The sequence below is a fragment of the Okeania sp. SIO1H4 genome (genome assembly GCF_010672695.1).
Taxonomy (GTDB): Bacteria; Cyanobacteriota; Cyanobacteriia; order Cyanobacteriales; family Microcoleaceae; genus Okeania; species Okeania hirsuta.
Window position 1 is genome coordinate 725,187 of the sequence record NZ_JAAHGB010000006.1, and the last position, 57,671, is coordinate 782,857.

Below are 57,671 nucleotides of genomic sequence, written 5' to 3' on the forward strand. Positions count from 1 at the left end.
AATAAAGACCTGCTGTGATACCAATTAGTAAAAATAAAGGGTCTCCATCGTTATGAGCAAATACGTTAATTAAAACAATGGTCAAAACTGCAACAGCAGAAATTAAAGCTCGTTTCAACACATCAGAGAATTTTCCCCAATAATATTTATATTGGTCGCTCGTAGCTACAGTTGGAATTAGTTGCTCAAATGTTTTACGAGTTAGAGGAACTAGCATTTATAGATTTTAAAGTTTAGATGAATTGATTTAATTTTAGACTACGGTACATCAATGAATTAAATATAATTTAGATGAGTAATATTATTACACTTAATCTGGCAAATTTTTTATACTATTTAGTTACCATTAGTTTCCTTTATCTTTTCTCTTATGGATTTAATACCCACGTAAGTCAACTGCGGTATCTACAAGTTTTTTGGGGTTCGATCAAGCAGCGACATTTTAGACCAAATCTCAAACAGTTTGCTATGTATCTTTTTAATGGGGAGATGGTAATTAAACATAGCATTACTATTCAGAAATTGTATTAGTATCTCCATCCACCTTTCCAGTCCTTTAGTTTTTTCGGTGGTAGTGCATTGTAATAGTGGTCTATTGTAATTTTTTTGGTTAAGGACAACAGTAGTGGGAGCAAGATACTCCCATAAAGGACCGTTGTTAATCCCCATCTAACATTACGCGAGCAGGACTACAGTCTTTCCTTCTTCCTTCTTCATTCTTCCTTCTTCAATGTTGTAATTCATGGTAAGGTGATAATTAGTTATATTCCGTTTCCTAAGCTGATTTTTTAATGCAAAAATTCATTTCGCCAATTCTCAGTAGTATAATTCTGGCATTGTGGGTGAGTGGTATTGCAATCTTCTCAGTCCAGAATTCTGCCCCAATATCTTTGAAATTTATTGTTTTCCGGTCTATCGAGATACCTATCGGAGTAATTTTGGCATTTAGCGTGAGTATAGGAGTTATCGTTAGTTCTATTCTCCTACCACCTCTGATTGGTATTGGACAGATGAAAGAGCATCAAGAAGATTTTTGATTTGATTCTGGAAAATAAATTGTGCCTATTCTTATTCTTAGATTTTAATTTAAAGAATTTAGTCAAGAATTTCCTGACCTCAGTAGTTACTATAACTTGTATACTTGACCATCAATCAGTAGTCGAGTAATTCCTTTTGCTTGTAAATATACTGAAGTTTTTTGCAACATTCTACCATCAGGCACTTTTAGCACTCTTTGGTTGCGGGTAGAAAATCTATGAGCTACTCGGTGATTGTCAAAAACTGGTAAAGTCCTCTCTTGAGAATCTTCTATAGGTATTTGTCCTAGCTCGCAAAAGGCCATCAAAGGTTTAGTAACTAACTCTGTAAATTTATCTACTACTAGATAACAAATTTTTGGCAGAACAGATTCTGTGAGAGGATATACTCTAATTTCAGAATAACTAGAATTCTGAATAGATAAGTTATAAGGGGTTTCTACATCCTCTTCTTCGTCAAGCTTATCTTCATCGTCAAATTCTTGAGCAAAATCTTCTAAATCATCATCCTCAAAATCATCTAAATTTTGGGTTTGCTCTAGTAAATCTGCTGCTAAAATCTCTTCTATTTCTTCTTTTGGCAGATCGTAATTATTATCAAGGCGATCGCTTGATTTTTGCTTTTCTTGAGAAGTTAAAGATAATTTAGGAGCTTCTGTTTGCCGATCTATCTCTGAATTATTAGATGAAGAAGACCGTCGTCGTCTTTTTTTGACTACTTCACCTAATTCATCTTCCCCATCATCTAATACTTCTCCATCTAAGTCTTCCTTGACTTTTAACTCATCCAGATCATCTGCTGTATCCTGGTCAATATTATTTTTTTGGGAACGAGATGGACGTTTTTGCTTCTGGTGAACTAGCTCTTTATATTCATCTTCTGGTATGTTACTTTGCAGTATACGTCTAATAGTAGAACTACTTACTCCGTAACGGTCTGCTAGAGTAATAGTATTATCTTCTGTAGTTTGATACAGCTCAACAATTTCTAATTTTTCTGAATCTGAAAGTTTTGTAGGTGTCATACCACCTTCCCCAAAAAATACTTAGTTTATTGATTGTGCCATACCATTGAAGCTATTTGAGAATGATAGCTAAATATGTATAACTCTACTTAAAATACTAAAGCTTTAATTACATAACCATCTGATGCTTTAGGCTTTTTTCATCTGGCTCTAACCATGACTATATATAATTGAAAAAAGCAAAACTTATTTATTATGATATTATATTATACGTTTAGGAATACTATTAATTATTTTATAAGCCCGTGACGAGGATTGAACTCGTGACCTCACCCTTACCAAGGGTGTGCTCTACCACTGAGCCACACGGGCGTCTTTCTTTCAATCCTTCCTATTTGTGAGTGGGCCGAGCTGGATTTGAACCAGCGTAGGCATAGCCAGCGGATTTACAGTCCGCCCCCATTAACCACTCGGGCATCGACCCTTACGACTCACATTTATATATACTAACACAAAAAAAATTAATTGCAATAGTTTTTGGAAAAAATTTTATTAGACATCTCTAGAAAAGAGGGAACAGGCAACAGGCAACAGGGAGAAATAGTAGTTGTACCAATTCAAAAAAATAATGTTACAAATAATAAGTGTGATAGTGCATACTTTGTAGCAGATGTGCCTTTGACAAAAAAGAGGATTTTAGACTTAAAAATGGTATTAAAGCCATTTATTATGACTCCCGATTCTGAGTCCTAACTCCGGGTAAAAAGCTCAGTCATTTGTAGCAAACATTTATAAAATTGATATTAGTGGGACTTAGACAAAACAGAGCGATGGAATAGACTCAAATATATACAGGCAGACGGTTTGATCTAAAAAAGGCATAAATACTTAAATATCAAGGGTATTAGTCATTTTTAGGAGATTGAAGTTATTCTCTTTTTTGGACTAACTTTTCCTAGTGGACCGACATGCCTAAAAATGTAGGTTGGGTTGTAGCTTGCTTCCGCTAACGTCCCGCAACCCAACCTATATTTATTGCACCATTTTAGATGTGTCAGTGTACTAGATCATGCTACGAAAGTAGACACTTTTTTTCTTGTTTCCTCCTGCCAAACTTAAGCTATTAATTCTCCAGTCTCTTGCAATGAATGTAGTCGTCTATAAATACCTTTTTGAGCTAATAATTCTTCGTGACTACCAACTTCGACAATTTTACCTTGGTCAAGAACTACGATTTTATCCGCCTCCCTAACTGTACTTAATCTATGGGCAATAATAATTGTAGTGCGAGTACCAAAAATATTACGCATTGCTAACTGAATCGATCGCTCACTTTCATAGTCCAAACTGGAAGTTGCCTCATCAAAAATTAGCACATCTGGGTCTACTAATAATGCCCTAGCAATTCCTATACGTTGTCGTTGACCACCAGATAATCGCATTCCTCTTTCACCAACAACTGTATAGTAACCTTGAGGCATTTGTTCAATAAATTCATCAGCTTTAGCAATTTTACAAGCATCTTTAACTTGGGCAAAAGTTGCTTGAGGATTACCGTAAGTCAAGTTACTTAATAGAGTGCCATTGAATATATCTACTTCTTGATGAACAATTGCTAATCTACGTCGATAACCTGTAATATCCAGAGTATTAATATCTTCTCCATCAATTAAAATTTTGCCTTTATTTGCTTGAAAATATCTGAATATTAATTTGACTAAAGTAGATTTTCCTGAGCCAGATTTTCCAATTAAAGCTACTGTTTGGCAAGGTGTAATTAAGAGATTTATATCCTGTAAAACAAGTTGGTTTGGGTTGTAACTAAAACTTAAATTAGATAACTCAACTTTTCCTGTAAATTTATAGGCATTAATCTGTGAGTAGCTGGTTATTTTTCCTGATAAATTAGCAGCATCAGAACCTATAGGTAACTTCATAAATTCATGGAAACGAATCATTGAAGCATAGCGACGGACAAATTCTTCAGTTAGCTGACTAATAGGAGTTATCTCTGCATAAGCCATACTTGCTAGTGTATATACAGTCACGAAATATCCTAGAGAAATTTCGCCAGACAATGTTGCTGATAATGTTAAACCTAGAATGAAGAAAAGGCAAAATTGAACAACTGTTGTCTGATACATAGATAGCCAAACATAGCCTCGATGAATTCGATAGATAATAAATTTGAGAGCGCGGTTAATTCGGGTAGTTTGTTTGCGCAGTTCTTGAGTTTCTGTGGCAAATGCTTTGACTGTTTTAATATTGGTAATAATTTCTGAGTTGCGACTTTCTGTGTTTTCTTCATACTTATCAAAAGTTACTTCTGTTTTGGCAAGATTTTGAAGAGTTTTGATAGTAAAGCTGAGGATAAAGATAAAAGAAATTAAGAATAGAATAGCAATCTGCCATTCTATTAAACAGATGACGATAAAAATTCCAACTACACGCACTAATTTGGGTATTAATACACCAGCAATTTCAGGATAAGTCCAAGTGTGGTTTAAGACTCCTTTAGAAATACGGTTAGCTATCCGTCCTGGGTTATTTTCATCATAAAATTCTATAGGTAGGGTGAGGATTTTTTTGACGGCGTTTTGGAAATGGTCTCGACGTGCTTTTAGAGGAACTACCCAGTGATACCAGTGTCCTAACCAAGCCATAGTTGGACCTTTGGTGATGCTGACTAAAAATATTAGTCCTAATGTCACTGATAGGGATAATAGTTGATTAGTTGGTAGTCCAGTTACATTGGAGACTGCTCCAATCAAGTTTTCCATTGGCCAGTCTGTAGAGCGGTCTGAAAGTATGTTCAAAGTCTGACCGATGGCATAAGGAACTATTAAATCAATTAGTTCGAGAGTGCTAGATGCTCCGATACCTAAGATGGAAAGTGGTAGATATGCCTGGTAGTATTTAATGATGTCCCGAAAAGTTGCCATAATTCTACTATCAAATATTTTAGAGGCACAGCTATGGCGCTACGCAAGTCAGAAGTCAGCAGGGGCGAATGGCCATTTGCCCCTACAAAAGTTAGAAGTAATCCCTGACTAACTTTGAGTATTTATAAATTTCCTAACCTATTTGCGTAGTGCTATATCAATTATATTACATACATATTACTCAGTGTAATATAAAATCAAGAATTTACTATTTTTAGATTTTGGATAATAAAAGTAGATGGTAATAGTAAAGCAGTTGCGATCGCGACAGTAAGTTTATATAGCAATATGATTTGAGTTGTGAGATATTGGAAACTTTTAGGGAACAGGCAACAGGGAACAGGCAACATATAAGAAGAAAAAAACGTATCATATGAATATCATAATTGCTATATTCTATATTTTTAAGGAATAACTCAATTCTCACAACTGATTCCTGATTGCTATAGTAGAAGGTAGTCAAGAAAAGGTTAATTATCTAAGTTGAAATTTTTGTAATATTTAGTTTTTTGATAAGGAGTAAGGAAGAAGTAGAATGAAGTAAGAAAAGAGCAATAATATAGAGAAACTATCATCACAATTTTCTATTATTTGTAGCCAAAATTTATCGCGTATTCTGGTATGACCGAATAATTAATAATTAAATAATTAAATAATTAAATAATTCAGGTTGAAAGTCTCCCCTTTCAAAGGGAAAAAATAAATTCTTTCCTTATTGGTCAATCCTCTCCCTAAAAGGGAGAGGTAATTATCAATTATCAATTATCCATTAATGAAAGAACCCTTAGATATCTTTGCAAAGGTAAGGGTTTTTGGCAAAGGAGTCAAGAGTTAGGAGTTCGAGAAATAGAATAGGGGAAAAAGGTAGAAAATTGCCCCCATATTCACCGAAAAATTTGGGTTTGAAGCCTCTTATCAACGATAAATATTTCCGATACTCCCTATTTATAAGTCAATACAGTTGTAAGCATTTCCTGCGGAATGCTGCACAAACAGCAGTCAGCTATCAGGTATCAGCTTTATTATCTTTAAAGGAGAAAAAAATTTTCCTTTGAGTCAATCCTATCCGCTTTCAAGGAGAAGTAATTATTAATTATTAATTCTTAATTGTTGAATCCTACCTCCTGGATCATTCCCATTTCTCCCCTCCTGGGAGGGGTTAGGGGTGGGTTGTCTCCTACGCCTACTAAAAGACTTTTTCAGCAAACTTTTTATGTAACAAATTGACGTGGGGAATCTGAATTTAAACTTTAATAAATAATTAGGACTTGCTGATTAAATATCAAAGGATTGATAGATAAAGTTTTTAACTGTTTTAGGCTGAAAAAAAGTGCCAGCTTTTCGGTTGATCAAGCTCAAAAAGTTAGCATTTTGTGCAAGAGTTGGGCAGAAAAATATAGGGACAATTCTTACTACTACCTACTCTATAATTCCTATTTATCCTGACTCCTAACCTCAATCATAATACTTTTTCAGCAAATCCTAATTATTCATTATTTGGTAATCTTTTTCCCTATCTAATACTCTCAACCTGTAACACAGTGTAGTTAATTTCTAATTTTTAAGAATATAAATTTCTGGTTTTCTGTTTCCTCTTAAGTCGATAAAACTTGAGTCAAAATTTTTTTGTGTTCTTCAACAATATTTTCAGGAACATAATCGAAAATTTGAATTTTTTCTCCTTCTTGATTTTCGGTCGGGAGCGGAGAATTAGGAGTACATAAAAATACTAATCCTACAGACCAACCAAAACCACGTTGTTTTTCTTCACTCGGATATTCTAAATATCCTAATAACTGTTGTTTTGTAACTGTAATACTCAACTCTTCTACGGCAATTCTTTGAATAGCATCTTCAATATATTCTTGATAAAAAACCGTACCTCCAGGAATATGCCACAGATTATTCCATGCAGCATCTTTTCTAAGAGTTAATGCCACACCTAAATCAGTTTTCACAACTACTTCTACAACTAATCTAGGAACTTGAGAATATAGCAGTTTAAACTCTTCTGGAGAAAAAGGTTTCTTGCGACTCATTTGATTTTATTCCTCTGAATTATACAATTTGAATAAATATAGCACTACGCAAATAGGGCGCGGATATTCTTCTACTTACTATTCCCTACCCCCTTTTATACCAATTTGAAATAAAAAATACTATACTTAAGTAACACTTCAATTATTAATTAATTAACATATAGCAATTCTCATATTGGTGAGGTACAAAATTCGTTTGTTTTAGAGAGTAGGGAGTAGGGAGTAGGGAGTAGTAATTCGAGAAACAGGGGATAGAAAAAAAGAAAAACAACTGTATCTCACTAATTTGAAAAACGCTATATACTGAATAAACTTTTAGTAATTATTAACCAGTTATTGTTAATTACTCTTGTATTTACCGAATAATTAAGATTAAAAGCCTCTCCTTTAAAGGAGAAAAAAGAAAAAAAATTCCTTCAGCGTCAATCCTCTTCTTTTTAAGGAGAGGTAATTATTAATTATTAATTGTTGAATTCTCCTCTACTCCCCCGCTGAATAATTTGAGCGATCGCCTTTTCTAGTAAATAAATTATTGAGGACTTTTCATTTCAGTCAATAGCAGTTTATTTACTCCCACTAATTTGAGTTAAGATTATTTCAAGTCGGCTTTGTATTTGTTTAAGTTGCTGTTGTTTAGTGGATATAAATACTTTTTCAACTTGTAGTTGTGACTGAGTTTCTTTGTGAGCTTTATCTTGTTGTTCCAGGATATTTTCGTAAAGCAAGATTGCCTGTTCAATTACCGTACTTACAGATTTAAACTGAGTATAGAAAACTTCAGCAATATTGTCACAAACCTTATCAAGTATTTCTTCAGAAGACTCCTGAAACTTTTGAAAACCCACATTATAAACTTGTTGTTTAATTTTCATATCTGCTTTTTCTTCATCACCACCAATACCAAAAAATGAGCTAATCAAAGCCACTGCTCCCCCAGCTATAATAATAGGCAAAATTCCCAATCCTGTAAACATAAATAATGCACCTGCCGTGAGACTACCTAATTGTAATCCTTCCCATAAAGCACCTCCATTATCATCATACTCTTCTAACTTAATTACAGAATTTATATCTAATCCATCTACTTTAATATTTTTAATTGCCAAATTAAATTGCTCATTCAAATTAGAATTTATTTGCTCATCAACCTCTTGTAAATTCATTCTAACAACCTCTAAGTTTTGACAAACTTCTTTACTTAAAATCTGTAAATTATTCACCACAATTTTCTTGACTTCTGTATTACCCCAATTTTCTAATTCTGTAGAAAGAGAACTTGTAAATCCTTCAGCATAATCTTTGATAACTTTTTCCTTATCCCAAAGAGGTGAATGTTCTGAATCCCATTCATTAATTTTTTCAGATAAGTGATCGCTCAATCCTTCTGTCCATTGAACCCATGCTTCAGCCACTTTTTTAATACTCTTATCTTTCAGTTTTTCAGTAGTTGATAAAATTTTCACATCCCCTTCACTAGCTTCCCCTATTTTTTCCAATATTTTCTGTTTTGCCTCTTCCGGCAAATACACCTGACCATCTAAAATTTTTTCTGCTTGTTCTAATCCTTTTATTGACTCAGAAATTAAACTATTCATCTTAGTTACAAACTGCTGAAATTCCACAACACCTCGCTCAATAGTCAGAAACTTTTCTATGGACTTTGTAAAATTATTAAAAGAGGTTAAATATTCATTTTCTTCACTCTCTAAAATTGCATCTAAAGCAGCTTGAGCAGAAATAAAATGTAAATGAATATCAGTAGAAATAATCGGTTTTTCACCAAATACAAAATTTTCTAATCGTTGCCTAATTTGCTGACGGCTTTTTTCACTCCTGACCAAATCTAGAAAATTCACCAACACAAATAAATTATCTGCAGGTAAATTAATTTGATTCCCATTTAACTGCAACTTTATACTTTGAATTAACTCTTGTTCCCCTTGAGTTAATGGTCGAGAAGCATTAGTTAAGAAAATCACTGCATCAGTATCTTCTAATAGTTTTTGAGTAATAGCTGTACGGTTAGGATTTTCATTTAAACCAGGAGAATCAATAATTTCTACCCCACTTTTACATAACTCTAAATCTGGATGTTCAAAAAATATTGATTCTATCTCTGAGTGTGCTAATTCTTGACTCATATCTCCTAAAGCTGCTGATTCTGAAATAGTAGATTTTTCCTGATATTCTGCTAAAGAAATTTCTATCTCATTACCATTTTTATCACGACAAATTACCCGCTTTTGTTCGCCATATTTTAAAACTGTAACTGTGCCACTGCAAGGAATTTCTCTGACTGGTTGAATTTCTTCTCCTAACAAAGCATTTAATAAGGTTGATTTACCTTGACTAAATTCTCCAACCACTGCAACTCGGAATTTTTGGGATTGTAATTTTTTTAATATTTTATTTACTTCAGATATTAAAGTATTGGGCAGTAAATCTCTCTCAGTTGATACTGTAACTATTTGATAAATTTCGGAGCAAAGATTATGCAATTGTTGTTTATATTTTTGAAACTCTTTTAATCTTTGATAAACAACAGTTTGTTGAGGCTGATTTTTTTTGTTTTGATTTTGATTGTAGTTGGGTAAGAGTGAATTTAGCATTTCACTAGCAGCTTTGACAAAAATATTATCTAACTGATGGAAACGTGCTGGATTGAGTAAATATGCCACTTCCTCCATTGCCTTATGGGCGAAATTTTCTTGATGAGTAAATCCTGCTTCTAATACCTGCAAATGTTTGGTTTTAATGCCTAACTTACGACTAATAATTTCCAAATATTTTTTTTCTCGTACATCAATATTTCCATCAGCAGCAGACATCTCATAACCAAAGCAAATTAATAACAATTTTTCTGGAGGAGACAGAGGATAAGTTAATGTCAAAATCGCCTCAATTTTTTTGTAAAGATGTTGCTTTGATACTCCTTTAATCATTAACTTAGTTAATTCCAAGATATTTCCTTTCGGCGGGATAAATTTATGGAGGGTAATTTTTAATCTTGCTCTTTCTTCCTCTGCTACTTTCCCATCTGCATAAATAACACCTATCAATATGATGACTAAATTTGCCAGAAACAATACTGGTGGATTAATATCTCTTTTGCTTAGTTTATTGCCAGTAATAATAGATAGTAACTTTACTGATTCGGTGCTAATTTTTGCAGTATCCATAGGTATATATATTTAATATTTTATTGAGATATTATTATTATACCTGAATCAAAGTTATTAGTGAGTAAAGATATTCGATTGGACTTTGGACAAAAAGTAACTAACAGTTAGCGTAATAATTACGCTAATCAAACAGGATAATACCGCTCTATCTCCAGTGAATTTAATCACTGAAAAAAGGCATTGAAGAAGGAGACAGGAGACNTCGCAAGACCTTGTGTGATTCCAAGTCAATAGAGATGCTTAAACATTCCATCCGACTATTAATTCACTATCTTAAGTTTTGGGATTTGCCCGTTCCCTCTAGATTCATCCCGCCCCTCAGCAACGCCCTTTTTTGACACTGCTTCTTAACAAGAAATAAAAATTATTCTCAATAATCAACAGATTTCAGAGCATAATTTTGCCCCAAACGGATTTTTTTTGCCTAGTTATAATAAAATCCGGTTGTGCGAGATTGCTTCCTATCGTTGCTTCGGACAATTATTCAACCAAATTGGATACCAATCCTAAAACTGAAATTTCTACCTTTTCCCTGTTCCCTAAAAAAATTATTAATTGTTAATTATTGAACTATGTTCCTACCCTATACACTTTAGTATTGCTATTCCGAAAACACATCTGGATAAATCTTAGGCATAGTTTGATCTAACAACAGACCTAAACCACGAGTTCCCAAACCCATAATTTTCGCTGGGTTAGCACCATAAACCCGCCCATTTTTCACTGCTGTTAACTCTTGCCACAAAGGACTATCTGAATAATTTGCAAATTCTCCATAATTATCAACATCATAAGAGGAGATAAAAATCACGTCCGGTTCCAATTTTGTAAGTCTTTCTAGGGAAAAAGAAACACCACCATGTATTTCAACTAAATTGCTATTGTACTCAGGTGACAAACAATTAGCAACTTGATTCAGGAACCGACAGTTGAGAGCTTTGTCTGTAAATATGGCTAAATTTCCTGCTGGACTATGTATCAACAGAAAGGTTTGATTTTGGGGTGATTTAGCTTTGTAAGTTGCTAACTTATCCAGAAATTTTTTTGCTGCTGCTTCAGCTTCAACATTCTTCCCTGTAAGTTGTCCAACAGTTTTCAGGTTAGCGATCGCCTCTGAATAAGTTTCGGGCATCGCTAGCATATAAAAAGGAATAACTCCTTTGAGTGCTTCCCTTGTTTTCTTGTGTATAGGAAGGCCAATGATTAAATCAGGTTTGAGTTGGACAATTTGCTCTAAATTTGACTCTAGCTCACCTATACTAGCAATTTGGGAAAATTTTTTACCCTGCTCTCCAAACATATGAGGTTCTTGAACCCAATCAGCCATAGTTTGTAAAATCCCCGCTGGTTCTATTCCTAGTTCAGCTAAAATATCTAGGCAGACAGGATCGAGGCACAAAATACGCTCTGGAATTTTGTCTAAAACAATCTCAGTATTGGTAGAGTCAGTTACAGTTATGGCTTCCTCTGTCACTGTTTCAGGACTTTGCTGTTCAGACGATGTAGAACTAGAATTTGTAGTTGGGGAAGCACAACTGATTAAAGTTACAAGCATTAAAAAACTTATAGTAAAGCGAAATATACTTACAGCAGATTTCACTTTGGTGAGATAAGCTATCGCGGGCAAGATGCCCGCACTGGGAATATTTAATTTGTTATGTCTGTGCTTCATACCTATTAACTACTGACTATTAACTACTGACTATTAACTACTGACTATTAACTACTGACTATTAACTACTGACTACTGACTACTGACTACCGACTACTAAAAATCCAGAAAATAACGAATACTAAGAGCTCTTCCGGGAGCTGCAAGATGCCTTTGTTCTTGAACGTCTGTAGAACGGAGTTGAGCAACAACAGGAAAATATTGACGGTTTAACAAGTTCTCAATACCTACCTCTAATCTGCCCAAACCAGTATCAAGAACGCTAATAAAATCTACTGTGGCATAACCTGCAATCCTAACTTGATCTACTCCATCATCAAAAGCGCGATCGCGATTAGTTACATATAATAGTTGTAAGCGATTTTTCCAACTACGCAAAGTTTGATTTTCTAAATAAAATGTTAACTTCATCGGTTGTGCTTCCAAGGTACTCAAAGGTTGCCAACTACGCTCTGTACCAGCAAAATCACCCTCACCTTCCATCCAAGTCAATGTGCCACCAAGACTCCAGGTATTAGCTGGTTGCCAATCAAGAGTAGCTTCTACTCCATAGTTTCGTTGAGGAGTCCTCACAAACTGTGTAGTAAGTACACCAGGTTCCAGAAATAAATTTTGTCCTTTATCAGCATGGTTATAATAACCTGCCACAGTAAACTGTACTGAGTTCCAAGTGCCACGCACCCCTATTTCATAATTATCTACCTTTTCCGGTTCCAATATTTCATCAATTCCCTGATCGACGTTTCCCGGGTCACTATTCCCCAGAAAACTCAAGCTAGGAATACTAAAGCCTTGAGAAAAGTTAGCAAATAAACTAATTGCTGATGAAGCCTTATAGAGAACACCAAAATTAAATGCTACATCTGAAGCATCACTTGAACCTCCTTCAAATTCATCCAAAGGATTTCCTGCCAAAACGTCAACGAAATTCTCAAATGGACTTGCTTGCCATCCGGTAACATTGGCATAGATTTTTTCATAACGGGCACCTCCGCTGAGTATTAATTTCTCATTGACATCCCAATTTCCTTCAGCAAAAATTCCTAAGCTATTTAACACAAAGCTAGGAGAAGTTCTGATACTCTCTGTGATATTTACTTCTCGCTCTTGATCAAACGCTACTGGATCGGCAAACAATTCCCTGTTGTCATTTCTTTCATTTGTATAGTCAAAACCCCACCTTACAGTTGCAGAATTATTAGCAATTGGTGTATTAATTTGAAATCTAGTGCCCACTTTGCTCTCAATTTGCCTACCTTGGGTAACTAGAGGAGCATCAGCGCCTACTTCTATACCTCCTAATATGAGTGATATAAGTTCTCTGTTATCACCCACTTTACTTGTAGAATCTGTTTGTTGAAAAAAGAATTGAGTATAAAGCTGAGAACCCCAAAAAATACTATCATCGTTATAAGTTGCACTAACATTATGATTTGTCGTTTCTGGTATTTCTTCATAATCAAGTTTACCCAATCTTAATTCTCTTGCCTTTTGGATACCAGGAATTGATACAACGGCAGGATCTGAAATATTTTCTGAAAATATCCGGTCATTATAAACATTATAACTAAATGCCAGCTTTTCATCTTCACCAATATCTATCCCCAGTTTTGTCAGAAAATTTAAGCTCCTCGCTCCATCTAAAACATTTGATGGAATTACATCCCCGTCAGCATCGTACAATCTATTATTCTGATTTAATGATGTCTGTAACCGCCAGTCAAATATTCCCTGATTTCCGGAAAAACTATAGCTAGAGTTGTAACCTATTCCATTTCCCGGAAATGCTTCATCACCTATAGAATCATTTATACCTACTCGTGTTTGTTGTTGAAGTTTAAATTCTGTAGGTTCGCGAGTGATAATATTAATAATTCCCCCACTTCCTCCAGTTCCATAGATAGAAGATGGCCCGCGAATTACTTCGATACGTTCAATGGCTGACGGATCTATAATATTAACTCGCGAGCCGCTCAAATTTGAATTTTGAACAACTCCATCAATTAAAATTAATGCGGGACGACCCCTCATATTTTGAGCGCGAGCCCCTCGTTCAACTTGATTAGGAGGCCCATAACCAGGAATTAGCCTACCGAGTACATCTGTCAAGCTATTGGTAGTGCTAACTGCCCCTTGACTTTCTATCTGTTCGCGATTGATGACTGTTGTACTACGGGGTATATCTTCTTGTTTTCTACCAGTACGAGTAGCACTAATTACTACTTCTATTTCATCAGTGACAGGATTTACACTTAGAGTTAGCCCTTCATCTGCAGAAACTATGGCTGCTGTTGGTAAGTCTGTTTCTCCTTCTATACTAACTCTAATACTATTACCATCTATTGTTCTGGCTGTAATATTAGTAATACCTTTGATGGGATTTTTAGCTGAAAATTCTTCTGTATCTGGAAGAGCTAGTACAGCATTGGGAATATTAGCAATTAGAGTATTTCCATCTACAGAACTCCTGAGTTGTAATTTTTCTCCATTGAGGGTTTCTAATACAATCTCTATACCTTCTTCTGTGGTGTTAACTTCAATATTCGTTACTTGGATTATTTGTTGAGCTATTCTGATATTTTCTGAAAAGTTAGTAATAACTATATCTGGTTGGTATAGTGCTGATGCGATAGTTAGAGGCTGTTGAATTTCATTAGTGCGAAATATTTTTGAGGATTGTTGGTTTAGCTTTTGTTCAATTTGATTATCCGGTTTTGCTACATTTTCTTCTCTAGTATTAGAGGATGTTTTAAGGGTTGATAAATTAAAATTTTCAGAGATTTTTTCTGTTTGATTTTGTGAAACTAATCCAGGTGTAATTTCTTCTAATTCTTGAAAACTTTTCTGACTTTTTCCCGGTTTTTTGTTGATATTTTTATTTGCCAGAGTTATAGGAATTTTTTCTTGTTCCTTGTGTAGATTTTCCCTAGTATTGGATTTAATTAGCTCAACTTCTAGCTTTTTTTTCAGCAGTTCGTGCCTACTAATTAATGTTCGTTTTTCTGATATGGGAGGCAATAATGTTAAAGAGTTTCCACTTGTAGGTAATTCCAGAGGATTTTCATTCTGTATATAAGTTATTAACTCTGATAATTTTAATGTATTGATTTGAGGGATTTTATTGTCTGTACTACTTACAGATATATTGATAAATCTTCCAGTAAATTTTTTCTGATGTTTTTTTGTTAATAATTTTTGTTCTAATATGGGTGTTAAGGGTGATATCTGATTTGTCAAAAGCGGGAATTTTTGATAACCTCCTTTTTGAGGTAGATTATCCAGTAGTATTGAAATGTTATCCACATTATTAATGTAGATTCCCTGCTCTGAATTATTAATAGAATTATATAGATTGTTAGCTTGGTTCTCTAATAGAATTAACTGATTTGAAAGGGGAAGTACCTTTGACTGTGCTGGTGTTGCTACTAGGAATGATAAAGCTAAACCTAATCCAATTTCCTTTAATCTTGATTCATCCTTCACTTTTGATTTAATTAAATCCATTTTTTTCGTAAAACTACATAAAATTCCTTGAATTTACCAGAAAAGCACCCTTATCACTAGATATCAATTTAAGTCTTTTCTAAGATTTTGCCATGACTAAAGTAACTGTAAAATTCCGGCTATTTTTAATCTTTAATTGAGACTAGAGTCGAGTATTTTCCTATCTTAGAATTCAATTAAACTACTCCTAATATCTGCTTCCGTTGTCAGGAATACTTGAGCTATAGCTTGTCCACTTGGTGTCAACAGCTCAAAATTTGCTACTTCTGGTGGGGCTACATTAAATAAGTCTTGAGGGATTTGTGTATTCTGTAGTATTTCTTGTAGAGAGAGTCCTGGAGGAAATACTGCAAAGAAAACATCTCTGTTTGGAGTAGGTATCTCCTGTATAACTATCTCATCTGGTCTTAAACCACCTAAAAGTGCTAACCTATCCCCCTCTGCAGCATCAAAATCTAGAAGTAGGTCTGGTCCGTCACCTGTATCATCGGCGAATAATCCAAATGTATCAGCACCTTCATTCCCTATAAGCCCATCTGCACCTCTGTCACCAAGTAATAGGTCATCTCCAGGACCGCCAACTACCAGATCCCGATCTTTGCCCCCTCTCAATGTGTCGTTCCCAGCACCTCCAATAATGAAATCTTGTTCATTATTACCATTCACTTCGTCATCACCTCCCTCTAGGAATGCTTGGTCGTTACCTTTGCCTAAGAACATGACCTCATTACTACTTGAACCAGTGAGAATATCATCTCCTCTCAAACCAAAGATACTAAAACCAGGTAGCAATTCTCCAGGTGAAAAAGTACGGCTATCAGGGCTGTCTGTTAATAGGATATCCACCATATTTCTATTCTCCTTACTTTTTTTACATTGTTTTTCGACAAAAAACTAAGTTCTAATGATAACTACATTCAGATAAGAATTTTGCCTCAAACGGATTTTTTTTTGCCATTTATGGAATTAATCTCACTTTCTACTGGATTCATCATGGTCTGATAAATTAATTTCCACATTTCGTAGTGGATGAAAAGTATATCCCAAAATAGTGATTATGATGCTAAAACAACTAATAATTGCTATTTGAAGCGCCATACCTGCACCTGCACCAGTACCAAACACACCACCAAATATCCCAGCTAAGTAACCATCCGTTTTCATTGCTGGTTCAAATATGTAGTCAGCTAACACACCACTAACTGCTATACCTAATGGAACAGTTATTTGAGTTGCCAGATAGCGGGCTGCAAACACTTTTCCTTGGACTGAAGGCTCTACTTTAGATAACCAAATTGCTTGATTGAAGCTACCAGGCAATGGAATAAAAAAGCCAGCTGAAAATGCTGCTGGTATCCACATTGAAGAACTTCGTCCTAATGCCAATAGTATTTTGGTTAATTCCCCCAGTCCAGTGCTAACTAAGAGACCATTAATCCTTAACTTTGGACCTCCCCAAAGAGTTAGAACTGTAGCACCTACTGATGCACCTACTCCGAAAGCCATTTGTATGCTGCCAAGCACTACTGTGTTAGTATTACTGCGGGCTAAAAACATGGGACCTAAAAGTGCTGGTCCCGAAGATTGGGCGAGAAAGTTAGAAATTAGCAGAAAGATCATCAGAGCTAACAGCCCCTTTCTCTGAAAGATATAACGGAAGCCAAATATTAACTCCTGCCAATGCCAATTTTTACTACGAGAGTTTTCTACTTCAGAAGTCTTAGGTTGAGGAATATGTAAGAACCACAGAATACTAACAGCTATGATAAAAGTCGTAATATCAATAGTAAGGATTCCTGTCAAACCAATTAAAGGGTAAAGAACCCCTGCACAAGCAGGACTTAAAACCAAAGAGATGCCATACTTAATTGACATCATTGCCGAACCTCTGGCATAATGCTTCTTTGGCACAATCGTAGACATAGAAGCAGAAAAAGCCAGATTTTGCAAATAACCAAATAATCCGTTAATAACTCTCGTCAAGTATATATGCCAGATTTCTAAGTTATTGCTTAGAAATAGTAATAGGATAGCAATTGTGGAAAATCCTGCTATTATATCGCCAACAATCATAATTTGTTTACGATTCCACCGATCTACTAAGACTCCAGCAAAAGATGATGCGATTAATGTGGGTAGATGAGAAAATAAGAAGATTAAAGATAAAGGTGTTGCTTTACCAGTTAATTCCCAAGCCCAGATTGCGATCGCAAAATTTGTCATTTCTGAACCAATGGCAGATACAAATTGCCCCCCCCAAATTGTTAGGAAAGTACCGAGACTACTAGGTGTTTTTTTTGACTCTGTGGTGGTCATGTATTTATTTACTATTTTGTTTATACATTGAGATATAGTGCAACGTGCAACTCAGAAGTAATCTATGCACTGAATTTTTCCAGCGGAAATGATCGGCAAACAACATTTAGCAATGTCCGTTCCCTTTGCTTCGACTGCGTATATATCTGAAAAAAAACTATTGAAAGAAAGAGATAAGAAGCAACTTCAAGTCAGAAATCAAATAAACTCTGATAAAAATTTAGCTTTTTCTTTAAGTAATTACTATTCCTACTGACTACTCACTCCTAAATTAACTATACCGATACTACCTGAGTTGATATAAGTATTCAACCAGACATAATTACGACTTACATAGTATAACGTATTTCCGTCCGAAACGACCCATAGGGTTTGCGGAGCAGTCCGGAACGGAAAGCAATCTCAAACGCTACTTTTTCGTGCCTCGTTCGTAAGTCCTGATAATATTAAACGGATTTGATATCTATGAGCTATAAGTAGAGATATAACCAAATTAGCTTACTGTTTCGATATGAATAACAAATTTTTGCTCGCTATTATCTCCTTATATTTTGGCCTTAGTTGTACCTATCCAGCAATGGCCTTCAATAATGTTACTAACATCAAAACTGAACAAAAAAGCTTAGACGAAAATCAAATTATATTAGCCGATCGCAAAGATAAATATCGCATTCGAGCGCGTCAAAAGGAAGATGAGTACCGACAAAGAAAAAGGCATGAACTCCATGAAAGAATCGACCGGAGGATTAAACATGAGATGGATAAACCTCATAACCGAAGTCTTCCCAAAGCAGAAAAAGAAAGAATTATTCAAGAAGCTCACGACGATCTAGACCGCAGACTTGACCGCAGATGGAATACTTTAGAAAATTATCGAGAACGAAAAAGACGCGACAGATACCACCGAGATTATGATTATGGGCGAAGACGTGACAGATACGATCGCGATTATGATTATGGGCGAAGACGTGACAGATACGATCGCGATTATGATTTTTATAAGAGAAATTGCGACTATTATGGCAATTGTAACTACTTTGAAAATCGCCCTAGAAACATTAGACTAAAGTACTATCCCAACCGTGATTAAAAGTCTAAAAAAAATTGAATTATTGTCAGCATTTCCTATTGTTAATTACTGAACATCATCTTTAGATTTACTCCAAAAACTCTTTGCCCTAAGACCACAACTTTCCCTGTCCAATATTCTTGCATCTGGTCAAAAGTCTTAAGCTGTTGGCCATAGAGTGGGTTGCCAATAGTTACTATTTGTGCTATTGCATCAACTTGCAAGAGTACGACTGTGTGTTGAATATATCCGCCATTCACTGGTTCGTTAACGTTGGCGATCGCTATGAATAGGTAATTCCAGACCTAGTAAAAAACCTACGCTAAACCATCCTAGACCCAAGACAAAATCATTAGTATATTCTCCAATGTATAACAAAATAATTTGGGGAAACAATTTTAGATTAGCTTTGGCACTTAGTAAAAATGTGATGATAACTGTAGCTAGGAATATTAATATTATATAAGTTAATCTTTGATGATTTACTAAGGCATTTTCTGCTGTTATTCCTCTATCTGCTAACTTCTTACCTAAATATAATCCTAGTATTATTGAAACCAAGCAAATTAAAGCAATTACAATCATTTTTTTGAGATTTTATGGGAAAATACATTAGGCATCTCCAGAAACTAAGTTTTAGCAATTGAATTGCAAAGGTTTGAGGTTAATTTTGGAGAAGTATATTAATTTAAGATATGGTATCATTTCTGCTTGAATACTTACTCTTTGCTCGAAGGAATGATTGGCTGTTTATTAGGAATTGCCGAAAATCCTCTAATATCATGTCCGTTGGTATAGGAGGATGTCATTTCAGTTATCAGTTATCAGTACCTCTGGCGCTCACCATCGGGATTGAAATAATGAAATTTATTCTTTTCATCCCCTTAAAAGGCTATGCTTTATAAACATCTTTCTTAACATAAAAATTGACAAAAATAGACAAGTTGTGCATAGGTCTTGGAGCGACTTTTTTAGGAGAACAGTGTATTGAAAAATACATTTTTTTGAGCACTGTAGACAATTTTGGTATACATTTAGACTTCTAACTTCTAACTTCTAACTTTTGACTTTTGACTTGATACTAATTTCCCGATCGCCCTTCAGCTTCACCAAACAGAATAAAATGTTCAAATCCACTGTTAAAAACACCATTTTCTACTGCTAAAGCTACAACAGGATTAGATGCTAGATAAAATCGTTCATCAAATGCAGTAGCTTTTTCATCACGCCCTTCAAAAAAACCAACATTAATAAAATGATCGAACCCACTCTTAAATACATTATTAGCTACCGCTTCTCTCACCCCTGGATTTTCAATTAAATAAGTAGTTTCATCAAATAAAAGACTGGGGTTGCGTCCTTGAAATTGACCTTGATTAATAAAGTGGTCTAAACCATTTGTAAACAAACCATTTTGCACAAATCTGGCTACATCAACGTTATTTTCTAAATAAAATTCCTCATCAAAATATATCTCTATTGGATTAATTTGTTGTTCCGTCAAATACTGAATAAAATTCTGGAAAATTTCAGGTGGCGTAACATCTGAAATAATCTTAGTCACAAAAGCATTAGATTCTAAACCAAAATTATTCAAAGCATCAATAACCGGAAAATCTATAGAATCAGAAAAACCAACTACATAAGTATTCTGAGCAGGGTCTATAACAATACCATTTCCAGATTCATTCCCCACACCACCAATAGTTGCAGAAAAATCTAAAAACAATCCACTACTAGAAACTTTACTAACAAAAGCATCATCTGGTAATCCCAAACCAACCCCTTCTTGAAACTCATTAATAACCGGAAAATTCACAGAAGCAGTACTACCAGTCACATAAGCATTACCCAAATTATCCACAGCAATATCATTAGCAAATTCACTATTATTTCCACCTAAAAAACTGGCATATCCCAAACTACCATTCCGATTAATTTTCATCACAATAGCATCACTACTACCGCCTCCAAAGAAATTTTGAAATCCACTCAAAGCAGGAAAGTCTCCCACAGGAGAAGTAGCAATATCTCCCTCAAGAATACGAGTTCCTGTTGTACCAGAAACATAAATATTTTCAGCTAAATCTATGGCAATACCACTACCAGAATCACCATCGCCACGACCATAAAAAGTTGAGAAAAGTAAGTCGCTACCTTCAGGATTTAATTTAGTAATAAAAATATCGCTATCTCCCCCATAAAAATTTTGCAGTGGGTTCTCAAGTGGGAAGTCAAAAGACCTAGTTGAACCTGTTATATAAGCATTACTATTATTATCAACTTCAATATCAATTGCTGAATCAAAATCTATGCCACCTAATAAAGTAGAATATTCTAATGTTTTGCCATTTCTGGATAATTTAGTTACAAAAGCATCGCGATTCAAATTATTAGTAGTTTCGGTTTGAAAGGCATCTTCTGTAGTAGGAAAGTCGGCAAAACCAGGAATTGGTTCTGCTGGAAATGGGGAAAAACCACCGGTACTTCCTGTTACAAAAGCATTGCCATTATTATCTACGGCAATACCTCTACTAATATCTTCGTCTCGACCGCCAAGGTAAGTAGAATATTGTACGCTATTACCTAAACTAGAAAGTTTTGTCACAAAAGCATCGCCGTTAAAACTACCTCCACCATAAGTAGTTTGGAAGGCATTAACTGTTAGGAAATCTAGAGAATTAGTATTACCTGTAACGTAAACTCCACCTGCTATATCTACAGCAATATCTGTGCCAAATTCATCGTTACTTCCTCCAAAATAAGTAGACCAAAGAACATTTCCATTTTGGTCGAGTTTCGTGACAAAAGCATCGTTATTAAATACTACTCCCCCACCATTAAAGTCTGATTTAATTGCATTTATTGTGGGAAAATCAATGGAAGTAGTATCTCCAGTTATATAAACATTTCCGGCAACATCTACAGCAATACCATTGCCACGGTCAAAACCATTTCCTCCTATTAATGTGGAATATTCTACAGTGGGGTCGATAACTAATTCATAGTATCTGTTATATTCTCCAATATCGAATCCTACTCGATTATTTCCGAGGAGTTGATAGGCAACTTCTACTTCAATTTGCTGACCATCTATTTCTTGATAAGCAATTGGGGGTGCTTCAGATAAGTCTCCTAATTCTGTATCTATAGACAGAGTACCATTGGCGAGAATATTAATTTCTTCAACTCCACTATAATTGAGAACAATTTGAGAAGTATCAGCACCGGGAGCGACAATAAAATCGCTTTTGAGATTGCCATCTACACTACTATATATAAGGTCAATATTTGGGTATAAATTTTCATACTCAATAGCGCCATAAGTCGGCAGATCGGTATGCCAATTATTAGAGTTATTACCTTGGAAAAAGTTAGCAACTCCTGGAAGTTTATTTAGAGGATTTATATTGGGGTTAGGGTTAGCATTCTCAAAATTTAGCGTTACTATATCTGAGGTAGTTTCACCTTCGATTTTTTGAGTAGAACTAAAGATAATTCCATCTTGAGCAAATAGTAAATCGTAGTTATTTGCTTTTGCTAAATACTCAACTTCAGAGTTGTTGATTTGCCCTACATTTTCGATAAAACTAATCCCTGTGAGAAAGTCATTAGCTTCAGAGAAATATGTCTGGGGTATGTCAAATTCTTCTACTTCTAATTCGGGGAGTAATATTTCTGAACTTGAGGCAATATTTAGATTATTAATTTCCCTAGTTTCAGAGAAATATGTCTGGGGTATGTCAAATTCTTCTACTTCTAATTCGGGGAGTAATATTTCTGAACTTGAGGCAATATTTAGATTATTAATTTCCCTAGCTTCAGAGAAATATGTCTGGGGTATGTCAAATTCTTCTACTTCTAATTCGGGGAGTAATGTTTCTGAACTAGAGACAATATTTAGATTATTAATTTCCCTAGTTTCAGAGAAATATGTCTGGAGTATGTCAAATTCTTCTACTTCTAATTCGGGGAGTAATGTTTCTGAACTAGAGACAATATTTAGGTGATTAATTTCATTACCTTCAGCTAAATAAGGTGTATGTAAGAATTCATTTTCCCAAAAATTGAAAGAATCCATAATTAATTTTCTCTAATAAAATCAAGCATCAGATTAGCAGTAATTTGTAATTTATCCAAGTTCTGAAAAAGTAGATGTTGGCTAAAACTTGAAATTAAAGTTGAATAGCTACTTTATTTATATCTTTTTTTTTGACTGGTTTATTTTCTTATACAAGAAACTGTTTACCGAATAATTAAGGTAAAAATTCTCTTACTCGCTGTGGAGAAACAATGAATTAGTTTTCCTTTTATTCAATCCAATCCGTTTTAGGGAGAGGTAATTATCAATTATCAATTATCAATTATTGAATCCTACCATTTTTCTATTGTCGGCAGATATAACCAACGATTTAATTTTTCTGCTGCTACATAACCTTTTAATTCTGGGTCTGGCCAAATATGAAGCTTATCTAAACATCCAATACTTTTAGCTGCTTCTTCCACCTCTTCCCATTGTTTAATAAAATTTTCTGCCCACGATTTTTTAGTCATAATTTAACTAGCAAATTCTAAACCTGCCACTATCATACGTTTACCATTACTTCCACGAACATTAATAGATTCCCAAAATATTACTTCTGGCTCAATTTTCATAATTTGTTCTAAATTTATTTTAAAATCATCTAATGTCATTATCGGAGGAGTGGGAGCCATAGCTACATACAATCTACATCCAGCTTGATGACCTTTTTGTAAGGCTTCATAACGTTTAGAAGGTGGGGGTGATTTTGGTTCAATTTTGAGACTAAGTTCATCATTAAAAAATGGTAAACTCATGCCAACTGTAATATTAGGCTGATTAAGAATATCTAAATCATTTACCCATAAAGGACTACGAGTTAAAATTCTTACTCTTTTCTCATTTTTAGATAATATTTCGACAGTTTGACGAGTAATTTTTGCTGTTTGATAATTTTGATATGGGTTGGTTCCAGAACATAATAAAACTACTCCTTTTCCTTCTGGTGTTTCGCGCCATTTTTTTTTACGATTTAATTTTTCTTCTAATTTCTGAGGTATATTTTCTCGAACTAATAAATATTTTCCCCAATCCATCTGAGGATTACTAATTCCTTTTTCTTGTAATTCCTTTTGTTTTGTCCGAATTGCCGGAGTTGAAGGTACATAACAAAATGTACATCCATGAAGACAACCAGATGCTATATTAATTACATAATTACATAATCCTTTCTTTTTGAGGGCACTTTCTTGAAGGGGATTAACAATTTTTTCTGAGCCTTTAATAATAGACATTGCCAGTACTCCCAAATAATTTGTATCATGTATTTTGGCATTTGCAGTCTTTTAATTTGTACCTAAGCTAATATTTAAAATTAAAATAAAGTTATTTATTCCCTGTACATCTAATTATATCTTTTTTTTGCAAATTTTGTACATATTTTTCTCTTACTATTTGATCTTTTATGATAATTTCTATTTCTTTATATTGTAATAATCTGTTTATTAATAAGTATTCAAAGTTATCTTTGGTTGCATGATGTTTCTCCATATAATCATTGCAGATTTGTCCGAAAGTTGCTTCGTAACCATTTCTAATATTCTGACCTAAGTCTTTTTCTAAAAGATTTATACAAGATTCGTGGTTTTCTAGAGAACTTTCTATGCAAAAATCTAATTTTGGCTGTTGCTCATAATAGTCAATAGTTTTTAATCCAAAACCATAAACCTTAAACTCAAATAAATGGTGTAAATTATTGTACTTCCACAAAGTTTCTTTCATTACTTGTAAGGCAGTTATATTCTGATAAAAATGCATTAAATAATATAAGACATCTATATAACCTTTAGGTATTAGAGAAAATGTATGTATATGTTTAGTGTTTCCTTTATCTCTAAATAATCTGAGAGACTCATTCCTTAAATAGCGTTGCCCACTAACTCTATCAAATAGTTTTAAATTTTCTGATTCATAATACCCACTTGCTTCTAGAATTTTATTAAAATTGACTGTATCAATACCATTTTTGCCAATAACAAATCTTTTTAAATCTCTAATCATATAGGTATAGAGAATTTCTGAACCCTTGAGAGTATTTATGCGCCTGATACTACTCATGGATACATGACTCCATCGAAAAGGATCAATTAAAAAGAAGGAATGACCTTTGCGATTTTCAGCTATATTTATACAATGAGAAACAGCATTTTCAAAATCACTACAAATAAATCCACACTGCTCAATTAAACTACCAAAATCTCCATAAATTTCATGTTGTTGTTCATTTACTAATTCTTCTAGAGCTGCTTCTAACATAGAATAATTTTTAAAGCAGTCTATATGATTTTTATTGTTATCTATAGAACCCATTTGGGTTCTCGAAGAAATTAGGCGATCGCCAGGGATTACTTCTAACTTCTAACTTCTGACTTCTAACTTCTGACTTGCGCGTAGCGCTATATCACCCACCAGTAACAGTCACGGAATAATTAAATTTAAAAGGTTTAAAACTTTTTCCATCTTTGGCACTCCCAATAATTTCTAAATCATAAACACCAGCTTTGGGAAAAGTAATTTCTGCTCCTGGTATCTCTTGATATTGCTCAGTATCAATACCTTTTAATTCTGGATTCATTATCGGTTTACTTTCAGCATTACGAGGTTGAGAATAAACATTTAACTGACAATCACATTCACTAAAAGGAACATTTTTTCCACCTTTACGAGTTAAAGCAAACCAGGCTAAAGAAGATTTGCCTACCTTTGGATTATGATTGGGAGTAATGTGAAAAGTACAAGCCACATCTTCAGAAACTTCAACATTATGAGCTTGAAATTTGAAAAAGGAATGAACTGGTTTGGTCAGTTTTTGAGACTCTAAAATAGAATCTTTATTTTTTGCTGAAGCAAACTGGAAGTCATTTATTTTTTGACTGTATTTAGATAAATATATATGCTCTAAATCATATTTTTTTTGATTACTAAAAATAAATTTTGGCGAAAGATAGTCGCTAAGTTTTGTAATTTCTCTACCAAAAGAAGAAATCAAAATTAGTAAAGAAATATTCAGACTAATTTTTAACAAGAAAAACATTTTTTTACCTTCTCCGAAATTTATTATCAAATAGTATTTTTGGCTATATTTAGCTTGTTTGAAGTTCTCAGATTACCTCAGAATTATCTTTTCATATAGAATCCGGTTATACAGTATATGTTTATAATTCTATCCACACTTCAATCTCCCCTACTCCCCTACTCCCCCAAATATATAATAAGTATTCAACCGAATTTGATATCAGTGGTGGGTTTACAGCACTTTGCGACTCTATGAGGTAGACTCATCGCGGGCAAGATGCCTGCACTACAATATTTTCAGCATTTACCCTGTAAATCATTTGCCCGAAATATCCTGTAATACCTCACCGTCAATGAGGGTACTTAAAATTGTTTGGGGTTTGTAGACACGGAGTGGCGCGTCGAAAACTATCCATAAGCAATTAGACCTTCTGCCTTCTGCCTTCTGCCTTCTGCCTTCTGCCTTCTTCAAGCACTTGCTTTTGAATTTTAACTTGTTCCAGTGGTGGTACATAATATTTGTCTATAGAAAATAAAGACCAAAACTGATGGGAACGTATAATCAAAACAACTAATATTGTCATGCCAAAAAAAATAGTACGCAACTGATTTCCCAAACTCCATTCCAACGCACCCAAATAATGGGAACCCACCGCCACCACATGAACTCCACATAACAAAAATGCCGGAACACTCAACAAATGTATCCTTCGCCACCACTTACCAAAATATTTCACTGCTCCATCAAAACTCGTCAGTGCTAGCGGTAACATTAACCCCAAACCAAAAATACCTGCCCATATTCCTACCTGATGCAGAGGCAACATAAACGATACTGCCTGCATATTCCAATTTAAACTGTGGTCTAACATTTTTCCTGTATGTGCCACCGACAAAACAAATGCTCCCATTCCTATTACTCGTCGATAACGTAGAGGTTGACTCCAAAACCGACTTAGAGGTCGCGCTACCAATGCTATTATTAAACATAATATTGCAGCAGAACCACTGTAGTCAACCATCTCACCATTTCGCATGACTACCATGATGCCAGTAAAGATACTCACCCATCCTGCCATCTCAAATAGTTGACTACGTTTGTCTGCAGTCAAAAAAGATGTCAACATTCCTACCCCTAACATTGAGGGTAATGTTCCCAACCCAAATGCAAACATAGTCGCTCCACCTAACCAGATATTGCTAGTTTCTGCGGCTTTAATTTGAGCAGCATAGAGAAAACCACATGGCATCAAACCCCAGACTAAACCCAGAAAAGCGGGAGTCCACCATTTGTTTTCCATGGAAAGATTAACCATGACTGTACTGAGACGGTTATGTAGGTTGTTTTTTTTCAAGGGGTGGAATATTGGTAGTTTGGGTAATAGTTGTGGTTGCACTTTTGCCAGACCAAACCAAATTAGCATTAAACCTGTGAGTATTGCTAACCACCGTCGCAAGTCACTGTCGATGCCAGCTAAATGACCACTTGCTACTAATACGGAACCTAATGCACCAATACCAGCACCAGTTAAGGTATAGCTACAGAGGCGGCCGAGGTTAAGCAGGGTATGAAATTGAAATTGATGCCATTTGTTAGGAGGAGTTGGCGGTCGAACATCTGTTCCACTCCGCGATCGAACATCCGTTCCGTTCTGCGATCGCGTAGAAAGAGAGAAAGTTGCAGTCAATGGTCCGCACATTCCAACGCAGTGACCGAAACTGCCAAGAAATCCTAAAGTTGTTAATAGTAATAGGTCTAATAGCACGTTTTTTTTCAGGGATAGTACCCAAATAAATGAATAAAATATTTATAACTCATAATGAATAAAATATTTATAACTCATAATGAATAATTACATCAATTACTTCTGTCAAAACTCCTATATCTAAAATAACTTTTCTTCTCATAATTACCTTATATTCTCTACTTTAGTTTTTTCAAAGATAGACCGCCTACTCCACTTTCCAAACAGCCAACAAATTCTTTGGCCGCTTCCAACATTGAAATAACTTTTTCCTCTTTTTCTGAAATCTCCTGTTTTTGCCCTTTAAACTTTAAAAATGCAATAAAATCTAAAACTTCCTGCTGTTGTTGAAGAGTTAAATTTTTCACGTTTTCTAAAATTATTTGTTCGTAACTAATTGCTTGAGTCATTTGTTTATTTTCCTACTACATTTAATAGATTTTTTTAGATTTTAGCAGATTTTCGAGATTAAAATTACCAATGTTATCTTTTTCTTTTGGGTTTAATACCCCAATGTCTACACGGTGTTTACAATTGGTTAGATTTTGATTCCCCATCCACTTTTTGCTTCTTCCTTCTTCCTTCTTCCTTCTTCAACAAATTACTTTAAATTTCATTTAGCTGAAGGTCTCTCTAGGTACTTTTTATTATAAGATAAATCCCCAATGCCACTATCAACACAACCAACCCATTGTTTAGCAGCTTCATAAGCAGATATCGGTTTTTTTTCAGGGGTAGGAATTTCTATATTTTGGTTTTTAATATGCAAAAATTTAATAAAATCTAAAACTTATTGCTGTTGTTGAAGAGTTAATTTTTTCACCTTTTCTAAAATTATTTGTTCGTAACTAATTGCTTGAGTCATTTGTCTATTTTTCTCTTAATTTGAACGATTTTTTTTACATCTTAACAGATTTTTTATGTGACACATAGTCCGTAGACTAATAATCCACAAATTATCAAAATCTAGGGTCAAAATATAGGGTTATGGATAAGTCGAAAAGTAAGATTCTGACTGCCCTTGGTAGTTTGATTAAACAACGTCGGATGAAATTAGGAATTTCTCAAGAAGAGCTTGGATTTCGATCTAATTTAGATCGTACCTATATATCTGGACTAGAACGTGGTGTGAGAAATCCTTCTCTAACTGCTCTTGTTAGTTTAGCTGCGGGAATGGGTATTAGTGTATCTGAACTTCTTGATAATTTAGAGGCATAAGCTAATAATATAGAGTGAATAATCAAGACTTAGTAGAAAAGTTAAAATCTACATTTAGAAAAAACTCTACTCAATTAAAAGTATTTAATCTTTTATCAGATAGAGAATGGCATTGTCGTAGTTGTGAGGGTAAAAACATAGCATCAGAACAATATGCAGGTGGAGGTGGTACTCAAGGATTACAAAGAGGTACAAAAAGTCGCCCTGGTTTAGAAATTAAAACAGAAAGAAAGTTCTGCAAGACTTGTTAAAAACAAACAACATGGGATTGTTGGACAGGAAAAATTAAAGCAGCAAATGCTCCTGCTAATATTCCCTCAGAATTAGTTGAAAAAATATTATCTGTCTATTTCTATGTAGATGTGATTGAACAAAGACAACGACCGCGACATGAAATTATTATTGACCATCGCTTTCCAATGGAAAGATGGGGAAATGTTGAAGAAACTCATAACTTAAATATGAGTGAAACTGAGATTAAACAAAAATTTCAATTGCTTAAAAAAGATAGTGCAGGTAATCATAATCTTTTAAAATCAAGAAGCTGTGAATTTTGTATTAAAACTGTTCATTAATTGATAATTGATAATGGAACATGGATAATTATAGCAGGTTTAGAGTTAGGTAGAAATAGGGAGATAAAATTAGGGATTTAAAAAACTCTTTCATTATCAATTATCAATTATCAATTATCCATTGGTAATGTACCTCAAGTTGGAAAAGATGCTGAGACTGGATGTATCGGATGTGGTTGGTATAACTTTGAGATTTGGCGAAATACTCTTAATCAAAAACTAACTGAGTTTAAGCAGGATAATTAACTATTAGATATCTCCAAAAATCAAAAATACAATCAATTATCACCTATAAATTATCAATTACTTCTTCCTTCTTCCTTCTTCCTTCTTCCTTCTTCCTTCTTTCTTCTTCCTTTCATCAGCAATTTTATTTAAAAAAGGAATCAACGCATAACCTATACATTCTGCTAAACGAGGAGGTACAGCATTACCAATTTGCCACATGGCTTTTTTCATAGAACCCTCAAAAATAAAAGAGTCAGGAAAACTTTGTAATCTTGCCATTTCTCTTGCTGAAATTACCCGATTAAGGTAAGGATGAATATGAGTACCACCATGATTTTCTTTAATAGTCATACTTGGTTTACCCAGATATTGTCGCTTAAAAGCATCAGCATAAGTCTTATATAAAGAACCACCAGGAGGCACTTTAGCAAGTCTTTCCATATATTCTTGTGAATGTCGAGTCCACTGATGATTAATTTCTGGAATAGGAGTTAATTCTGGAAGGTCAGAAATTGCTGATTCAATTGGTTTATATTGATGGGGTAATAGTTGAGGTTTTGGATAAGGATTTATCATGCCAAATTTATTGGCAATAAAAATAGTTCTAGGGCGAATTTGCGAAATTCCATAAGCAGCAGATTCTAGAATTGCTACAGATACATTAGAATAACCAATATCGATAAATGTTTGACAAATTTCTTTTTGAACACCACCTTTTTTCATAGTAATAATTCCAGGCACATTTTCCATAACAATATACCAAGGACGAATTTAATTAACTACTCTCACAAACTCTCGAAATAAATTATTTATAGGGTCATCAGGATTACGTTTTCCGGCAACTGAAAAACCCTGACATGGAGGACCTCCTACTACTAAATGTATTTCTGGCAAACCAATTTGATTGAGCCATTCTGTAGAATTAAATTCTTTGATATCCCCAGAAAAATGATGAGATGTAGGAAAATTTTTTCTATGGGTTGCTGATGCTATTGAATTTTCTTCAACACTTGCTATTGGTTGAAATCCTGCTTGAACTAAACCTTGTGTCATGCCTCCAGTACCGCAGAACAAATCGATAAATTTATAGTCAGATTTCAAGATGGGTTTGTCTTCAGTTTTAATGATTTTTTTATATGGGTCGCTGTCATTATTATTTAATTCATATTGGATTTTTTCATAACGTTCTAGTTTTGCTTTTTTATGATAATTTTTATCGTTTTGATTCTCTAAATTAGGAAATAAAGATAGTTGTTTTCCTTCCATGAAATTTTCCCTGTATCTGTATGTTTTTTAGTATAGTAAAGAATCAGAAAATCTAAAACTTTCTGCTGTTGTGCTGAAGCTAATTTTTTCAGTCTTTCTCAATTATGCCGCAATTAATTTCTATTATTAGACATCTCTAATCATCAAAAATAAAATCAATTATCCCACTCTTATTCATCAATTCTTTATCCCTGCTCCTTGCTCCCTATTCCCTACTCACTATGCGTGGAGGAGATGTCTATATGATATAATTTCTCCCTCCTAGTTAAATTTCTATTCAAACTCTGGTGCCCACACTTCTGCTACGGGTAATTTCCATCCAGGTAATATTTCTGCTACTTCTAAAACATCTCCATCTCTGAGGACAATTTTTTCTCTCATAAACCGATAAACTTCCATTGTCCGATTGCGGGGATTTACTAATACACCGACAATAGTTCCTAACTCTAGAAAATCTTGTATTTTCTCACGCAATTGTGGTAACTTATCGTTCTTAGATTTCACTTCAAAAATTAGTTCGGGAACTAATTCTGCATAATCTTCTGTAGGACGAGGTAATTTTTCTGCACTAATAAAAGAAGCATCTGGTGCCCGGATATCTCCATCTGCATTTGGTAAGTGAAAACCTCCACTAGAAGCAATAACTCTACCTAATTTCCGAGGTCTTACCCAATGCCATAAATAAGCCACTATTGCTGCTGCTACTTCATCTGATTCTAAACCAGAAGGACTCATAACAATAATTTCTCCACTTACTAATTCCATCCGATAATCTGGATAGTCTACTTGTAACTTTTTTAAATCTTTAACTGTTAAACCTGACATAGTTATCTCTCCTTTTTTTGTGCTTAATTAAATGTTAAAATATCCCTCTCTCACCGAATAATTAAAGTGGAAGTCTCTGAGTTAAAGAAAAAATAAATCTAACAAATTATTTTAGTCAATTCTTTTCTTTTAAGAATAGGTAATTATTAATTTTTAAAACCCTAAACCTAACACCCACAATTTTCGTTTTTCTTATCTCTTTCTTCTTCCTTCACTAATAAGTTTTAAACACAACTCCCGAAAATGTTCTCCTCGTTGTTCAAAATTTGGATATTGGTCGAAACTTGCACAAGCAGGAGATAATAATACAACTTTTGCATCATATTTTTTCGCCAATGCTGCACCTCTAATTACTGCTCGCTCCATTTCTCCTACTATTTCATAATTATGAAAGTTAATTTTTTGTAGTCTCTTGGCAAAAGTTTCAGCGGCATCACCTATTAATAAAACAGCAGCAACTTTTTCCTTAATTCGTCGCAACCAATCATTATCATTACCTTCTTTAGCTTCACCACCAGCAATTAATAACACAGGTTCAGGTACAGCACTTAAACCAACTGCTGCTGCATCATAATTTGTTGCTTTACTATCATTGAGAAAATCTACTCCATTCCAAGTACAAATATATTCTAAGCGATGAGGTACACCAGGAAATGTTTTCACTGCTTCAGCGATCGCCTCTTTTTCTATTCCTGCTAATTTCGCTACTGCCACTGCCATCAATAAATTCTGCTGATTATGATTTCCCAACATTCGTAGGGACTCCACAGAAACTATTTTTTCCCCTCGCGCTACTACCCACCCATCCTCAATGTAAATTCCTTTGGCAATATCTCCCACTAAGTTAGTTTTACCTTTAACACTTGTCCAGTGGGCATTATCTCCAAGATTAGTTGCATTTTGACGTATATACGAGTCGTCACTATTTAAAACTTGTGTTTTAGAGCGATTTAATAAAGCTGCTTTGATATTAAAATAATTTTCTATTGTATAGTGGCGACTCAGATGATCGGGGGTTAAAGTAGTCCAAACACCAATTTGAGGTGTAAGGGTACTAGATGATTCTATTTGATAGCTGCTAATTTCTGCAATTACCCAATCTGGTGGAGTTTCTAATAAAGCTAATTCACAGGCAGCATAGCCAATGTTACCACAGGCAGGAGCATTCAATCCTGCGGTCTTAAAAATTGCAGCAACTAAAGAAGTAGTAGTAGTTTTGCCATTAGTACCAGTTATCCCTACCCAAGGGGAAGATTTGAGATATCGCCATGCTAGTTCCATTTCTCCAATAGTTTCAATTCCACTTTCTCTGGCACGTTGGAGTGGGGGTATATCCCAAGGTACACCGGGACTAACAACGACTAAATCTAAAGATGTTTCCGGTTCAAACGAATAACCTAACTTAACAGTAATACCTTCTTGAGTTAAATTTTGTTGTTGTTGTTCAAGAGAGTCGGATGTGTTGCGATCGCTCAGTTCCACTTCCCAACCATTTTTCTTGAGCAGTCGCGCAGCAGCAATACCTGATTTTCCTAGACCAATAATATGAGTTTTTGGCATAATAAATATTTTTTGGTAGATATTTTGGTAAATTTACAAATTACCAAATGATAGTTATTTTGATTTTACAGCAGAGTGGGCTAAAAAGCTTTTGTTGGGATGACTTTTCTCATCGTTAGATATCTCCAGAAAAGAGGGAGTAGGGGGTAGTGAGTAGGGGGAAATAATTGATAATTTCTATGTGATAATTTATTTTATTTTTTATGATTAGAGATGTTTATTAAAAACTGACAATTTTAACTTTCATAATTTCAACAAAAGCACTATTTATAGGGGCAACTATAGAGGCATTTCCTGGCAAAAAAAATCAAAATAATTGTCCCAAATTATTGCTTAATTAGTCTATAACAGTAGGGTACGTTAATGAAATGTAACGCAACTAATTAGTTAATATTACTAATTTTTGCAATTAGACACTAGCTATGTCAGTCGAGTAGAGTGCATTAATGAAATGTAAGACACCTAATTAGTATTTCCTTAACTAAATTTAGTATTTTCTTAACTAATAGTACTAAACCTACGCATCTAACATGGTGTCATGCGACGCATTATTAAATACCTTTGATAGTACTAAACCTACGCATCTAACATGGTGTCATGCGACGCATTATTAAATACCTTTGATAGCATATATTTTAGCCATAATAGCGCACCCTAAAATTATGAACTTTGAAGAAGGAGTCAGGAGAATGGGGTCGATGGGAATTCTCACTCCATCAACCGCATTTGCACCGCGGGTGACGGTGGGGTATAAAACTTATAAGGGATAAAGATAAACCTAGGAATAATTCACCTACGTCACAAAAAATTCTATCCGTATGTTCCTAACTTTTAACTATTTCTCCAAAGTCTGCCAATACTCGTGCATTATTGCGGAGTAACCCTAACAAATTTAATCGATTCTGTTTAATTTTCGGGTCTGGGTCCATTACTAAAACACTTTCCGGCCCATCAAAGAAATTACTTACAGTTGGGGCAATTTTTGCCAAACCATCTACTAATTGTTGATAATTTCTGGTTTTTTGAGATATTTTTGTTTGAGGTACTAAATCAACTAAAGCATTATAAAATGCTAATTCTGATTCACTTTTAAACAAGTTTAAATCTACATTTTTTTTAGGTGCAAGTTGTATTTTATCTAACTCACCTTGAGTCGCCAAACGAGTTGAACGGTTAACAGTTTCATAGATTTGGTCAAGCAGACTATTTTGCCGAATACTTTGTAAGAAAACTGCCCGATTTCGTACATCTAATAAATCTTTTAATGCTCGTTCGGTATATTCAGAATCATTATTGCCTAACACCGCATTTACCAGATCGTAATCAATATTTTTTTCCTCTTGTAAAATTGTTTTAATTCGCTGCAAAAAGAAGTCATATAATTGGGGCAATAATTCTGATTCTGCTTCGGGATAAAATTTCGTAAAATCTACAGAAATTTGTGCTAATAACTGATGTAAATTTATTGGTAATTCGGCTGACCAAGTAATATTTACCACCGCATTTGCTGCCCGACGTAAAGCGAAGGGGTCTGAGGAACCTGTAGGTAACATTCCCAATCCAAAAATACTTACCAAAGTATCAAGTTTATCTGCCAAACTCACAACTTGACCGCTAATACTTTCCGGTAAAATATCTCCAGCACCTCTAGGCAAATAATGTTCAAATATTGCAGTTGCTACAGCTTCATTTTCCCCACAAGCACGAGCATATTTTTCTCCCATTATTCCCTGAAGTTCGGGAAATTCATAAACCATTTGAGTTACTAAATCAGCTTTGCAAAGTAGGGCTGATCTTTCTATATTTTTGCTTTCTTCTTGACTGACTTTTAACTGTTCAGCTATTAACTTAGCTATATTAATAATACGTTCTACTTTTTTCCGAACCGAACCTAGTTTTGCTTGAAATGTTACAGCTTCCAATTCAGGTAAATAACTTTCTAATGGTTTAGCTAAATCTGCTTTATAGAAAAATTGCCCATCAGCTAATCTAGCTCTAATTACTCGTTCGTTTCCTTTAGCAATAATCTCTGACTTTTCCGGGTCGCCATTAGATATAGTAATAAAATATGGCAGTAATTCAACTTTAGCTTTAGCAGTTTTTGTGGATTTCAAAACAGGAAAGTAACGTTGATGTGTCACCATAACAGTTGTTGTTACTTCCGAAGGCAAAATCAAAAATTCTTCATCAATTTTACCAACTACTGCTGTCGGCCATTCGACTAAATTTGTAACTTCTGCTAATAATTCTGTCGGAACTTCTGCTGTTCCTTGAACTTTTTTAGCTACAGTTTGTATTTGTTGTTCAACTTGACTCTTTCTTTGTTGAAAATCTACTTCTATATAAGCTTTTTTCAAGACTTCTGCATAATCTTTTGCCTGCTCAATTTCTATAGACTCAGGATGTAAAACTCGATGTCCGTAAGATATACGATCAGAAGTAATTATCTCAGAGCCATTTTCTAAATTTATCGGCAATATTTCCCCATCTAATAATGTTACTAACCATCGAATAGGACGAGGAAATTTGATATCTCCATCTGCCCAACGCATAAATCTTTTACCTTCAAGTTTATTAATCCATTCAGGTACTAATTTGATGAGAATTTCTGCCGTTTGTTTACCCTTAATTTTTTTATTAACAAAGACAAAATCACCTTTTTCAGTCGGGCGTATTTCTAGGTCTTTTAATTCTATTTCTTGTTTTTTAGCAAAGCCTTCTGCTGCTTTTGTCGGTTTACCATCTTTAAAAGCTGCTTTTGCCGGAGGACCTTTAATTTCTTCTTCTCGGTCTGGTTGTTGAGTAGGTAAATTGTTGATGACGACAGCTAAACGTCTGGGTGTGGCATATATTTTAATCCCATCATTTGTTAAGAATGCCTCACTCAAGGCAGTAGGGATAAGTTTTTCCCACTGTGATATAGCTTCAGAGACAAAAGTTGCGGGTAATTCTTCTGTACCAATTTCTAATAAAAATGTCGGCATAGTAAAATATTGACAGATTTGGATATTATTATACCGTTTCACTAAAGTCAAAAGTCAAAATTCAAAAGTCAAAATTTAAAAGTGATATTTTAAGTACTTAAAACTTCTACTATACAGTAATCTCAGCTTATTATTTGACTTCATCATTTACCAACTATTTGTCACATTTTTTAAGTGAAATGGTATTAGTTAATTAGGGCTTGCTGATTAAATCTAAAAGTATTTACAGATAAAGGTTTTCGCCTTTTTTGGGCCTTTAAAAAGTGCCTGATTTTCAGCTCTTTATGCTCAAAAAGGAGCTTATTTTAGGCGCATAGTTGGGCAGAAAAATCAAAGGACAATTCTTACTGCTACCTCCTCGTTCATTCCCTTTTCTCCTGTCTTCCCCTCCTGGGAGGGGTTAGGGGTGGGTTGTCTCCTACCCTCACCCATAAGACTTTTTCAGCAAACCCTAATTACAACAGTTTACCGAAAAATTGAGTTTAAAGCTTTCCCCTTCTAATATCAAATCTCACGCATTTTTGCTACATCTTCTTCAGCGGGGGAGTAGGGGAGTGGGTAGGGACGTTGCATGCAACGTCCCTACAGGGAGAAGTAAACATAAGAATAATTAACAATAACTGGAGTGCTAATTATCAAAAAAGTTATTCAATCTGTATTAATTACTTAATAATTTAAGTGTCATTTAAGTTAAGTATTCTTTTTTCATGCTTGGTATAAAACCAAATATCACACATTTTTGCTGCGTCTTCTTGAAAGCAGGCAATAGTAGGGACGTTGCATAAGTGGTGGTGTATTGTCCCGCAACGTTTGTTAGGAGGTACGGCAGTGGGAGCATCTTACTCCCGTGCCTGGTATTCCTTTTTGCTGTATACCATTATGCTTCTAAGGACTATCAGACCTAAGACCGTTTCACTAAAGTCAGAAGTGATACTTTAGGTACTTCAAAGCTAGGCATTGCTGAGGGGCGGGATGAATATCAGTGGGGTGGGTATCCTGCCTGGGGTGAAAATATAAGGAACGGGGAACGGGCAAGATGCCCCCAAACACAAAACTATTAAAATCATCCCGCATTTATGCAACGCCCAAAGCTATACTCTACAGTAATTTCAGCTTATTATTTTACTTCATCAGTTACCAACTATTTGTGACATTTTTTAAGTGAATTGGTATTAAGACCTAAGACCTACCACCTAACACCTAATTCTGTGCAGTCTTAAATAAAATTGGTATAAGTTATAAGTTTTCAATTAACTATTCTATGACTATTATTTGTATTTTTAAATATTCTATAACTATCTGGAATAAATATTTTTCATCTTTATAAAAAAGCATAATTTTTAATTAACATCTGCTATGTTTTATACCATAATTAATCTTCTACTATAAGCTCGTAAATATATGACATTGAAGTTAGTTAAACCAATAATAAGTAAATTATTAATCCAGCACATACCTCTGGCAAAAATAAAAATTAAATCCTTTTTTCTTTCTAAATATTTATCTTTCCCGTCTTCCATCACCTATTCAGCAACTCTGGCAACAAGTTTAACTATTTTGTGTCTGAAGAGACAGACTTCTTAAGCAAGACAATTTATTTAGCGATCGCTTTTATTCCCTGTTATGTATATATGTATATAGATACGAATCACTTCACTTTTACTTAGTTAATCGCTTTAATACAAAATCATAATCGTACCTGGGTACTAATAATTACATCCTGGAGAAAAAAAATTTTGTGAACCATAAGCATAAGATCAGGGTTATAATTATGCTTAAAGATGTAGACTAAAATTATGCCAATAACTTGCACTTGAGCCATCAATATTCATAACTCTGATGTTTGAAGCCAAACACTGAATAATCCGAAATTGAGTCAGGCAAAAATGAAGAAAATACTCAAGCACTAAAATATGTAACTTCTACCTCTACCTATTTACTATTTAAAGTATTTATTCTCATTCAATTCTCAGCAAATAGTATCTACCTATTCAATTTTATCTCTTACTTTAGGGCTGATTAGGCTAAAATAGAATTTGATGAAAATATATAAAGTTGTTCTTCAGGTGAGAGGCCATGATATTTGAATAACTCACAGACTTGTAACTTAAATTTTCCTATCATAAATGTTAGAAAGAGAACTCCCGTTATAATCGCGAGATTTAACTGTGAGAGTGTCAAAGAAATTCAATTATGATTATGTCCAAAGCCAAAAATTGGGTAACCAAAGACATTCGTATAATAATGCTTGCATAAGCAAACATTACCATGAGGTATATTCCTCTACCCCAGAAACACTCTAGCTTACTATAAAGTCACACTATGACCACTTTCAATATGTACATGGCTGCCGCAACCAAAACTAAAAGCACTGATGTCTGCACTTATAGAGAGATTGCTAAATTGAACACATCAGCAATTATGGCTTGTGGGTTGACAATGACCTACCAATCTGGAAAACAGTCATACCAGGTACTGAAGAATATTGACTTGACAGTAAACAAAGGTGATGTCCAGTTATTGATGGGACCATCTGGTTCTGGTAAAACTACTTTGCTGTCAATCTTAGCAGGATTATTAACACCCACATCTGGTAGAGTCTGTCTCCTGGGACAAGAAATCACTAAAATGTCCAGAAGCCAACTAGCCAAGTTTAGACTTAAGAATATTGGCTTTATCTTTCAGGGATTTAATTTGTTCCCTGCATTGACGGCAACAGAAAATATAGAAGTGGCTCTGAATATGAAGGGTATTAAAGGTAAGGCAGCAAAACATGAAGCTCAAATACTTTTAGAGCAAGTAGGACTAGCACCTCAGGCCAAGCTACATCCAAGAGATTTATCTGGTGGCCAAAAACAAAGAGTAGCTATTGCCCGCGCACTATGTGGAAGTCCTAGGGTAATCATGGCTGATGAACCCACAGCAGCATTAGATTCTCACAGTGGTCATACAGTTATTGAGTTACTGCGTCGTCTTGCGAAAGAAGGTGGTTGTACAGTGTTAATGGTAACTCACGATCCTAGAATAGTAAGTTCTGCTGATAGAGTAGTTTATCTTGAAGATGGGGTTGTACAGGAAAATAAACAACTATCCGATCATATTCTGTAATTTTAGTAATATATTCACATCTAGTGCCGCTACGCGGAAGTCAAAAGTCAAAAGTCAAAAGTCAAAAGTATTGATTGGTAAGGGTTCTAGGATTTTGTAACTGGTCAGTTATTTCTGCCATCCTGCACTAGAATTATTGTAACTTTCCAGATATTAATCTAACCCTGGGAACTCATTTTTTTTGTTTACTTTTCTTTTTCTTTGTTTTTGTTGGCTACTTCTGTATTGTTTTATTTAATTGTAAAATTTGTTCCTCGATAACACCCTTGAAAAGAAGTTAAATTAGTATTAGTAATTTGTTCAAGCTTAGTTACTAATGAGGCAGTACTAGGATGGTGGTGAAATTTATCCCACTGATAGGCAAATTCACCAATATAGCTACCTGTTCCTTGATAACTAAACTCTTCTATAGGTATCCCAGAAATACCAGAAATTTCTTGGTCATGATATCCATTAATAATTACTTTCTCTAATTTAACTTCTTTACCCAAACTAACATTCCAATGTACAGGTTCATAAGAAGAGAGAGCTAAAATGACAGGCTGATTTTTTCTTTCTATTTTGACATTAATAGTGCCTGTGGGATGATAGCCACCATGATGATCTGAGCGTGCCTCATAAACACCTACCAAGTGTAACTCCTTCTCTCCATTAGAAGTATTAAAAAAAGATGAAAAATTATTACTGCCTCCAACACCACAGGCAAACCCATCAACCACTCCTCTAGGCAATTCATTTTGATTAGCTTGCTGTTGAAATTTTGACCTAATTAATAACCAGCTACCAAAAGTAATACTAGCTATTAAAACACTGGCAGTTATAACAATTAAATATTTAATATTTTGGTCAAATAAGTTTATTCTCAGCCGCTTATTTTGAGAATAATTAAAATTTTGACTACTACCAGACGCTAGATCGACTTTTTCATCCAGACAAGCTAATAAATTTAAACTTTCTGGTTGTTCTAACATAGTAGAAACAATTTTTGCTGTTCCTACATATAGATTTCTATTTTTTCGATCTAAAATTAACCAATATTTATCAGTTTCATTTAACTGATAATCTTTTACTTCAGAATTTACCAGAGGATGCTGAATAAAAATCTGCCAAGCAACACTAATACCAGTACCGATATTTTTACCGTCATTGTACATAACTTGGTCAATTTCTGGTTCCCAGTGAAAAGCTACCCAGGGATGGTTAGATTTATATCCTAATGACTTTTCTAACTGTGGGTGAGCTGTAAAATTTAAGAGTTTGACGAGATTAGACATACATCAGTTTCCAACTTGATGAACTAAAGTTCTTATTTATTTTGGTTTAGGGAGTCAGAAGTAGGAGAATAATTTAGCCACTGTAGTCTATACCCACATTCGGAACTTCAAGAGCGTATCATTAAAAGTAGTATATGAATCTGTAGCTTGGTAGGTATTTATACTATGCAAATCATCTCAATACTTTTTTCGTTCATCGATCTTCCGAGTAAAAAATTTACGCATAAATACTTGCTCTGATGATGACTCAATCACGGCAGCTATAATTTTCTTCTAAAATTCTGTCTCCTGTTTTCCCCTCCTGGGAGGGGGAGGGGCGAGGGGTGGGTTGTCTCCTGAGGACTCCTAACTTAACCATTCTATGGCTGTTTAACCGGATTTAATATTAGGTATACTTATAGCAGCTACCTTCTCTTTTTTTCTAACAATTCAGTCCAGTAGACGGACAGGCGATCGCTATTTCTGAGTTCAACAATTAATAATTAATAATTAATAATTAATAATTAATTATTACCTCTTCTTTTCAAGGAGAGGATTGACTAATAATGAAAATTTTTCTTTATTATCCCCTTAAAAGGGGAGGCGCATACCCACAATTTTTCGGTAAGAGAGCGACAAAACTCTCCAAAGAATCAATTAAAACTACAGTATTGTTTTCTAGTAGGGGTGAAACTGTGATATTAAGTTTACCCCTCAATTTTATCAATCAAAACAAACCAATATTCAATTCACAGCAACCAACTTCATTGCCAAAATTTTATTAATAGTATCTTCAACAGCTTTATCTGGGGTTGAAGCGCCAGAAGTCACACCCACAACTACCTCACCTTCAGGTAACCAACCTTCAGATATTTTTACCTCACTTCCTAAAGGTTTATGTTCAATTCTATTCCCAGATAAAATTCTGTTAGCACCATCAATATGATAGGAAGGAATGCCATTTTCTATTGCCATTTCCTGTAAATGAGTCGTATTAGAAGAATTAAAGCCTCCTATTACTACCATTAAATCTAACTTTTCATCAAATAAACCTGCCATTGCATCTTGTCTTTCTTGAGTCGCATCGCAGATAGTATTAAAATTTTGATAATGCTCATTTAATTTATCTGGTCCGTACTTTTTCATCATTGTTCGTTCTAGCAACTTTCCTATTTGCTCAGTTTCACTTTTCAGCATAGTAGTCTGATTAGCAATACCAATTTGTTCTAAATCTAAATCTGGATCGAAACCTTCAGAATAAGCATTTTTAAACTTATCTATAAATTCATCACGGTTGCCACCATTAAGAATATAATTACAGATATATTCTGCCTGCGATTTATTCAGAACTATCAAATATTTATCAGCAAAAGAGCTAGTAGCTATAGTTTCTGCATGACTATATTTACCGTGAATAATAGAAGTAAATTTTTTCTTTTTGTGTTTTTCAACACTGTTCCAAACTTTAGAAACCCAAGGGCAAGTAGTATCAACAATTTGACAATTTTTCTCCTTTAATATTTGCATTTCCTGAATACTTGCACCAAAAGCAGGTAATATTACAACATCATTATCTCCAACTACAGAAAAATCTTTTTTACCATCAATTACAGGGATAAATTTAACTTTCATATCCCTCATATCTTGATTAACAGAAGGATTATGAATTAGTTCATAAGTAATCCAAATTTGTTGGTTAGGAAAATGTTGACGAGTTTCATAAGCTATTGCTACTGACCTTTCAACACCCCAACAAAAACCAAAAGCTTTTGCGAGTTTGATAGTAACATCCCCTTTTTGTAGGGTATAATCATTATCTCTAATTTGTTGGATTAAGTTACTTTGATAAACAGACTGCATAACTGTGGCAACTTCTTCCCCATGACCAAACCCTTTGCGGTTATAATTCTCAGATTTTTTTAGTGCTCTGGTAAAAGCTTTTGTATCCATGATTATTTTCAACCCTTGATAAATCTCTTTTATCTTATAGCAATTAGTACTTATAGCGTTACGGGTAGGGAGCAAGAACTAGGAAAGAGGAAGCAGGAATGATAGAGAAAAAAATTTTTTGATCTCTAATTAAGCAGACATGGTATAAATTACACATAAACTGGTAAGTCGATGGGCAGAAATAAATATAATATGTTCCTAGTTTAGGAGATTTTATAACTACCTAATACCTGAAATAAAATTGGTATGATTTTCTGAATATTCCACATTCCACATATGAGTATAATCAAGTATTACAAAAACTGGTGAACCGCTAATTATTTCTATCAAATTCAAAAAAAATAGTTACCGAAAAATTCAGTTTAAAGCTTCCCCATTTTAGGGGGTAATTTGTGTTTTGATATAAAAAGTGGAAAGTTATTCAAGCACTTTGAGAACTAAAATTATGGAGTTTTGCATAAAAAGGCTTATGTTATAGAAAAACTCTTTACCTAAAATTTATGGCCTAAAATCTCCCCTTTTAAGGGTATAAAAAGCGGTCGATATTCGGAGCTTCCTGTAGGGTGGGATGGCTAGGAAACCTGCTCTTGCAGAGCCACTCCGCTAACGCCATATCCAATCGACCAAGAGAAAGAATATTTCAGATTTCAAGCCTCTTGTTTCAGCTAGATGTACTGATAACTGATAACTGAAATTACTTATACCAACTCTCAAAAGTAATGCTTTACTTAAGTAAAACTTCGGTTATTAAATAATTAATACAGACAAAATCCATTTTTGCTAATTAGCAGCTCAGTTAATATTAATTATTTTTATGTTTACTCTGTAGGAACGTTGCATGCAACGTCCCTACTCCCCCACTCAATAAAATGTAGAAAAGTTTTTGAGAAATGGTATTACATAGAATCCGGTTATACAGTATATGTTTATAATTCTATCCACACTTCAATATTAAATCTCCCCCTAACCCCATATTCCCATCCTGGGAGGGGTTATATCATGTTCGGACGGGTCAGTTATATTGAAGAAGGAGACAGGAGACAGGAGACAGGAGACAGGAGGAAAATTACATGGGGATTCTAACCCCAAGTAATTTTGAACACCTTGTAGACGGTGGGGTATTAAACCCACAAAGAAAATGATAAAATTGAAGGACTCCGGGTATCGACAGTACCAAACAAATACTTAAATTATCAATACTATTCTCGAATATTTGTTCTTTTTCTCCAATATTTCCTCCTGACTCGGTCCTCCAGACTCCTGACTCCTCACAACAGTCATTTATAAGTATTCAACCGAACATGATATTAGGGGTTGGTCCCCATATCCCCACCCCCAAATATATGATAAGTATTCAACCGGATTTGATATTACTGGGGTTCTTCTAATCTCATTTTGCTATACATTTGGATCGCCGTACTCCAAATTTGATAACCATTATCATTTAGATGCAGACCATCGGTACTAAGATCCCCTCGGAGAAAACCTTGAGAGTCTGTAAATAGTGGGTGAAGATTTAAAAAAAATGCTCCTTCATCATCAGCTAACGCTTTTAGGCTACGATTTATTCTTCTGATGCGACTATTAGGTAGTTGTAAAAGATAATCGCGACCTTCCCAGATAGCCGCCTCTCCACTATGGGGTAAAATAGATTGGATAACTATTTGACTCCCAGGATGAATGTATCGTAATTCGTTAATAATTCTTCTTTGATTTGCTAAAATCGCCCAATCGCTTTCTCCATGAATTAAATCATTAATACCAATCATCACAAAAATTGTTTCTGGCCTCGTACTATCAAATAAATAAAGTCGCTTCAATAGGCCAGACGAAGTTTCTCCAGAAATTCCTTGATTTAACCAGGTTCTATCTCTAGGGAGAAGTTGCGATGGAAACCAAAGACTCAAAGAATCTCCCACCATAACAGTTAGACGATCAGGACGATTTTTAGCTGCAGCGATCGCCTCTCGCTGTAACTGTTCTACCCATTGTGCATAAGTCCATTTATGGTTTCTGCCAATAGCCAGAAGCTCTTTCCTCGCTTCCCCAAATAGTGGACTTGGTCTATTAGTTCTAATCCTATCAGTAGCATAGTTGATTGTAGCATTTGCTTGAGGCTCTTCTGACAATTTGTAGTCATTCATAACTAAAGTGGCCACTGTTAATAACAGTAGCCCGTTAGCAGCTAAAGAACACCAAGCCCAAGTTGGAACATTTTTAGATAAAGTAAACACCGTAGCTGAATTAAATTAGTCTCCGATACTGAAGTAACTGATTTATGGCTATGGCTATTTTACCTAGAATTTTCCCATTAGTGTTTTTGCACTATGCCAGTACCAAGGGCATCAGGTTCCTTCATAAACCCTGTATAAGCTTCCATACCATGTTCAGCAATATCCAAGCCTTCAAATTCTTGTTCTCCATGGACACGAATACCTGTAGTAGCTTTCAAAGCCAGCCAGAAGATAGTACTCATAATCACTGTAAACAATCCTACAGAGATAATACCTATGGCCTGAGTCAAAATATTAGCATCTTCAACGAAAATACCAACAGCTAAAGTACCCCAGATTCCACAGACTAAGTGAACTGATGTGGCACCTACTGGGTCATCAACTTTCAACTGGTCAAACAAAGGTACAGAAAACACAACAATGATGCCAGCAACAGCACCGATAATTACTGCCTCTAAATAAGATACGCCATTACAACCTGCTGTAATACCTACCAGTCCAGCTAAAACGCCGTTAATAATCATTGAAAGGTCTGGCTTACCATCTTTCAACCAAGATGTAATAGTTGCGGTAGCTCCCCCTGCTGCTGCTGCTAAATTTGTAGTTACGGCGATATAGGCCACATTTTCGTTTGCTGCTAGTTCTGAACCAGGGTTAAAGCCAAACCAGCCGATCCACAGAATTAAACAGCCCAAGGTAGCAAAACCCATATTATGACCAGGAATAGCTCTCGGTTGGTCATCCTCATCATATTTGCCCATTCTTGGCCCTAAAATATATGCTCCGACCAGTGCTGCCCAACCACCCACTGAGTGGACTGCTGTTGAACCGGCAAAATCACCGAAGCCCATTTCAGCTAGCCAACCACCACCCCAGATCCAATGTCCGGTAATGGGGTATGAAATACCTGTGATTAACAAGCTAAAGAATAAAAAGGCACTAAATTCAATCCTTTCAGCTACAGCGCCAGAAACAATGGTGGCTGCCGTAGCGGCAAAAGCTGCTTGGAATAGAAAAAATACAGGCAATGGTAAACCAGAAGGAAATGGGTCTAGTCCGTAGCTAGTAGCTTCCCCAGTTAGGAAAAAACCACCCCCACCAATGAAGGGATGGTCCCCAGCAAACATTATGGAAAATCCTATAGACCAATAAACTAATGTAGCTAAGGCAAATACAATTAGGTTTTTTGCTAAAATATTAACTGCATTTTTATGACGACAAAAACCTGTTTCTAACATTCCGAAACCAGCATTCATAAAAATCACAAATATTGAAGCTACCAAAATCCATATTGAGTCTAATACCCCTTTGACATACTCTGGGGTTAATTCTTGGTCTTGAGCTGTGGCAGCTCCTGCCCATAACGCAATAATTATGAATACTAGGGGTATGCAGGCTAATGTCGCAGGGGAAAACCATCTTGTCCGATCTAACCTGTTTATCAGTGCTGTCGGTTCTAAGAAACTGCTATATCTTGCTGATAATAACTGTTTCTTTTTTGTTCTATTGTTCTTGAACTTTACTTTAGATTTCATTGTGAGAACTAATTAATAGTTTACAAGTGAAAATAGCGCATCAATTCTTGTATAGATTTTCTGTATCTCTTGCTACTTTTATTTGATTTAGTAGCAATAGCTGTTTGAGTCTTTTCACAAAAGTCTCTGCCTGTAACAATACCAATTATTTGTCAGATTTTTGCTCTCAAATGTTTGCAATTTAATTAAATTTGTGTTAAATATTCCTGGTACCCCATTTCCTCTAATTTAGTTTGTTTGTCCATTACTGATTCAGCTAGGGTCTGACGATATTTTTGGACTCGTTCTAATAATTCTGGTTGGTGGGATGCTAATATTTGAATTGCTAATAAACCAGCATTTTTAGCATTGCCGATCGCTACTGTGGCTACTGGTATTCCTCTTGGCATTTGTACTATAGAGTATAGGGAGTCTATACCTTGTAATGTTCTGGTTTGTACAGGGACACCAATTACCGGTAGTGGCGTTAAAGATGCGACCATCCCTGGTAAATGTGCTGCACCACCCGCTCCGGCAATTATGACTTTTAATCCTCTTTGATGGGCAGTTTGGGCATATTCAAACATTCTCTGGGGCGTGCGGTGGGCAGAGACAATGGCGACTTCTGAGGGGACTTCAAATTCTTCACAGATAGCGATCGCTTCTTTCATTGTGGGCAAGTCTGAGTCACTGCCCATAATAATTCCGATGATTGGGTTCATATTTATAGGAGTTTTCATTAAAAATACAGAGATTTTAGCTTAAAGGCAGAAGGCAGAGGGCAGAGGGCAAAAGTTTTGTAGTCTACCTTTGTGAAAAGAAAATTTTTATAATATCATCAGGACTTACGCAAAGGCACTATGTATAGAGTATGATAACTATTGTCCAATAGTTGTGAGCGCTATATATAGCATATCTGCGTAAGTCCTAATCATGTCCGGATAATTAGCGATCAAAAAACTTTCTCCTTTTCCTCCTCTTCTTTCTTTCCTCCTGACTCCTGACTCCTAACTCCTAACTCCTGACTCCTGACTCCTGACTCTTTCATCGTTATTCCCAGAAACCAGATTTTTTTAATCATGTTTAGAGGCTTTTCCTAATCCTAAACTACTTAATATAAATAACCCGAATAATATCGACGGTTCAGGAACTGCTTCAATGCGATTAAAGGTTATAGGTGTGCCAAATAACAGATTACCATTACCATCAAAAATACTATCTAAAGAGTCAATACTATTAGGCTGAATAACAATATCAGAAACAACTGTACCTCCAGGAAAAGTCGTTGAACAACCTTCAGGGTCGTTAGTCCCTACATAGGTATTAGAAACAAAAGAAAGGTTGACTTCACAGTTAAAATCATCTAAATTTGTAGCATTAATAAACTGTTCATATTCAGGGCGATCGCATAAACCAAATAAAGAAGTTTCGTTGAGGAAACGATTAATACTAATAGTAACTTGAGAGTCATTATTACTAAAAAAAGAATACAAGCGCACCCGAAAAGGAAATCCTCCTGTTGTTTGTTCTAAATAAACAGTTTCTGTATTTTCCATCAGGTCACTGCCAATAAGTTTAACCGGACAATTTGACATTGTAATCTGAGGAATCATAGGATTATCAGCAACCTGTTTAGTATTATCAAATAAGCCAGTGAACCATTGTGATACCTGCTCCACTTGAAATAAAATGGGAGGCATCATAGTTGCAGCATGACTTTTTTGAGCAAATGTCACACTTAAAAGTAGAGTGCTTAGAGTACAAAATTTAAGTTGATTTATCTGCATTTTTCTACACTTCTTTTCATCAAAAATATCTTATTAAATTGCCACCTAGTTTAACACAGATTCTAATATTTTCCTAACTCTAATTTTTCTTGAAATTTTAACTTAAGTAGGTGAGCATAAATAAACGTAATATTAAAGGGCGGGTTTTTAGAACTCGACCGTACTGAAGTCAAAGCTTTTGGTTAAACCCGCCCCTAAACTTTTTTGAACATTTAATTTAGAACTACCTACTTAAGCTCGTGAATTTAACTACTAGAATTATTAACGCTAAAGTCCCTGGTGATCAAAATCTACAGCAGATTTTAATCGACTCTACTGGCAATATTAAACAAATTATCCCTCAAACAGAAGAACTTTTACATACCTCATCTGCCACTATTGATGTTCAACAAGATTGGGTTTCTCTCGGTGGGTTTGATTTACAAATTAATGGTGCTTTAGGTTTAGCTTTTCCGGAAGTAGATGCAAATTCTACTACTAAAATACAGGAGATTTGTCAGTATTTATGGCAACAAGGAATAGATGCTTTTTTGCCCACTATTGTCACAACTTCTATAGATAATATTCAGCGATCGCTCCAAATCTTCCACAATTTGGCCTCACAACCTCAAGACCCAGAAATGGCAAAAATTTGGGGTGTTCATTTAGAAGGTCCTTTTCTCAATCCAGAAAAGCGAGGCGCTCATCCATTAGAATATTTACTACCATTAACGCTCAAAAATGTCAAAGAAGTTTTGGGAGAGTATGCTGAGATAGTTAAAATCATTACTTTAGCTCCAGAATTAGACTCCACAGAAACAGTTATTCCCTATTTAAAAAATCTAGGAATTACAGTTAGTTTAGGGCATTCTCAAGCCACAGCAAATGAAGCAGAAAAAGCTTTTAAACTTGGAGCTTCAATGGTGACTCATGCTTTTAATGCGATGCCGAGTTTACATCATCGAAAACCAGGTTTATTAGGGGCAGCAATTACAAATTCGGATGTTATGTGTGGTTTAATTGCTGATGGTCAGCACGTCTGTTCAACAATGATAGAAATTTTGTTGAAAGCGAGTCAATATCAACAGGGAATATTTTTGGTTAGTGATGCTTTATCACCCTTGGGATTACCTGATGGAATTTATCCTTGGGATACTAGAGAAATAGAAGTTAAAAATGGTACGGCAAGATTAAAAGATGGAACTTTATCAGGAACAACTTTACCTTTATTAGTTGGGGTTAATAATTTGGTGAAGTGGGGAATTTGTGATATTGAGACGGGAATTTATTTGGCGACTATTGCACCCCGGAAGGCGTTAGGAATAGATAGTGAAATTATTGGTAAGTCTGGGAAAAATTTATTGAGATGGAGGGTAACGAAGTCAGAAGTCAGAAGTCAGAAGTCAGAAGTTATTTTTGTAACGAGGATTTGAGTTGGCAGAGAATATTTAGAGTTTGCTGAAAAAAGCAAAATGTGGGAAGTGTGGGGAGGGTGGGAAGACCGAGAAAGTAGTCGGAAGAATTGTTCGGGAGATTTTTCTGTTCCGGAATACTTTTGGAACGGGATGCTACCCAAGGGCAAACCACAGTGCCTCAAAAAAAAATCTGCTGAAAAATTTGGCAAGACAGATAAAGTCGGAATAATTGTTCGGGAGATTTTTCTGTTCCGGAATACTTTTGGAACGAGATGCTACCCAAAGGCAAACCACAGTGCCTCAAAAAAAATCTGCTGAAAAATTTGGCAAGACAGATAAAGTCGGAATAATTGTTCGGGAGATTTTTCTGTTCCGGAATACTTTTGGAACGAGATGCTACCCAAAGGCAAACCACAGTGCCTCAAAAAAAATCTGCTGAAAAATTTGGCAAGACAGATAAAGTCGGAATAATTGTTCGGGAGATTTTTTTGTTCCGCAATACTTTTAGAACCAGATGCCAACCAAAGACAAACCATAGTCCCTCAAAAAAAATCTGCTGAAAAATTTGGCAAGACAGATAAAGCCGGAATAATTGTTCGGGAAATTTTTCTGTTCCGAAATACTTTTTAAAACTCAGACAAAGCAATATTTTCCCTCTTCCCTCTTCCCTCTTCCCTATTTCTTCCTGAAGTAATCGGAAGAATTGTTCGGGAAATTTTTTTGTTCCGCAATACTTTTGGAACGAGATGCCAACCAAAGGCAAACCATAGTCCCTCAAAAAAAATCTGCTGAAAAATTTGGCAAGACAGATAAAGTCGGAATAATTGTTCGGGAGATTTTTCTATTCCGGAATACTTTTAGAACCAGATGCCACCCAAAGGCAAACCAGAGCATCTCAAAAAAAATCTGCTGAAAGCTATCTGTAGTAGACTGACACAGCTAAAACTGTGCAATAGATTTGTGTCTTTATCTCCCCTACTCCCCTACTCCCCCACTCCCCCACTTCCCCACTCCCTAATGCACCATTTAAGGTGTGTCAGTCCAGTAGGGGGCGCAATTCGGAGCTTTGCCTTAGCAAATGCCATTCGCCCCTACTAGATATGGCGCTTGGTGCGTAAGCCTTGTTAGACAAAGCAATATTTTTCTTCTTCCCTCTTCCCTCTTCCCTCTTCCCTCTTCCTTCTTCCTTCTTCCCTCTTCCTTCTCAATTACAATTTAACGCCACATTCAGGACAGAAATTATGAGTAACACTATTTTGTGCCCCACAATTACTACAAGTAATGAACTCCACAGCTTGTTCAAGTTGCTTACGAATAGGTAAACCAACCATTTGAGCATTATTCTTACCAGGCGCTATCATTGGATAACAATTCTCATCCTTAGTCACACGAACATCCATCAATACAGGTCCATCGTGAGCCAGCATTTGAGCGATCGCCTCTTTCAGCTCCTCCCGACAAGAAATCATCATACCTTTAATTCCATAAGCCTGAGCCAACATCACAAAATCAGGCATTCCCACCTCCATATTAGAAGAAGAATAGCGCTCACCAAAAAATGCCTCTTGCCATTGACGCACCATACCCTGCCAGCCATTATTAATAATTACAGTTTTAACATTAATGCCATACTGTGCCAGAGTCCCCAACTCCTGAATATTCATTTGAATACTCGCATCACCAGCAATACAAATCACCTCCCGGTTTGGCAGTGCCACCTTTGCCCCCATAGCAGCAGGCATCCCATAACCCATAGTCCCCAAACCTGCACTAGAGATCCATTGCCGAGGCCCATTTTTCAGAAATTGAGCAGCCCACATTTGATGCTGACCAACATCAGTTGTATAGTAAGCATCTGGAGCCATTTTGCCGATTTCGTTAATTACCTCTTGGGGTGAAATACTATCTGAATGTTGGGGGGCAACTAAAGGATAATCTTGTTTCCAGCGATTAATCTTTTCTAACCAAGGCTGAGTTTGATCGGGATTAACTAAATCTCCTGTTTCTCGACAACGACGCAGCAAGTCTATCAAAACTTGGCGTACATCCCCAACAATAGGAACATCAGGAGTCCGGTTTTTACCTACTTCTGCCGGGTCAATATCAATATGAATTACTTTCGCATGACAAGCAAATTCGTCTAACTTTCCAGTTACCCGGTCATCAAAACGGGAACCAACAGCAATTAATAAGTCGCACTCACTCACCGCAAAATTAGCATAGGCAGTACCATGCATTCCTAACATTCCTACTGATAGGGGATGATGTTCGTTAAAAGCACCTTTACCCATCAAAGTAGTAGTTGCAGGAATATTAAAATGTTCTGCTAATTCTTGAATTTCTGCATGAGCATCTGCGGAGATGGCACCACCACCTATATATAGTAAAGGACGGCGTGCCTCTAGCATCAAATTTACTGCTTGGTTAATTTGCCGGGGGTTGCCTTTGACAGTAGGACGGTATCCAGGTAGTTTGATGGAACCTGGTTCTACGGGTTCATAGTCAAATTCTTCCAAACCTACATCTTTGGGAATGTCAATCAAGACTGGGCCAGGACGACCTGTACTAGCAATATGGAATGCCTCAGCAATAATTCCGGCCATATCCCTTGGGTCTCGGACAACATAAGAATGTTTAACAACTGGTAGAGTAATGCCATAAATGTCTGTTTCTTGAAAGGCATCAGTACCAATCATTTTTCGGCCGACTTGGCCTGTAACTACTACCATAGGAATTGAGTCCATGTGAGCAGTAGCTATGCCTGTTACTAAATTTGTGGCTCCGGGACCTGATGTAGCAAAGCATACACCTACTTTACCAGTGGCACGGGCATATCCATCGGCGGCATGAGCCGCTCCTTGTTCGTGTCTGACTAGAATATGTTCTAGGTCTCCTGCTGCTTCTGAACGGTAAAGTTCGTCGTAAATTGGTAATATTGCACCCCCGGGATAGCCAAATATGTGTTTGACTCCATGACGCTTGAGACTATCCATTAGTGCAAAAGCACCCGTTGCTCGTTTTAGGGTAACTTTAGTTTGTAATTGCACAGGCAATTCCTCTCTAGATACTATTATGTATAGTTAAAAGTATAATTTTAATCAAAAATGAGATGTAATAAAAAGTCTTTTTTTACATAATTTATAAAAAACTTTAAGATTTTCTAACAAGAGTAATTTTTTCGGTATTTTTAAGATTTTAGAAGCCTACTCAAAAAACTGCTGAGTAAATGTATTTTTCTTAACAAATCAGGCCCACTTGGCTGCGTTCTAAAAAGATGTCATCCTGATAAACTAGTAAACTAAAAAATTAAGTGTAAGGAGTGAGTAACTTGAAAAAAGTAGAAGCTATTATTCGGCCTTTTAAGCTGGACGAGGTTAAAATTGCTCTCGTTAATGCTGGTATCGTGGGTATGACTGTTTCTGAAGTCAGAGGTTTTGGGCGTCAGAAGGGTCAAACTGAAAGGTATCGTGGTTCTGAATATACAGTTGAGTTTTTGCAGAAACTCAAGGTTGAAATTGTAGTTGAAGAAGACCAGGTGGATATGGTTGTTGACAAAATTATTGCTGCCTCCCGTACTGGTGAGATCGGTGACGGTAAGATTTTCATTGCTCCAGTAGATAGAATTGTGAGAATTAGGACTGGGGAAAGTAATATAGAAGCAATCTAGTTTTAGAGAGAGGTTTTTTCGTGTTAGGTGATAGGTAGTTAGAAGTTACTTTGAGACTTCTGGCAAAGAAAAATTTATGATTTTTGTCTTGTCATTTATTTGATTTTCAATTTGCTTAATAGGTCTAATAATTGAAGTGTCAAAACTTTTTTATACCTCAAAACCTAACATTTAACGTCTAGCTTTTGTTAGACCTTCTAAAAACATTTATTGTAGTTATAGCTGTAGGTTGAATTGAGGGAAAGTAGCTGAAACAAATGTGGTTTTTTTTGTTGAGTATTACTGCCGTTTTATCCAACCTACGGTATATTAATAAATACCAACATCAATGCCAAATTATTTACTTATTTCCTTCAGACGAGCAGCATAATTTTCCAATATTTTCACTCTCTGCTCATCGGTAATCCGAACAGGTGCATATAAAATTTCTGGTGCCAATACATCAAAACCAACAAACTGCAACATTCCTCTATGAATAGGCCTTCACATACTCCCCAACCTATGCGTGGAGTAGATGTCTAATTATTATTAAATTTAAGCAACACCCATTTCTTCCTTCTTCCTGAAATGACCTTTTGCTATAACTAGAGTTTTTGAGTGGAGCTACAGGGTAAAAGCAAAGAAAGTATAAATATTTCTTAAAAACATATTATAAGTATAATTAACTAAAGATAAACCAGGAAAAAATTTGTTCTCCAAATGTTGATTTCTATAATAATTCATTTTTCAAAACTGAATAAAATAATAAAAGTGCAATTTTGAGTTAATTGGGATTGAAAGTTTATATTTGATACAGTTGCTAGAGTGAGGATAGTCAAGATAAATATGAAAATACAGAAGAATCAAGAATATAGCTATCAAGTAGGTAATTATTTAGCATTAGAACATCCCACTTATGTTAGACGCTCGGCAGATAAAGAGTTATTTAATGCTTTGAAGAAAGGTGAATATTGTTATGTATTAAGTTCTCCACAAACGGGAAAATCAAGTTTAAAAATTAGAACAATACAACTTTTGCAAGCAGAAAATATTATCTGTATTGCTTTAGATATGACTAGAGTTAATAATAAACTTTTGACTATAGAAGAATGGTATGAGCAAATAATTTTAACTTTAGAGAAGACTTTTTTATTTCCTCGACATTTCCCGGAATTATGGTGGGAAGAAATGGCATATCTGCCTGGGGATGAAAGATTATTTATTTTTATTGAAGAGGTATTGTTAGTTAATACTCAAAATGAGAAAATAGTAATTTTTATAGATGAAGTTAATGATGAGAGTGTTGTTAATTCGGGCTTTAGTAGTTTAGGGGTATTAATTGATTATTGTATTGAGCAAAGAACAAATAATCCAAAATTTCAACGTTTAACATTTGCTTTGTTAGGAACAACTATACCCGATAATTTAATAGATAGATGTAGATATATTGAACTTAATAGTTTCAAAAAAGAAGAAGTAGCTCATTTAGCGCAGCTATTTAAAGGCATAGTTAAAAAGCCACTACAAGTTATAGAAAAAATATTATATTGGTCGGGTGGACAACCATTTTTAACGCAAAAACTGTGTCAAATAGCGATTGACTATCTGGGAGAAAGAAGAGGAGAAGAAAATTATAATGAGATAGCTTTAATAGAAGATTTAGTAAAAATTTGTGTTATAGAAAACTGGGATTCACAAGACTACCCAATTCATTTCAATAAAATACAAAATCTTTTGCTGAAGAATATACAGAAATCTACCAGTCATTTAGAAATATATCAACAAATATTAAAACATGGTAGATTAAGACCGCCTGGTCAAGATAATCAAAAATTTAAAAATGATGCGATCGCTAATCATCAATGGGAAATTAAAGAGTTATTGAAGTCTGGTGTAGCGAAAGTAAATCATGGTTTTTTAGAAGTATACAGTCCGATATATGCAGAAATTTTTGATCGGGAATGGGTACAACAATATTTACCAACAGTAACTAATTTTGCTCCTCAAACTAATCCTCAAATATTAGAATTAAATGACCGGGAAAAAATATCTCTAATGGTATCTGATTTCTCTAATGAAGAAGGAAGAAGGAAGAAGGAAGAAGGAAGGAATAAAAAGTGGATAGGGACTCAAACCCTAACTAATTATCAAAACCCTGTAGACGGCGGGGTATTAAACCCAAAAGAAAAAGATAATAAAAATAATAATTCAAATGAAATTCAGGTTCAGCAACAACATGAATTAGGGGAAATAACAGCACATAAAAATCAGAATAATTTCCATAATATTCCGCTTAAATTACTAGAGAAACAACAGGAGAAACCAGTACAAAAAAATCAGAATAATCCCAATAATATTCCGCTTAAATTACTAGAGAAACAACAGGAGAAACCAACAGAAAAAATTAATAACAAAGTTCAGAAAAAACAGATAGTTCGGAAAAAAGTCAAAACATCTTCAAATCAGCAGAATAAACTGAAACTAGGAGTGGCGGGTTTAGTTATAGTCTCAATAACAGCAATGACAGTAGTTGGTTGGGCAACTAAACTTTTTAAAGATACACAAAATCAACTTCAAAGAGCAGAATATCAACTAGAAAAAGCACAGTACGAACTTCAAGAAGCACAAGAAGGTACAAAACTAGAACACAAAGGAATTACTGCTTTAAGAAAATTTGAAATTGCAGAAATAGAAGCATTACTATCAGCAATGCAAGCTGGAAAAGAACTAAAAGAATTAGTTGGAGGCGATCGCCCACTTCAATATTATCCAGCTACAAGTCCCATATTTGCCTTACAACAAATACTCAACAATATTCACGAGAAAAATCAAATTCCCAACGTCAAAAAAATTACCATGAGTCCTGATGGCCAACTACTCGCCACAGTTAACAATGATGGTACAGCCAAAATCCTCAAATACTCAGGTCAGTCTGTAGCTCAATTAAGAGGACATCAGGGCAAAGTTTCTCACATTAAATTTTCACCAGAAGGAAACATTCTAGCTACAGCAGGAGATGATAGTACAGTTAGAATCTGGGATTTTCTGGGTAAGCAGCAAGTAGAACTAAAAGGCCATGAAGGTCAAATTTGGCAAATTACTTTCAGTCCTGATGGTAAATATATAGCTACAGCAGGAGAAGATGGCACTGCAAGAATTTGGAATATATCAGGCAAGAAAATAGCGACTCTCAAAAAACATCAAGGTCGAATCTTAGATGTCACATTTAGCCCTGATGGTAAATATATAGCTACTGCTGGATGGGATGGGACTGCGAGAATTTGGAATCGATCCGGAAGACAGTTGGCCAGACTCAGGGGGCATAAAGGTAGCGTCGAAAAAGTAATATTTAGTACAGATGGTCAACGTTTAGCCACTGCTGGATGGGATGGCACAATTAGGGTTTGGCGACGTAGTTCCGGTAAACTACTAACCAAACTTAAGGGAGGTGAAGGCGGGATCTGGAATGTTAGCTTTAGTCCGGATGGCAAAAGTTTGGCTACAGCAGGAGAAGATGGATCAGTCGCGATCTGGGATACTTCAGGCCAAGTATTATCAAAACTTCCTGGACATCAAGGAATTGTCACCAGTGTTAGTTTTAGTCCAGATGGTGAACGTTTAGCTACAGCAGGTAGTGACGGCAGTGTGAAAATTTGGAACAATAATGGTAATTTGTTAGCCAATCTTAGAGGACATCAAGGCAGGGTTTGGGAAGTTAACTTTAACGCTGATGGACAACGACTATTAACTTTGGGAGAGGATGGTACAGGTAGAATTTGGTCACTAGAAGGTAATCACGAGACAACTCTTCAGGGAAACTCCGATATTTTTGGGTCAGTAAGTTTTAGTTCTAATAGTCAGAAATTAGCAACAGCAGCAGTTGATGGTACTGCCCGCATCTGGGATATTTCGGGAAAACCTTTAGCTCAATTTAATGGATATCTGGGAATGTTTGGGGATATGAGTTTTAGTCCTGATGGTCAACGTCTAGCTACTGCGGGAGATAGTGGTCAGGGGAGAATTTGGAAGATTTCAGGAGAAGAGTTGATAGAGCTAAAAGGTAAAAAGGGCAGAGCAAAGCAAATTGGTTTTAGCCCAGATGGGCAACGTTTAGCAACGGTGGGAGAAGATGGTGTTGCCCGCATCTGGAATAATTCTGGTCAACAGTTGGCTGAGTCAAAAGGGCATAATGGTCGTGTGTTGGATGTGGTTTTTAGTCCAGACGGACAATATATTGGTACTGCTGGAGAGGATGGTATTGCCAAAATCTGGGATAGTTCTTTTCAGCTTGTGTCAGAATTGAAAATTCTTTCAAGTTGGGTCGAGAGTATGGCTTTTAGTCCATCTGGAAAGTACATAGTGACGGGAGATAGCAATGGGGTAGTCAAAATTTGGGATTTTTCGGGGAATCAAATTGCTGATCTGAAGGGCAATATAGGTAGTGTGAATAATTTGACTTTTAGTGCTGATGGGGAGCAGGTGGCTAGTATGGGCAAAGATGGAATGGTAAGAATTTGGGATATTACTGGACGTCAATTAGCTCAATTTGAGAATGCTAAGGC

At 35.3% G+C, this 57,671-nt stretch carries 45 protein-coding genes, 2 tRNA genes and 1 pseudogene (2 of these 48 cut by a window edge); 13 read left to right on the top strand and 35 right to left on the bottom strand.

Annotation, left to right across the window (positions count from 1 at the left end; all coding sequences use genetic code 11):
- Positions 1 to 217, bottom strand: the start of a protein-coding gene (locus tag F6K06_RS07345; protein WP_124144915.1) for a phosphate ABC transporter permease. 473 nt of this gene lie to the left of the window's left edge; only the first 217 of its 690 coding nucleotides appear in the window; the start codon lies at positions 215 to 217; its stop codon lies beyond the left edge, outside the window.
- A gap of 574 nt (positions 218 to 791) precedes the next feature.
- On the opposite strand from F6K06_RS07345, the gene F6K06_RS07350 reads away from it, so the two are divergent.
- Positions 792 to 1,037 (top strand): lipopolysaccharide assembly protein LapA domain-containing protein, encoded by a 246-nt coding sequence (locus tag F6K06_RS07350; RefSeq protein ID WP_124144914.1) that lies wholly within the window; start codon positions 792 to 794, stop codon positions 1,035 to 1,037.
- Positions 1,038 to 1,126: 89 nt separating this feature from the next.
- On the opposite strand, the gene F6K06_RS07355 is transcribed toward F6K06_RS07350, so the two are convergent.
- The 3 genes from F6K06_RS07355 to F6K06_RS07365 form a co-directional block, all read right to left on the bottom strand.
- Positions 1,127 to 2,062 (bottom strand): hypothetical protein, encoded by a 936-nt coding sequence (locus tag F6K06_RS07355; RefSeq protein WP_124144913.1) that lies wholly within the window; start codon positions 2,060 to 2,062, stop codon positions 1,127 to 1,129.
- 240 nt (positions 2,063 to 2,302) lie between these two features.
- Positions 2,303 to 2,374, bottom strand: a tRNA-Thr gene (locus tag F6K06_RS07360).
- Between the two features lie 30 nt (positions 2,375 to 2,404).
- Positions 2,405 to 2,486: transfer RNA gene (locus F6K06_RS07365), tRNA-Tyr, on the bottom strand.
- A 53-nt stretch (positions 2,487 to 2,539) separates the two neighbouring features.
- On the opposite strand from F6K06_RS07365, the gene F6K06_RS07370 reads away from it, so the two are divergent.
- Positions 2,540 to 2,755 carry a hypothetical protein gene (locus F6K06_RS07370; RefSeq protein ID WP_124144912.1) on the top strand — a complete coding sequence of 72 codons (216 nt, stop codon included), beginning with the start codon at positions 2,540 to 2,542 and terminating at the stop codon, positions 2,753 to 2,755.
- Positions 2,756 to 3,117: 362 nt separating this feature from the next.
- Here F6K06_RS07370 and F6K06_RS07375 read toward each other — a convergent pair whose 3' ends face one another.
- The 7 genes from F6K06_RS07375 to F6K06_RS07405 all read right to left on the bottom strand — a co-directional run bounded on the left by F6K06_RS07375 (position 3,118) and on the right by F6K06_RS07405 (position 17,657).
- Entirely contained in the window at positions 3,118 to 4,944 is a 1,827-nt protein-coding gene (locus tag F6K06_RS07375) for an ABC transporter ATP-binding protein (protein WP_124144911.1), read from the bottom strand.
- A 1,595-nt stretch (positions 4,945 to 6,539) separates the two neighbouring features.
- The gene (locus tag F6K06_RS07380; protein WP_124144910.1) at positions 6,540 to 6,983 is read right to left on the bottom strand and encodes an NUDIX hydrolase; all 444 of its coding nucleotides are present in this window, start codon (positions 6,981 to 6,983) and stop codon (positions 6,540 to 6,542) included.
- A gap of 563 nt (positions 6,984 to 7,546) precedes the next feature.
- Entirely contained in the window at positions 7,547 to 10,162 is a 2,616-nt protein-coding gene (locus tag F6K06_RS07385) for a dynamin family protein (RefSeq protein ID WP_287238865.1), read from the bottom strand.
- Between the two features lie 604 nt (positions 10,163 to 10,766).
- A complete protein-coding gene (locus F6K06_RS07390; protein ID WP_287308816.1) occupies positions 10,767 to 11,837 on the bottom strand; it encodes an ABC transporter substrate-binding protein in 1,071 nt (356 codons plus the stop codon).
- Positions 11,838 to 11,933: 96 nt separating this feature from the next.
- On the bottom strand, positions 11,934 to 15,341 hold the full coding sequence (locus F6K06_RS07395; RefSeq protein ID WP_287238870.1) for a TonB-dependent receptor domain-containing protein: 3,408 nt from the start codon (positions 15,339 to 15,341) through the stop codon (positions 11,934 to 11,936).
- 165 nt (positions 15,342 to 15,506) lie between these two features.
- The gene (locus F6K06_RS07400; RefSeq protein ID WP_287238872.1) at positions 15,507 to 16,190 is read right to left on the bottom strand and encodes a calcium-binding protein; all 684 of its coding nucleotides are present in this window, start codon (positions 16,188 to 16,190) and stop codon (positions 15,507 to 15,509) included.
- Between the two features lie 123 nt (positions 16,191 to 16,313).
- A complete protein-coding gene (locus F6K06_RS07405; RefSeq protein WP_287238875.1) occupies positions 16,314 to 17,657 on the bottom strand; it encodes an MFS transporter in 1,344 nt (447 codons plus the stop codon).
- Positions 17,658 to 18,168: 511 nt separating this feature from the next.
- Here F6K06_RS07405 and F6K06_RS07410 point away from each other — a divergent pair.
- Entirely contained in the window at positions 18,169 to 18,747 is a 579-nt protein-coding gene (locus F6K06_RS07410; protein ID WP_287238877.1) for a hypothetical protein, read from the top strand.
- A gap of 41 nt (positions 18,748 to 18,788) precedes the next feature.
- Here F6K06_RS07410 and F6K06_RS07415 read toward each other — a convergent pair whose 3' ends face one another.
- From F6K06_RS07415 to F6K06_RS07460, 10 genes are all read right to left on the bottom strand, one after another.
- Positions 18,789 to 18,986, bottom strand: a complete 198-nt coding sequence (locus tag F6K06_RS07415) for a hypothetical protein (RefSeq protein WP_287238880.1) — start codon at positions 18,984 to 18,986, stop codon at positions 18,789 to 18,791.
- 7 nt (positions 18,987 to 18,993) lie between these two features.
- A complete protein-coding gene (locus F6K06_RS07420) occupies positions 18,994 to 19,311 on the bottom strand; it encodes a hypothetical protein (RefSeq protein WP_287238882.1) in 318 nt (105 codons plus the stop codon).
- A 496-nt stretch (positions 19,312 to 19,807) separates the two neighbouring features.
- Positions 19,808 to 22,807 carry an SBBP repeat-containing protein gene (locus tag F6K06_RS07425; RefSeq protein WP_287238885.1) on the bottom strand — a complete coding sequence of 1,000 codons (3,000 nt, stop codon included), beginning with the start codon at positions 22,805 to 22,807 and terminating at the stop codon, positions 19,808 to 19,810.
- 293 nt (positions 22,808 to 23,100) lie between these two features.
- Complete coding sequence (locus tag F6K06_RS07430) at positions 23,101 to 23,280, bottom strand: hypothetical protein (RefSeq protein WP_205127530.1); 180 nt, start codon at positions 23,278 to 23,280, stop codon at positions 23,101 to 23,103.
- Between the two features lie 3 nt (positions 23,281 to 23,283).
- Complete coding sequence (locus tag F6K06_RS07435) at positions 23,284 to 24,042, bottom strand: radical SAM protein (RefSeq protein ID WP_205127531.1); 759 nt, start codon at positions 24,040 to 24,042, stop codon at positions 23,284 to 23,286.
- Between the two features lie 91 nt (positions 24,043 to 24,133).
- Positions 24,134 to 25,117 (bottom strand): three-Cys-motif partner protein TcmP, encoded by a 984-nt coding sequence (gene tcmP, locus F6K06_RS07440; protein ID WP_124147174.1) that lies wholly within the window; start codon positions 25,115 to 25,117, stop codon positions 24,134 to 24,136.
- A gap of 91 nt (positions 25,118 to 25,208) precedes the next feature.
- The gene (locus tag F6K06_RS07445) at positions 25,209 to 25,841 is read right to left on the bottom strand and encodes a hypothetical protein (protein WP_124147175.1); all 633 of its coding nucleotides are present in this window, start codon (positions 25,839 to 25,841) and stop codon (positions 25,209 to 25,211) included.
- 403 nt (positions 25,842 to 26,244) lie between these two features.
- Entirely contained in the window at positions 26,245 to 27,588 is a 1,344-nt protein-coding gene (locus F6K06_RS07450; protein WP_124147176.1) for a sulfite exporter TauE/SafE family protein, read from the bottom strand.
- A gap of 158 nt (positions 27,589 to 27,746) precedes the next feature.
- A complete protein-coding gene (locus tag F6K06_RS07455; RefSeq protein WP_124147177.1) occupies positions 27,747 to 27,977 on the bottom strand; it encodes a hypothetical protein in 231 nt (76 codons plus the stop codon).
- A gap of 203 nt (positions 27,978 to 28,180) precedes the next feature.
- The gene (locus tag F6K06_RS07460; protein ID WP_205127680.1) at positions 28,181 to 28,336 is read right to left on the bottom strand and encodes a hypothetical protein; all 156 of its coding nucleotides are present in this window, start codon (positions 28,334 to 28,336) and stop codon (positions 28,181 to 28,183) included.
- A gap of 218 nt (positions 28,337 to 28,554) precedes the next feature.
- Between F6K06_RS07460 and F6K06_RS07465 the strand changes: the two genes are divergently transcribed.
- The 3 genes from F6K06_RS07465 (at position 28,555) to F6K06_RS07475 (ending at position 29,360) form a co-directional block, all read left to right on the top strand.
- Positions 28,555 to 28,785: a helix-turn-helix domain-containing protein gene (locus F6K06_RS07465; RefSeq protein WP_124155242.1), complete on the top strand. Its 231-nt coding sequence runs from the start codon at positions 28,555 to 28,557 to the stop codon at positions 28,783 to 28,785.
- A gap of 14 nt (positions 28,786 to 28,799) precedes the next feature.
- Positions 28,800 to 29,036: a hypothetical protein gene (locus F6K06_RS07470; RefSeq protein WP_124147180.1), complete on the top strand. Its 237-nt coding sequence runs from the start codon at positions 28,800 to 28,802 to the stop codon at positions 29,034 to 29,036.
- A 111-nt stretch (positions 29,037 to 29,147) separates the two neighbouring features.
- Positions 29,148 to 29,360 (top strand): hypothetical protein, encoded by a 213-nt coding sequence (locus F6K06_RS07475; RefSeq protein WP_124147181.1) that lies wholly within the window; start codon positions 29,148 to 29,150, stop codon positions 29,358 to 29,360.
- Between the two features lie 303 nt (positions 29,361 to 29,663).
- Here F6K06_RS07475 and F6K06_RS07480 read toward each other — a convergent pair.
- The 5 genes and pseudogenes from F6K06_RS07480 to F6K06_RS07500 form a co-directional block, all read right to left on the bottom strand.
- A pseudogene (locus F6K06_RS07480) lies at positions 29,664 to 30,854 on the bottom strand (DNA cytosine methyltransferase).
- A 273-nt stretch (positions 30,855 to 31,127) separates the two neighbouring features.
- On the bottom strand, positions 31,128 to 31,679 hold the full coding sequence (locus F6K06_RS07485; RefSeq protein ID WP_287238902.1) for a Uma2 family endonuclease: 552 nt from the start codon (positions 31,677 to 31,679) through the stop codon (positions 31,128 to 31,130).
- A 192-nt stretch (positions 31,680 to 31,871) separates the two neighbouring features.
- Positions 31,872 to 33,239 (bottom strand): UDP-N-acetylmuramoyl-L-alanine--D-glutamate ligase, encoded by a 1,368-nt coding sequence (gene murD, locus F6K06_RS07490; protein ID WP_287238904.1) that lies wholly within the window; start codon positions 33,237 to 33,239, stop codon positions 31,872 to 31,874.
- 824 nt (positions 33,240 to 34,063) lie between these two features.
- The gene (glyS, locus tag F6K06_RS07495; RefSeq protein WP_124147184.1) at positions 34,064 to 36,223 is read right to left on the bottom strand and encodes a glycine--tRNA ligase subunit beta; all 2,160 of its coding nucleotides are present in this window, start codon (positions 36,221 to 36,223) and stop codon (positions 34,064 to 34,066) included.
- A gap of 1,361 nt (positions 36,224 to 37,584) precedes the next feature.
- Positions 37,585 to 37,743 (bottom strand): hypothetical protein, encoded by a 159-nt coding sequence (locus F6K06_RS07500; protein ID WP_161564613.1) that lies wholly within the window; start codon positions 37,741 to 37,743, stop codon positions 37,585 to 37,587.
- Between the two features lie 901 nt (positions 37,744 to 38,644).
- Between F6K06_RS07500 and F6K06_RS07505 the strand changes: the two genes are divergently transcribed.
- Positions 38,645 to 39,331, top strand: a complete 687-nt coding sequence (locus F6K06_RS07505; RefSeq protein WP_240039063.1) for an ABC transporter ATP-binding protein — start codon at positions 38,645 to 38,647, stop codon at positions 39,329 to 39,331.
- Positions 39,332 to 39,561: 230 nt separating this feature from the next.
- On the opposite strand, the gene F6K06_RS07510 is transcribed toward F6K06_RS07505, so the two are convergent.
- Together F6K06_RS07510 and F6K06_RS07515 are read right to left on the bottom strand one after the other, a co-directional pair.
- Entirely contained in the window at positions 39,562 to 40,605 is a 1,044-nt protein-coding gene (locus F6K06_RS07510; RefSeq protein ID WP_124145910.1) for a hypothetical protein, read from the bottom strand.
- A gap of 723 nt (positions 40,606 to 41,328) precedes the next feature.
- Positions 41,329 to 42,534 carry a 4-hydroxy-3-methylbut-2-enyl diphosphate reductase gene (locus F6K06_RS07515; protein ID WP_124145911.1) on the bottom strand — a complete coding sequence of 402 codons (1,206 nt, stop codon included), beginning with the start codon at positions 42,532 to 42,534 and terminating at the stop codon, positions 41,329 to 41,331.
- Positions 42,535 to 43,311: 777 nt separating this feature from the next.
- Here F6K06_RS07515 and F6K06_RS07520 point away from each other — a divergent pair.
- Positions 43,312 to 43,617, top strand: coding sequence for a hypothetical protein (locus F6K06_RS07520; RefSeq protein ID WP_124145912.1), 306 nt, complete (start codon positions 43,312 to 43,314; stop codon positions 43,615 to 43,617).
- Positions 43,618 to 43,904: 287 nt separating this feature from the next.
- Here F6K06_RS07520 and F6K06_RS07525 read toward each other — a convergent pair whose 3' ends face one another.
- The 5 genes from F6K06_RS07525 to F6K06_RS07545 form a co-directional block, all read right to left on the bottom strand.
- Positions 43,905 to 44,768: an SGNH/GDSL hydrolase family protein gene (locus F6K06_RS07525; protein WP_240039061.1), complete on the bottom strand. Its 864-nt coding sequence runs from the start codon at positions 44,766 to 44,768 to the stop codon at positions 43,905 to 43,907.
- Positions 44,769 to 44,845: 77 nt separating this feature from the next.
- Entirely contained in the window at positions 44,846 to 46,303 is a 1,458-nt protein-coding gene (locus tag F6K06_RS07530) for an ammonium transporter (protein WP_124145913.1), read from the bottom strand.
- Between the two features lie 185 nt (positions 46,304 to 46,488).
- Complete coding sequence (purE, locus tag F6K06_RS07535; protein ID WP_124145914.1) at positions 46,489 to 47,004, bottom strand: 5-(carboxyamino)imidazole ribonucleotide mutase; 516 nt, start codon at positions 47,002 to 47,004, stop codon at positions 46,489 to 46,491.
- A 230-nt stretch (positions 47,005 to 47,234) separates the two neighbouring features.
- Positions 47,235 to 47,363 carry a hypothetical protein gene (locus tag F6K06_RS07540; RefSeq protein ID WP_275670404.1) on the bottom strand — a complete coding sequence of 43 codons (129 nt, stop codon included), beginning with the start codon at positions 47,361 to 47,363 and terminating at the stop codon, positions 47,235 to 47,237.
- Positions 47,356 to 48,069, bottom strand: coding sequence for a chromophore lyase CpcT/CpeT (locus tag F6K06_RS07545; protein WP_287238915.1), 714 nt, complete (start codon positions 48,067 to 48,069; stop codon positions 47,356 to 47,358). The genes F6K06_RS07540 and F6K06_RS07545 overlap by 8 nt, the downstream gene beginning before the upstream one ends.
- Positions 48,070 to 48,308: 239 nt before the next feature.
- Here F6K06_RS07545 and nagA point away from each other — a divergent pair, with 239 nt between their 5' ends.
- The 3 genes from nagA (at position 48,309) to F6K06_RS07560 (ending at position 50,561) form a co-directional block, all read left to right on the top strand.
- Positions 48,309 to 49,481: an N-acetylglucosamine-6-phosphate deacetylase gene (gene nagA / locus F6K06_RS07550; protein ID WP_124145916.1), complete on the top strand. Its 1,173-nt coding sequence runs from the start codon at positions 48,309 to 48,311 to the stop codon at positions 49,479 to 49,481.
- A gap of 39 nt (positions 49,482 to 49,520) precedes the next feature.
- On the top strand, positions 49,521 to 49,781 hold the full coding sequence (locus tag F6K06_RS07555) for a hypothetical protein (RefSeq protein ID WP_124154563.1): 261 nt from the start codon (positions 49,521 to 49,523) through the stop codon (positions 49,779 to 49,781).
- A 549-nt stretch (positions 49,782 to 50,330) separates the two neighbouring features.
- Positions 50,331 to 50,561, top strand: a complete 231-nt coding sequence (locus F6K06_RS07560; RefSeq protein ID WP_287308817.1) for a hypothetical protein — start codon at positions 50,331 to 50,333, stop codon at positions 50,559 to 50,561.
- A 110-nt stretch (positions 50,562 to 50,671) separates the two neighbouring features.
- On the opposite strand, the gene ilvB is transcribed toward F6K06_RS07560, so the two are convergent.
- Positions 50,672 to 52,510, bottom strand: coding sequence for a biosynthetic-type acetolactate synthase large subunit (gene ilvB, locus F6K06_RS07565; RefSeq protein ID WP_124145917.1), 1,839 nt, complete (start codon positions 52,508 to 52,510; stop codon positions 50,672 to 50,674).
- 281 nt (positions 52,511 to 52,791) lie between these two features.
- Here ilvB and F6K06_RS07570 point away from each other — a divergent pair, with 281 nt between their 5' ends.
- Positions 52,792 to 53,130 carry a P-II family nitrogen regulator gene (locus F6K06_RS07570; protein WP_287238918.1) on the top strand — a complete coding sequence of 113 codons (339 nt, stop codon included), beginning with the start codon at positions 52,792 to 52,794 and terminating at the stop codon, positions 53,128 to 53,130.
- Positions 53,131 to 53,466: 336 nt separating this feature from the next.
- Here F6K06_RS07570 and F6K06_RS07575 read toward each other — a convergent pair whose 3' ends face one another.
- A complete protein-coding gene (locus F6K06_RS07575) occupies positions 53,467 to 53,595 on the bottom strand; it encodes a hypothetical protein (RefSeq protein WP_287238920.1) in 129 nt (42 codons plus the stop codon).
- A gap of 360 nt (positions 53,596 to 53,955) precedes the next feature.
- Here F6K06_RS07575 and F6K06_RS07580 point away from each other — a divergent pair, with 360 nt between their 5' ends.
- Positions 53,956 to 57,671: the 5' portion of an AAA-like domain-containing protein gene (locus F6K06_RS07580; RefSeq protein WP_287238921.1), read on the top strand. 166 nt of this gene lie beyond the right edge of the window; 3,716 of the gene's 3,882 nt are visible here — the first part of the coding sequence; it begins with the start codon at positions 53,956 to 53,958; its stop codon lies beyond the right edge, outside the window.

Coding starts and splice junctions, on each gene's coding strand:
- F6K06_RS07385 (WP_287238865.1), bottom strand. CDS start 10,162: ATGGATACTGCAAAAATTAGCACCGAATCAGTAAAGTTACTATCTATT.
- F6K06_RS07510 (WP_124145910.1), bottom strand. CDS start 40,605: ATGTCTAATCTCGTCAAACTCTTAAATTTTACAGCTCACCCACAGTTA.
- F6K06_RS07445 (WP_124147175.1), bottom strand. CDS start 25,841: ATGTTTTTCTTGTTAAAAATTAGTCTGAATATTTCTTTACTAATTTTG.
- F6K06_RS07500 (WP_161564613.1), bottom strand. CDS start 37,743: ATGGAAGACGGGAAAGATAAATATTTAGAAAGAAAAAAGGATTTAATT.
- glyS (WP_124147184.1), bottom strand. CDS start 36,223: ATGCCGACATTTTTATTAGAAATTGGTACAGAAGAATTACCCGCAACT.
- F6K06_RS07430 (WP_205127530.1), bottom strand. CDS start 23,280: ATGACTAAAAAATCGTGGGCAGAAAATTTTATTAAACAATGGGAAGAG.
- F6K06_RS07350 (WP_124144914.1), top strand. CDS start 792: ATGCAAAAATTCATTTCGCCAATTCTCAGTAGTATAATTCTGGCATTG.
- F6K06_RS07405 (WP_287238875.1), bottom strand. CDS start 17,657: ATGACCACCACAGAGTCAAAAAAAACACCTAGTAGTCTCGGTACTTTC.
- F6K06_RS07530 (WP_124145913.1), bottom strand. CDS start 46,303: ATGAAATCTAAAGTAAAGTTCAAGAACAATAGAACAAAAAAGAAACAG.
- F6K06_RS07465 (WP_124155242.1), top strand. CDS start 28,555: ATGGATAAGTCGAAAAGTAAGATTCTGACTGCCCTTGGTAGTTTGATT.
- F6K06_RS07555 (WP_124154563.1), top strand. CDS start 49,521: ATGTGGGAAGTGTGGGGAGGGTGGGAAGACCGAGAAAGTAGTCGGAAG.
- F6K06_RS07420 (WP_287238882.1), bottom strand. CDS start 19,311: ATGATTGTAATTGCTTTAATTTGCTTGGTTTCAATAATACTAGGATTA.
- F6K06_RS07455 (WP_124147177.1), bottom strand. CDS start 27,977: ATGACTCAAGCAATTAGTTACGAACAAATAATTTTAGAAAACGTGAAA.
- F6K06_RS07540 (WP_275670404.1), bottom strand. CDS start 47,363: ATGATTAAAAAAATCTGGTTTCTGGGAATAACGATGAAAGAGTCAGGA.
- F6K06_RS07560 (WP_287308817.1), top strand. CDS start 50,331: ATGCCACCCAAAGGCAAACCAGAGCATCTCAAAAAAAATCTGCTGAAA.
- F6K06_RS07505 (WP_240039063.1), top strand. CDS start 38,645: ATGGCTTGTGGGTTGACAATGACCTACCAATCTGGAAAACAGTCATAC.
- F6K06_RS07545 (WP_287238915.1), bottom strand. CDS start 48,069: ATGCAGATAAATCAACTTAAATTTTGTACTCTAAGCACTCTACTTTTA.
- F6K06_RS07425 (WP_287238885.1), bottom strand. CDS start 22,807: ATGGATTCTTTCAATTTTTGGGAAAATGAATTCTTACATACACCTTAT.
- murD (WP_287238904.1), bottom strand. CDS start 33,239: ATGCCAAAAACTCATATTATTGGTCTAGGAAAATCAGGTATTGCTGCT.
- F6K06_RS07395 (WP_287238870.1), bottom strand. CDS start 15,341: ATGGATTTAATTAAATCAAAAGTGAAGGATGAATCAAGATTAAAGGAA.
- F6K06_RS07375 (WP_124144911.1), bottom strand. CDS start 4,944: ATGGCAACTTTTCGGGACATCATTAAATACTACCAGGCATATCTACCA.
- F6K06_RS07575 (WP_287238920.1), bottom strand. CDS start 53,595: ATGTTGCAGTTTGTTGGTTTTGATGTATTGGCACCAGAAATTTTATAT.
- F6K06_RS07410 (WP_287238877.1), top strand. CDS start 18,169: ATGAATAACAAATTTTTGCTCGCTATTATCTCCTTATATTTTGGCCTT.
- F6K06_RS07355 (WP_124144913.1), bottom strand. CDS start 2,062: ATGACACCTACAAAACTTTCAGATTCAGAAAAATTAGAAATTGTTGAG.
- F6K06_RS07515 (WP_124145911.1), bottom strand. CDS start 42,534: ATGGATACAAAAGCTTTTACCAGAGCACTAAAAAAATCTGAGAATTAT.
- F6K06_RS07435 (WP_205127531.1), bottom strand. CDS start 24,042: ATGTCTATTATTAAAGGCTCAGAAAAAATTGTTAATCCCCTTCAAGAA.
- F6K06_RS07400 (WP_287238872.1), bottom strand. CDS start 16,190: ATGGTGGATATCCTATTAACAGACAGCCCTGATAGCCGTACTTTTTCA.
- F6K06_RS07390 (WP_287308816.1), bottom strand. CDS start 11,837: ATGAAGCACAGACATAACAAATTAAATATTCCCAGTGCGGGCATCTTG.
- tcmP (WP_124147174.1), bottom strand. CDS start 25,117: ATGGGTTCTATAGATAACAATAAAAATCATATAGACTGCTTTAAAAAT.
- F6K06_RS07380 (WP_124144910.1), bottom strand. CDS start 6,983: ATGAGTCGCAAGAAACCTTTTTCTCCAGAAGAGTTTAAACTGCTATAT.
- purE (WP_124145914.1), bottom strand. CDS start 47,004: ATGAACCCAATCATCGGAATTATTATGGGCAGTGACTCAGACTTGCCC.
- F6K06_RS07485 (WP_287238902.1), bottom strand. CDS start 31,679: ATGTCAGGTTTAACAGTTAAAGATTTAAAAAAGTTACAAGTAGACTAT.